Genomic DNA, 57,671 nt, shown 5'->3' with positions numbered 1-57,671 from the left:
GTAATTTCTTTAACATTTCATGCTCTCACTATAATGATAATCAACGGTTCCATTATACCGCAATACTAGAAAGTATAGTGTTATATAACGCTAATATTCAAACTAATACTGTTATTTATTATTAGCTTATAGAGTAAATACGGTAAGGGCGTTTTTCAAAAAAATGTGACCCAATAAAAATGCCCTCCAATTAAAGGAGGGCTATTTTTTTGCGCTTCAAGGTCAGTTTAAGCGAGCAATAAAGTAAAGGTAGCGAGAAGGAGCTGGCAACCTCTTAAATAGTTCCCCCTTACGCATAAGGGGGGTGCTTTAATGTCAGTCAAAGCAGTGGAGCAAACAATTTCAATTTAAACCGCACAAAGCGATTCAGAGGATTTGAAGGACTGATTACGTAATCGTCCATTAAAGTAATAATGATTGTGGAGATCATCAAGCTTATCGACTTCTTGCTCCCAAAAAATAGGGCTACTTACCTTTAATACACCCTCTAATTCGACTTCAGAGGCAATAAGGATCTCACTTGGTTTGTGGCAATACACTTTCTTGGTTACCACATTAACTAAAGCTGATTCAGTCACTCCGTCCTTATCGAGAAGTCGAGTGATTTTCCAATTATGATCTAAGGCCACAGAAGTTGATTTACTCTTTGATTTACACACACTACCACCATTTTTAATATAACCCAGTCACATTAGTATAATTCATTTCAACTCTAATCACTTCGTGGTATGGCGATTAGGTTAAACGGGTCACAAATTCATGTACTTCATTTGGTGCGCCCACTCGCAACGGAGAGAAAGCAACAATGTCATAAGAAAATAGCCACACTAAACAATCATTATTAAGACGTACCACCGCAATCGGAAATAAATCTTCATCACCATCATCTGATTTATAAATGCCATTTTCAACGCGACCAGCGAAAGCCGAACATGGATAACCATAAGCCTCCGAAACCATATCAGGCAATGATTCAAATGAGGCGTTATTTGCATTAAGGCTAGCATTCACAGCGTTAGTAATGACAGATAAACTTCCAAGCATAAAAGAAAGAGATCTTTCATAGTGCTCGATTGACGACTTATTTAATGGGTTAAATACCCATGTTAGCGCAGGAACTTTCTCTCTTAACATCGCATCAATATTCATTTTAAGTTGCCTTTCAGGTTTGTTTTGATGCATACATAATACCGCAAACTAGAATCAAAGCAACATAATAAACCCAAATTAACCGATTTAATATAAATAGGTTTCTCCATAAAAAAGATAAAAAAAACCCAACTACGAATAGTTGGGTGCAAATGCATTTATTATTGTCAGTTTTTGGTGCTAGGCTATTAATGAAAACAAAGCATACACCTAACAGCTTTATAAAACAAATTAAATAACAGGTGATTTAAATAATTATTTCGGCTGATTTTTCAAAAAAACGTTAGCCATGATAGGCACTAGCAAATCAACCAAAGAAGCAATCAATAAAAAACCCAGCCACAAGTGTCTGGGTTGCAAGTGCATATTTCAATGGTTCAACGTGTAGCTAGGGATTAAGGATTCATGGAGTTAATCATTCAAGACAGGGTTGCTCGAATGAGATTAAATATACACACAACAGAGTTATAAAACAAATGAAAATATTGTTAATTAAGTTTCTTCCGACAAGCATCACTAATCTGTTATTTCATATCAACTAGCCAACATTAGCCATAAGGCGTGTATCATAAAATAGAGCCTATCTATCATTCAGTTTTCCCACACTCACCTCACTGCTTACAACTTTAATAATACTGAATTTTTTCAAAAAAATGCCACCTCGGTTAAAGGTGGCAACGTAATTATAAGTGGTCGAGTGGGATTAAATTCTCTTCCGCTTTCTTCTCATAAGATTCAATTCTTTGATCCAATCGCTGCGGAGTAAATCGGTTTTTAGTACTTAATCCATGCTTTTCAAAGACTGCCTTTCTGATAGCTCGCTCTGATAGCTTAGAGGCTAATTCATATTCACCGACAACATGGCGAAGTAAACGAACTTCATACATTGCTTGTAGAGCAGTCTTAACATAGCGCTTTTCACCTAGAAAACGTTTAGCTAAAACAAAAGCGGTAACAGATGGAATAAGGGTTGCTAACACACTTAACAGACCTGAGATGATTGCTGCGATAACTTGTGAATCCATGATATTGCTCCTTTGATGTAATATTGCTTAACTGACAGTGTCATTATACCGCAATATACAAATATCATCAATAAATCAAAAGGATTCGTGGTGTTTTTTTAAAAAAGAAAATCTTGTTCAATCATTTAAAAATCAATAAGAAAGCATCGTTGTTATACCTTGGTACTACCTTTTAAATCTTCTTTTCTCGTGGCCAGAAAGCGACATGGATTCAGTCCCATTTTTCTAAAAAATAACACTATTTCACTGTATAACACTTGTACTACTTTTTAAATGGCAATACATTAGAACTAATTATTTTTACAACCAGTAAATAATGATTTCACAAAATTATGCAAAGAGTTCAGGCTTCAATTCCGCTACAACTTCCCACACCTTTTTATTACTAGAAGAACGAGCAATGAGGTCTTTCTTCACCAGTGCATTCAAAGCTTTTGTTGCCTCATTTTGAGCAAGTTTTGTAGTATTGAATAATTCAGTCACGAGCATACTCTTTGACTTTAATGCTTTATAAAGACAAGCAATATTATTAAGTTCTGCCGTTGTATATTCCTGATTATTTGTGTTTTGTCCCTGAATTGGTTTGGTATGTATAATTTCACAGGAAATTGAGGCGTGTTGGCACTGAAATTCAAACGCTTGACACAATGAGTTATCATTTGAATATAATATAAACGTGAGTTTCTTTTTCTCATCATATCGCACTTGAGATATCGCCTTGCTCAAATGCGCAATCAAATAAAAATCCGCTTGGTTTTTACCAATTGGATACCCATCCATCATAATAAACATTAAATCATGACAAAGTATTTTGATTTGTTCATTATTAGAGAACACAAAAACCTTATCAGTGATCCTTGTATCTATCTCTTGAATTGTATTCAATCCGACATTTTCTGCATCAACAAAAATGAGATTCATAACCTAGCCTTATTATTTTATTTAATTACTGCAACTGCACATCAATTTTTTGAAAACCCATCTCTCTCGCTTGGTTTACTAAAATATCTATTCGCCATATTCTTAATTCTGCTGTACGACCATGACGCACCGCGTAGCCAATGCCATTGACTTGATCGATACCAACCAGATGAAATTTATTTGGAATTTATTTGGAATTTCACTGGATTCTTGAGCAAGAATTTTCGTCATTGTTTTAGTTTCAGCCAAATGACGAAACCCCCCTTCTTTAACTTGATAAAAAACGACTGATATACATAACATAATGACCATTTGCAATCTACATCCTGTCATTATGTTGTTTTTAAGGGGGAATTTAAAGAACGTTAAATGGCGAGGCGCATTTTTCATAAATCATGTTAAGGGCATCAACAGATCCAGATAGAGAATAAATACTTTTAAATACTAATTTATTTTTAGAATACACTTCAATATCAGCAATATGACCTTTCTTTATCTCTTGCATCAATTTTTGTGGTGGTCTTGTTACATAGATGATCGATTCATTAGGATGAAATCCAGCTTTAAGATTGTAGCTATCAGCACCATCTACAGAGAGATTAAATTCTAAAACACCCTTTACTTTTGAAAGCTTTTTGCTCTCAACCTTTAATGTTAAAAAATTATTCTCTTTGGTTTTTCCACATCCGATAGCAAAAGTAGAGCTATCATTTTTTGTATAATGCTCATAAGTTTGTAATGTGGGTGTATATGAATTACTCCATGATAATAAATTAGCTACACTAAAATTAGAATAAAGCAATATAATAAAACCTATTATTTGTTTTTTATTCACTATTGTTTCCTTAACTATTAAATATTTCTTTCTTTATCACACTATAAATCATAGTTCGAATTCAATCATTCAAAAAAGAGTACAAAAAATCATAAGCAAGCCCCCAAAGAAACCCAATAAATAAAAATGACAAAAAATCCATATTAATCAATATGTATAAATGAAAATAATTGTCAGAGAACAATAAGTTTATAGATACAATAGCTTCATTATTAAACGAATTCTTTAATGTCCAATAATCATCCCTACGACCATTAATGGCTATTTTTGCAAAATTAGCTAAAATAGCTAAAAGTTGTTTCACCCTGTATTGGATACGTTATGAACAAAGAAATTATAGAAGAAATCAAGCTGGCACTTACTTCAGCACCTCGTAATCAGTACATGACAGAATTTTGTCTACAATCAATCAAATATGCTGATGAACTAAGCAATCTTACCGCAAGAGAGTTTTGTGAAGAGTTGGGGATAAAACCTAGCTATGGCACAGAGTTTAGTAAGATGAGAAACCTTACCTCACGGCTTAAAGCTGCTGGTTTAGATACAAGGAAGATATAGCCAGTATGCTAATTGATAATGTAACAACTAAAGTATCAGAAACGCTTTCCGCTTCGATTCAAGCTAACGATAAGCTATCTGTAATGACAGGGCTTTTCTCAATCTATGCTTTCGATCATTTAAAAGATTCATTGAGTCAGTTAGATTCAGCACGATTGTTATTCTCTCAAGCGAAAGGGTTCGATTCATTTGACTCACTAGGAAGTGAATCGCCTTTTGGTGCGTTGAATGGTACAGCATTAGAAAACAAGTTCCGTAACCAGTTAAATCAAAAAGCAATAGCACAAGAGTTTGCTCATTGGTTAGAGGAAAAGACATCCGTTCGCTTAGTACAACAAGCTGGAGCAGTTCATCAGCACATCACGCACGTAAACTCACATTCAGAATCAATTGCTATAAATGGTGCTCAATTCAATGGTCAAGGTATTGGATTAACAGAGTCGAATGGCTTTGACATGATTAGTCTTGCCAATGCTGATCAAGCTAAAGAGCTTTTAGGGTTCTTTAATAGAGTTTGGGGAAGCAAAGCACAAGTTAAAGACGCAAAGGCACTTCTACAAGCGGAGCTTGCCAAATTCACGACGGATCAAACACCACAGTTTATCTACTTCATTACGTTATATAATATTTTTAAAGATTTTGTGGGTGATCTGCAAGAAGACAAGATCTTAAAAACTAAAACAGGTTTTAAAGATACGATTGTTTGGAACAAACTGTACAAGTTTCAAAAAGATGGTGTATTAGGTGCAATCGACAAACTTGAGCATTTCAACGGTTGTATCATCGCTGATAGTGTTGGTTTAGGTAAGACTTTTGAAGCACTTGCTGTAATCAAATACTACGAACTTCGCAATGATAAGGTGCTTGTGCTTTGTCCTAAAAAGCTTCGTGATAATTGGCTAATCTACACGCAGAACGACAAAAGAAACTTACTTTCTAGTGATCGCTTTAACTACGATGTTTTGAATCATACTGATATGAGCCGAAACAGTGGATTCTCAGGTGATATCAATCTTGAAACTATCAATTGGGGCAACTATGACCTTGTAGTGATAGATGAATCTCATAATTTCCGAAACAATAATCCTAAGAAAGATGGTCGAAATCGTTACCAGAGATTACTTGAAGATATCATTCAGGCAGGGGTAAAAACGAAGGTGCTGATGCTCTCAGCTACGCCAGTTAATAACCGCCTAAATGACATGAAAAACCAAGTAGCCTTTATCACTGAGGCGAATGACCAAGCTTTACACGATCACGGTATCAACAGTATTGAAGGAACACTAAGACAAGCTCAGACTCGCTTCTCTAAGTGGGCTGAACAAGATCCTGATATTCGTACATCGAAAGACCTTTTGGATTCGATGAATTTCGATTATTTCAAATTACTGGATATTTATACAATAGCCCGTTCACGCAAGCATATTGAAAAATATTATGGTACTGCTGATATCGGAAAGTTCCCGACCAGACTATTACCTGTAAATATAAAAGCACCAATTGATCTCAAAGATCAGTTTCCACCGTTGGAAGAAGTGAATAAGACAATTCGTAGACTATCTCTTGCATTCTACTCACCGATGAAATACGTGAGAATGGATAAAAAAGCTGAGTATGCGAGACGCTATGACCAAGAGGTTAAAGGCGGTAAAAGTGTATTTAAGCAAGTAGACCGTGAAGAAAGCTTGATCCATCTTATCCGTATCAATCTGCTTAAGCGTATGGAAAGCTCAATCCATTCGTTCACGCTAACATCAGAAAAAGTGCTTACTCAGGTAGATACACTACTAAACAAAATTCATAATTTTAACGCTAATATTAAGCCCCATATCAATAAACAAATAGCTAGTGATGAATTGACAGAAGAGTTTGTTGCTCCACCAATTGAAGAAATTGATGATCTAGAATTTAACTCACCAGAACTCGCTCCATATCTAATTGGTAATAAAACCAAAGTGCGTATTCAAGATATGGATTTGGTTCGATTCGCTCAAGATCTTGAAGCGGATAGAGTATTTTTGCAAGAAATCGTTCGTATTTCAAAAAGCATTAATTCAGAACGTGATGCCAAACTTTCTATGTTGAAAGAAGCGTATCTTGAGAAATGTAAGAACCCGATAAATGGTAATAATAAAAAAGTTATTATCTTTACTGCTTTTGCCGATACCGCAGAGTACCTATACAAAAATCTATCATCTTGGGCTTCACAAGAGTTAGGGCTTCACTCTGCCATTATCACAGGTCAAAAAACAGAAACGACTTTGCGTGGAACGGATGGTAAAAAGTTCAAAACTGACTTGAATAGCCTTTTAACTCATTTCTCACCTAAATCCAAAGAGCGTGAAAAAGTCTTTCCTGAGTTTAAAGAAGAAGTCAATATTCTTATTGCTACAGATTGTATCTCTGAGGGGCAAAACCTTCAGGATTGTGATTATCTAATCAACTATGACATTCATTGGAATCCAGTCCGTATCATTCAGCGTTTTGGACGTATAGACCGTTTAGGTTCAGTGAACGATGTGATCCAGCTTGTTAACTTTTGGCCAAACATGGAGTTGGATGAGTATATCAATCTTGAAGCAAGAGTTAGCGGAAGAATGGTATTACTTGATATTTCAGCAACGGGTGAAGAAAACGTTATAGAGCAAGACCCTAAAATCAACAAAGGAATGAATGATTTAGAGTATCGTAGAAAACAGCTTGAGCAACTTCAAAATGCGGTTGTTGATCTTGAAGAAATCTCAGGTGGTGTCTCTATTACTGATTTGACCTTAAATGATTTTAGAATGGATTTGTCTGGTTTCTTGAGCAATAAAGAGCTGAATAGCAAAGATAATGACAATTCCCCATCCATAAGAGGTCAAGAGCTATTAGAACAATCACCAATAGGTTTGTTTGCGCCAGTGGTTATAGACAAAGAAGCATTTGAATCTGAGTCGAGTCAGTTTTCTGGTCTTGGTGATGAGATTGAATCAGGCGTGATCTTTTGTCTAAAAGACATTAAAGGAAAGGTTCAAGTTGAAGAAAGCTATTCACTTGCACCTTACTATCTTGTCTATATTTCTGATGAAGAAGAAATTTTACTTTCGTTTACTCAGTCAAAACAAATCCTCGACCTATGTAAAAAACTAGGCTCAGAGTTAACCAATATTGACCAATCAACAGACGCTTACAATCAGTTTGCAAAACGTTCTCAAAACGGTAAACAAATGAAGCATTACCAGAATCTTCTCGCTAAGGCGGTAGAAAATATTGCAGGTAAGAGTGAGGAGATTGGAGCAATGAGCCTCTTCAATAGAGGTGGAACGGTCTTATCTGCATCAAGCACTCAAAACGTCAATGATTTTGAAGTTGTTAGCTATATGGTGATTTTGTAATGGAGCTTATTGATTTTCGAAATAACGATAAAACAGAACATAACAGTTTGATTGAAAAGGTTTGTGAGAATTTAGCTCTTCCAGATTCAACGTTTCTTGGTACTCGTATAACTAAGAAAATGCTGGTGGATAATAACGAACTGAGTAGTCATGATAAAAAGCTAGTAACGGATGTTATTCAATCTATCGTGTGGCAGAACACCCTTAAGCCAGAAACGCTCAATGTCCCTGTTTATGTTACTGAAACGGTTGAATACATAGAAATAGCGGTAATTCGTGTTGTACTGAAAAGTGATATCAAGAATAAAATCAAACTCAAGAATGTAGCCAAGCTCTTACATACGCTGATTCCTTATCCAGTGATTTTACTTTTAGAACTAGGTGAAGAACTAGCGATAAGCCTAGCCGATAAGCGTATTAACCAAGCAGACAAGAGTAAGTTGGTTATTGAGCATATCTACAACAGTGATTGGTTAAGCTCAACGGGCTTAACTGAAAATGAGAATAATTTTCTTAATGATTTTTCACTGAAAAATATTTCAAATATAAATTATTTCGAGTTTTATCAAGACTTGATCTCAATGCTTATCGGAATTGAAGCAAGTAAAATCTCAGGTCGGTATGTATCAAAAATTGATTCACCTCAGATGATCTCCGAAAATTCAAATGATAGCGGTTCTGAATTACGAGAAGAAAAGCAGACTTATGATACATTAACAGAAACAGCTTCTTCTTTTGTTGAAAAGAGCAATGAAGATAAAACAGCTTTACTGCGTGAACTGGAAGGCTTAGAAGCAGAACTGAGTAGTATCAGAAGCAAGATAAAAAAGGAGACGCAAATGAATACGAAAATGCGTCTTAATGTGCAAGCAAGGAAAGTCAAACAAGCGATTTCAGCGATTACATCTCAGTTGGCGTAAACTATCTGAAATAGCATTGTTTATTATAATTTTAAGTGTTGTGTAGCAACGTCTTGCGACAATACTGACAGTTAATAGGTCGAAAAATGAGCGAAATAGATAAAATTACGGGCAGCAGCCCTGAAGCAAAAAGCTTAGATATCACACAGCAAAACATTGAACAGCTTAAACAGCTTTTTCCTGATGTTTTTTCTGAAAACAAGATTGATTTTGAAGCACTAAAAGCAGTTTTAGGTGAAAAAATTGACGATTCAGAAGAACGTTACAACTTTACATGGAATGGTAAAGCGAAAGCTCGACAAATCGCTCAAACACCATCAACAGGTACATTACGTCCTTGCAAAGAGGAAAGTGTTAATTGGGACACAACTGAAAACTTGTTTATCGAAGGCGATAACCTTGAAGTGCTTAAGCTGCTTCAAAAGTCTTACCACAAAAAAGTTAAGATGATCTATATCGACCCACCATATAACACAGGTAAGGATTTTGTTTATAGTGATAATTTTCATAATAACATCCAGAATTATTTAGAGATTACCAACCTAGTCGATGATAGTGGGAATAAGCTGAAAACAAATACTGATACATCTGGACGTTATCATTCTGATTGGCTCAATATGATCTACCCTCGTCTTAAACTGGCGAGAAACTTATTAAAAGACGATGGTGTTATATTTATTTCTATTGACGAAAATGAAATAAATAATTTACGTAACATATGCAATGAGATATTTGGTGAAGATAATTTCATAGCATGTATTGCAAACATAAATAACCCTAAAGGGAGATCTGATGATAAATATATTGCTCGTTCACACGAATATATTTTATGTTATAAAAAACAAGATATTCTTTTTTATGGATGGGAGCCAGAGGAAAATATCACAAAAAGATATAACAAATCAGATAGTAAAGGGAAGTATAGAGATATTGATTTAAGAAAGACTGGCGATAATGACAGAAGAGAGGATCGCCCAAATCTTTTTTATTACTTTATGTACAATGAAGTAACAAGCGAGCTGTACCCTACTTACGATGATGCTTCCATTGAAGGCTTCATTCAAATAAAACCAACTAGAGAAGATGGTTCCGATGGTAATTGGCGTTGGTCATTAGATTCAGCAAAAGAAAAAATTGATTTATTGCAAGCCAGATATATGAATGTAAGGGGCAAATGGACTGTTTCTGTTAAAGACTATTTAACTTCTGATAAAAGAGTTAAGCCAACCTCTTCTTGGACTCACAAGTTTGCAAATAGTGAAAGAGGTACTGAACAACTTGTCAGCTTGGGATTTGACAAAAAATTATTTCCTAACCCGAAACCTATAGGTTTACTACAAGCTATTATGGTCATGGCAACAGGTGAAGAAGACATTATTTTGGATTTTTTTGCAGGTTCAGGCTCAACAGGTCATGCGATGTATGCACAAAATAGTAAGGATAATCTTCAACGAAAGTTCATCCTTGTACAGTTACCAGAACCAGTAGTTAAAGACACAATAGCAGCTAACCTAGGTTATAAAGTGATTCCAGAAATTACGAAAGAACGCTTAGTTAAAGCTGGTGAAAAGTATGAAAAAAATGGTTTTAAGGTATTTAAGTTAGACGAAACAAATATCCGCCCTTGGGATGCAGACTTTGACAACCTTGAACTGGTTCTTCAGCAAGCAACAGAATCAATCAAGGCTGATCGTTCAAGCGAAGATGTTCTGTATGAAATATTCCTAAAGTATGGCTACGACCTAACAACACCTGTAGATACAGAAGTTGTTAACGGAAAGACTGTATTTATTGTTGGTGCAGGTGCTTTGATTGTTTGCCTAGATGACGAAATTACAGGTGAAACAGTAGAAGGTATCGCCAAGCTGAAAGAAGAGCTAGATCCAGAAACTACCCAAGTTGTATTCAAAGATGCAGGATTTGCTGATAGCAATGTAAAAACTAATGCTATTCAGATCTTGAAGCAAGCTGGCATTGACGATGTTAAAAGCATTTAGGGGATAAATTATGTCTGAAATGAAGATAAAGTTTAACCCTGATCTTGATCATCAAAAAGAAGCGATTAACGCGATTGTTGGTGTATTTGAAGGACAAGAAACATTTCAATCTAACTTCACTGTATCAAACGCTGTTCAATCAGATATGTTTGAGAAAAATGATGGTATCGGTGTTGCCAACGCAATTAAGCTACTCGATGAAGAGCTGTATGAAAATACACGGAATGTTCAGTTGGTTAACGGTTTACCTCAAACAGAAAATGCAAAAAAATCACTTACAAGCCTCGATTTTACTGTTGAAATGGAAACTGGTACAGGTAAAACATACGTTTACTTGCGAAGTGCATTTGAGCTTAATCAACGTTATGGATTAACAAAATTCATCATCGTTGTTCCATCAGTGGCAATCAAAGAAGGTGTTTATAAATCTCTGCAAATGACGGAAGACCATTTCAGAAAAGAGTATAAGAACGTTCAATATGATTACTTTGTCTATGATTCTTCAAAACGTGAGCAAGTAAGAAACTTTGCTACGAATGATTATATTCAAATTATGGTAATCAACATTGACGCTTTTAGTAAGTCTTTCACTGATCCAGAGAAAGAGACGAAAGCTAACCTGATTCACCGTACTGATGATCGTCTAAACGGTATGAAACCTATCGAGTTCATCCAAGCAACAAATCCTGTTCTTCTAATTGATGAACCTCAATCTGTTGCATCTACGAACAACCGTAAAAAAGCGATTGCAAGTTTAAATCCACTTTGTACGTTCCGATATTCAGCGACATTGACAGAAAAATTTAATTTGCTTTATAAGCTTGATTCGATTGATGCTTATACTCGTAAACTGGTTAAACAGATTGAAGTTGCTTCACTGGAGGTTCAAGACAATCATAACCAAGCGTATATCAAGCTGATTAGTGTTGATAATAAGAAATCACCAATCACCGCTAAAATTGAGATTGATAAGCAGAATCCTAAAACTGGTAAATTACTTCCCCGTAAACCAATTACAGTGAAAAGTGGCCAAGATTTATTTGAAGCTTCTGGTGGAAGAACTGTTTATGAAGGTTATGTAATCAACGACATTTACTGTGAAGAAGGTAATGAGTATATCGACTTTACGAGTCGTGATGACATCATAGAACTAAGTCAATCCATAGGTGAAGTTGATCAAGATACCTATAAGCGATTACAGGTATCTAAGACCGTTGAAGAACACCTTGAAAAAGAGCTTAAATTCTATAGAAAAATTACGACTGGCGTAGACATAATGGATCATTCCAAGATTCTAAGCCAGAAAGGTATTAAGGTTTTGAGCCTGTTCTTCATAGATAAAGTAGCTAATTACCGAGGCTATTCAAGTGATGGTGTGCCAGTTCAGGGTAAATTTGCCAAGTGGTTTGAAGAAGAATTTACACAACAGCTCAGAAAGCCAAAGTATCGTGTTTTATATCCTTCAATTTGGGATAAGAATGAAGCAGATAAGCCAACCTTAAATGAACATGCGCTCAAGGAACTAGCGAGTTCAGTTCACAATGGTTACTTTGCTCAAGACAAGAAAAAAGATGCGTCAGGTAATCCTCAATTTGCAGAATCTAAACTTTCAGCAAAAGGTGAAGGTGGTAAAACTGCTGCTGATGAATCTGCTTATAACTTGATTATGAAAGACAAAGAAAAGCTTTTATCAATGGATGAAAAGCTTCGATTTATCTTCTCTCACTCAGCCTTGAAAGAAGGTTGGGATAACCCTAATGTATTCCAGATTTGTACGTTGAACGAAACTAACTCTGTGATGAAGAAGCGTCAGGAGATTGGTCGAGGTTTACGTTTAGCCGTAGATCAGTCGGGTGAACGTGTACCGTATGGCTTTGAGGTTAATACGCTTACTGTAATGGCAAATGAGTCTTATGATCAATTTGTTGCAGCTCTTCAAAAAGAGATTGAGGAAGAGGAAGGGATCAAGTTTGGTGCCGTTGAAAAACACCAATTTGCAAATATTGTTATCTCTGATGAACATGACACTAAAGAGTTTCTTGGTGCTAAAAAATCTGAAGAAATTTATCTGCATCTAGCGGATAAAGGCTACATCGATAAAAAAGGCAAAATTCTAGATTCTCTTAAAACTGCTCTGGTTGATAATACGGTTAGTTTACCTGAAAGTGTTCAAGAACATTCAGATGCGATTCTTGCAACTTTAACTAAGGTTGCTAAAGGCTTAAGCATTAAAAAACATGAAGAGAAGAAAACAGCAACACTTCGTGAAGATAATGGTAAGCAAATCGTGCTTGGGGATGATTTTAAAGCTCTTTGGGACAGAATTAAGTACAAGACTACTTACCGAGTGAATTTCAGCGTTGATGAGCTTGTACAGAAATGTATCAAGGAAATCAGAGCGTCAGTTGCGGTTGCAAGTGCGAAGTTTGAATATAAAAAAGTGAAAGTAGCTATAACAGAAGCGGAACTTGAGACTTTTAATGAAGAATCAAAGATCCAATACTACCGTAATCGAAACTTCCAACTTCCAGACGTAGTAACGTATCTTGAATCAAACACGAACCTAACCCGTAAGACAGTGGTAGATATTCTGCTTGGACTAGGTGATAAGTTAGAAGCATTCAAGAACAACCCACAGCGATTCATCGAACTTGCTAGTGAAGTGATCCGTAAGCAAATGCGTTTAGCAATTGTTGATGGTATCTCATATCACAGAATTGGAGATGAAGATTACTACGCTCAGGAGTTGTTCCAAGAAGAAGAGCTTACTGGTTATCTTAAGAATATGGTTGAGGCGAACAAGTCTGTTTACGATTACATTATTTGTGATTCTGATACAGAGTTCGAATTTGCAGAGAAGCTTGAAGAATCAACGGACGTTAAGCTTTACGCTAAATTACCAGCGTGGTTTAAGATTGATACTCCGTTAGGTAGTTATAACCCTGATTGGGCGGTCTTAATTGATAAAGAAGACGGTATGGGAGATCAGCTCTATTTTGTAGTTGAGACTAAATCTAGTATATTCTCTGATGATTTACGATCTTCCGAGCAAGCTAAAATTGATTGTGGTATTGAACACTTTAAAGCGTTGTCGCAAGACAAGAACGGAAAAGCCTTAGATAACCCAGCTAAGTTCGTGAAGGCTGATAGCTATAACACTTTTACTTCACACTTAGAAGAATAATGCACCTCCCACCCTACGAGATAGCTCAACAACTAGTTATCTCTTAGGGTGGACTTTTTCGAATAAGTATTCGTATTTATTCTGATTTATCCATCTCTTCTTACATAATATACCTAAAAGTAATCAAACTTTAACATTCACATTTGTAGAAATAGAATTAAAATTATCATTTTATATCAAGTATTTAATGTATTTCGACAGTTATAATGGGTAGTGAATAACACATTTACCCCATAAACGAACAAACAACCGCCACAAAAAAGCCATATCTATATATTAGTATGGTTTTTTTATACATTTTTCAGAAAAATGACTCATCGTAAGACCATATTTATCAAGCCCTAAAGCCGTTTAAGCAATAACCTATCTATAAGAACTTATCCGTTTTCAAAATAGCCTCAAATGCAACATGTAGACACAGGTCCCGCCCTTGAGCTTCTAATCACATCAAGAAAGTAACCAGTATGTCGTTAATAACATATGCTAAGATTTTAGTTTCTGGTATAAAGAGCACTCATATTACATATTCAAGGTTCTTAAAGCACCGTTCTCAAGGAGCTACATCCGTGAAATTTATTATTATTACTGTTTTAGTACTAATCATCGTTAAGCTCTACTTTTCATTGAAAACTATTAAAAAGCGATGTGCAGATCTGGAAACTCTAGAGGCTGAACCAGAGATCGCAGTGTCGCAACATAACAATGAAATTGATTACTTCAAGTCAGACCGTGATCGTATTTTATTTTTGTTGTTAGAAGTCGATGGAAAGCGTCGTAACCAACAACTTGGTATTACTTCAGAAATGTATGAAAATCCAGAGGTTGCTAAAAAGTGGTACAAGACACTTGCAACCAAGGTTCATCCAGATAAGAACCCCAATGAACCCAAAGCCGCAGAGGCATTTGACAAACTTAAAAATCTTTATAGCAAAATCACGTTTTAACTGGAGCAAACTATGACTAGCTCCAATTTACCCAAAGTGAGGGAGCCATTATCTCATTTTATTAAGGTTGAAGAGTTCAATATTTCACGAGATTTAAACAAAACTCTGACTGAAAATAATAAAACGTTAGCAGAGAATTCATTTACTGAAATAGACCATATAAATAAAACGCATACTCCATATATCGATGCAGAGTCTTTAGTAACATCATTGGGAACCGATCGAAAGCCAATTCGAAAATTACTTGCTGATTCAGCTGAAGAAGACGTACAAAAGGTCAATGGTAAGAGCTCAATTCGTATATCCATAGTGAAAGAGTTCTTGCAAACATACAGCGAACAACCTAGGCCACGCTCTACTCAAATTAAGACACAAACAACCCAGCAATTGATTAATGAAGCAGGTAGGTTGACTTACGAGCAGATTGTGGAACAACAAAATAGCGAAGATAATGATGACAAAAGTTAAACCTCTGCCTGAAACCCAAAAGGCTATATCGACCTCTCGTGATGGAGCCGTTTTCATTCAGATTTATACTGATACAAAAATCACAAACAGCAACATTTATATTGAAGCTAATAATATTAGCGAACATTCCCCACTAACTCCATCAGAAGTTAATGAGTTAATAGTAGATAGCCCTGAGGGTATTGTAATTACTCATAATGATCAAAGATTAGTCAAGCTCTCCGCTGTGGTTAAATGGAACGACCCGAAATTAAGGGATATCGACCCTAATGTTAGTCAAAAGGCAAGGTTATTTGAATCCAATGTTGAAGAAATAAATCACAATAAAGAGCTTATAGACGAAAGAGTAGTAGCCTCTGAAACTGTCAAATATAAATCAAAGAAGGCCAAACGAGATTATCGGAAAGCGAGGGCGTTAATAGGTTTAGAATCAACCTGCGAAGAGACTGGAAAACTTGGCACTAAAGATGATCCAACGGAAATTCATCATGCTCCTAGGGAACAAGATTCCCCCGAATTAGCAGCTGAAGAGTCAACTCTTAAAGAAATTCTCAGAAGCCTACATAAAAAGGTAAAGCATGGTAAAGATAACGAGCCTTTTAATTCATAATGAATTTATTCTTCAATCACCATTGTAGAAAGGCAACAAGGTTCTTATTCTTTTTCTTGATTTATCAATATAAAAGTCCTGAAATGTGTTGACACATTTCAGGACAAGACACCTCTCTTGATTCATCGTCATATCTTTTTGGCATATAGTTTCATCCTTACAATCTAAGCTGCCTTTATGATTACAAAATGTATCCATTTTATTTTTAGTTTCAAAAAGCAATAATGGAAAATCACCTTGAACGGGTTTCCATCCCAACTCTGCAACGTCAACTCGCTTTGTTGTATTAACCACTAAGTAACTACAAAGAAATTATCGGGAATTAACTCCCCTTTATTTTCTATAAGATCAAGCTCTTAAGCTTCGATAACTTCCCCGTACGTACTTAACTCAACATTGCAAGCTTATATACCCAACCAAACCCACAAACCGCCACCAAGTATCATATAAGCCCCAAACCACACCCAATATTTTTTCCGAAAAGTGTAAACTAAACCAATAAATATACTCAACGGTATTCCAAAGAATAAAAAAATAGGCCCAATTACATCCTCAACCCAAGCAGGATAATTATCTCCGATATTTAATGTTGGTATGCCTATATGAAAAACGAGGCTATCCCAAAGCAATACGTACCAATACAGAGGAATAAACAACAGTATGAATTTAACAATCCGCATCATAATTCAAATTCCATTTTAGTAATGAATGGTTTGTATCCATACCCATCAAAATGTTGAAGTAAATACCACGATCTAAAACCATCTAACCATTCATAAGGTTTTCCATCATTATCTGGATTATCATCAAAACTATTATGATCAATATCTTTAATATCCAGTCCAAAATGATCTTGAACTTCATATTTAAAATTACCGCGAACTTGTTTCCCCTTATATTCCAACTCTTCGACATAAACACGCATCGACCATATTCCGTGAACAGACAAAACCGTGCCATCAAAAAGATTAGGGTGTGCATCTAATTTAAATATCTTACCCACAAGAAACTGAGGTAAAGGAGCACCTTCACCTTTAATATCTGAAGACATATACTGACTTGTCACACTCTCAATATCAATTGGCAACGTTCCATTATTAATATTTTCACCTAAACAACTCATCAATGCAGTATGAAACTTAGCGGTAGTTTCGTGGTATTTAAGTGCATCGGTTAACAATGGATGACTGTAGTGCTCCCCCTCATTGCGCTCAAACCTATTAACCATCTCAGAAAATATATGCCTTGTTTTTCCCTTAGTAGAGAACCCTCGACCAAAAAGAATATCGTTAGCTAAACTACGCATACGCTTAAAATGCTCACTAGCAGGTAAAGCAAACTGATCTTCACTATATCGTGTATATCCTTCTCTGTGAGAATAATACTCTGATTGCTTAAATGGCTTCATAAATCCATAAGATTCAATTTGTTCTTTGGTTTCATCGCCATATGTCATATCTGGCGCATCAAAATCATCCATTTTATTTTTAGTTTCAAAAACCAATAATGGAAAATCACCTTGAACGGGTTTCCATCCCAACTCGACGACATCAACTCGATCTGTAGTATTAACCACTAATTCAACACCACCACCTTCCGAAGCGTGTCGAGCATTTGGTGATTTAACAACATGAACATCATTATCTTCAATTAACGTAGATACTGTGGTTTTCATCTCATCAACCAATGAACTCACATAGTCAGGGCTTTTCTTGAGATACACGTTGATTTTATCCAAATATACAGTAAATACCTCAGACGCTAAGTAGGCATAATTACAACGCTCAGCTTGCTCTTGAAGCCAACTAATTCGATTTTTTATCTTTTGTAATAATGCGTCTATATCTGTATTGAGCCTCTTTTTAAGCTCAGTCCAATTGTATTCTTTAAGGTAGTTCTGCGGATTTCCTTTACCCCTATGTCGCATAAAAGCAAACACATTATTAGCTGTTTCTGACTCTTTAAGACAAAGCAAAGCAGCAAGAATGTCTCCCTCTTCAATAATCGAAGGTAAAATTCTAGCAATACATTGTTTAGTGTCGAGGATAGAACAAACGTCAATTGCAGTAATGAGATCATTCGCTAACTCTTTCATTGCTGATTGAGACTGGTAGTGAGAGTAATGCCATTGAACTTCTTGAAGAACTAAATCATTAAAATCCATAGATGACGTTAGCATGAGAGGCATATCCCCCCATGTTGATGCAGATATATTGATGCCTTTTTTTTGCCAAAAACCACATTTACCCTTGGTCACTAATTCAAAAAAATACCCATTGTCACTGTCAGTTTTATAATATGGATTGTTTTGTCTTAATGGTTCATCTATTTCAAACGGATTAGCGCTTTCTGTTATCTTAATACGGATTAACCCTGACGATAAATCCATCGCCTTACCTTGACCACTTTCATCAATTTGGCCTGACTGTATCTCAGCACCTGATTCATCAAAAATAATAAACGTCGCATTTTTTAATAAAATCCCATCAGGGTGACGGCATTTTATCGTTAAATCATGCAAAAGCTTTTCTACTTCATCATTAGGTATTGAAGGGTTTTGTGCACCACCTAAACACATAGTATTACCAGAGTTCATCGTCATTTGATCTGATAATCGACAGACACCCTTTCCTTCAAATAATACCGTAGGTGATCCAGAAATAAACTCAGCCTCACCTTGAATTGTGCCAGAGGAAACTCCTTTTTTATCGCCACCTTCATCCCCCGTACTTTTAGAGAACTTAGATCCCTTAATCGCAATAGGATGCCCACCATCAGCGGTAATAGTTGTTGTTCCATTAACTAAATCAGATGATTTCGCATTATTTCCATAAGCAATATTCACTGTAGACTTTCCAATTGTTGTTGCGCATACATCAGGTAAAGTAGCATTCGCTTCTCCTCCTGATCCTTTGTGAATAATACTCAATCCATTTGCATTAATTGTAACGGTCATTGTTATTCCATTCTGATATAGATTAATGTAAGGAAAAAGATCAATTCAAACTGATCGTCTTTCCTTTTATCTTATGTGTTCGCTCTGCTTCTGAGCTGATATGGGATGCAGATGTAGTTACGTGACCATTTTTCGAGTGATACACCGTCGATGTTGTTCCGCTTTTTAAAGTGAGATTTTCCTCACCTTCCAACACAATAGAGCCTGCTTTAATTCTTAATTCTTTTTCTTCAAAAATAGAAAAATAGATATCCGTTAATATCGGCAAAGTTAAATCATTAGATATAAATTCAATACGGCAAGCCAATTGATTATCTATCGCCAAATTAATTTCTTCAGTATGAAATAATCGTCCAATTTTCCCCCAAACAGGTTGATTTAATGGATTCCCTTCAAAATCTATTTTTAATGTGTCGTTTTTCTTATTGAACGCTAATATTTTTCCGAAACGAGCTACACTAGATTGATCCATCATTACAATACCCAATGAAAATTAGTTAAAATAGTATCATATATATAAAAATCAAACTGCCTGAATAGGCCAGTCAAAAATACTATTTAACTAGGCATAAAAAAGTCTCCTAAAATTAGCCCTCCTTTCAATGAATAACACATTTACCCCGTAAACGAACAAATAACAGCCATAAAAAAAGCCATACAATATTGAGTATGGCTTTTTATACATTTTTCAGAAAAATCACTTCTCATTAAGACCATATTTATCAAGCCCTAATGCCGTTCGAGCAATAGCAACACTCTCAGAACTGAGCTCCCCCGTTTTCAAAATAGCGTCAAGTGCTGCATGCGCTTTATCTAGCTCGCTTTCTGCATTAAGTAGGGAGGGCGTTAGTTCATAGTAATCTTGATTTTTATCACACACATTATCAATAAGAGTTTCACATCCCATAACAATTCGAGTAAAACCACCCGTTCCAAGTTGCAATAAACGCCCGATAGTCACCTTATTCAGTCGCTCCTCTCGCAGCTCTGAAATGTGGCCACTGTTTTCGATTTCTTGAAAAGCCTCAAAAACTTTCCACATGATTTTAAAATCATCTTCCGTTGCTTTCGCTAACTTAACTTGATGTGTGGACATACATTCTCACTTATTATTTTGAACTTAACTGAAACCTGAAGTGCTAATTTTTTAATTAATGCCAACAAATATTTATTATTCTTCAGCCAATATTGCGTCTTCAAATTTCACACTTCGACGATTTGGGCTGCTCTCAGGAAAGCCATAAATGAGCACTTCATAAGTTGCCGCCTCTTTTTGGGATATGCCTGTAATCGTTCCTTTATCCAATTTTGAACCTACTGGATATGGTGGGGTAATGGCATTACTTTGAGACCATTCAGCTAAGATAACTAAATAAGTGTAATTCAAGTGCTCACAGGCCGTAATAAGCGCTGAAACTAAAGCGTCCTGTTTTACACTAACGCTCAACTCACCGACGTATTCAGCAAGCTCCTCTTCATCACAAGAGTATTCCCAATGCTCATTAAATATCTTAATCAGTGCGTCTTTTTGATTCGGTTCGAACACAGGCTGTTTTTTAGAAAAAAAGGAGGATAAACCACGTTCAATGATCGCTTTTTTTACCTCCACATCAGAAGCCTTTGGTCGCTTAGGTACTTCACTTCCTTGCTGATTAAATAGTGGTTTCATATTCCTTTTACCCCTTATTCATCTATCACTAAACCATGTTTGATTCGACCTCGTTGCCACGTTCTGTATGGCAAGCCACGGTATTCACTTTTCTTTCGCGCTTCATCAAATGGCATTTGCCAATAATAAAGCCCAAGAATTTTTTTTGCTTGGTTGTTCTTACTGCATAAAATAGGTTGTTCAAGTGGCCAAGGCTTACGATGCTTTTCAAAAACGCCTTCAGCATGAAGCATATTTTCGTGACGATAAGGCAAATAATGTTCACGAAATAACAACGCCTCTTCTTTTGTCATTTCTTTTCCCGTTAACACCACAAAACCATCATCTAAAACGACAACGCGAGCCGAGTCATCACTTTTGAATGCCGCATGACGCATGGCTGAGCGTGATGATTTATACGCATCTCCGTTAGCTGCACGGTGTTGAGTGATACCTAAATTCATCCATTCATTGTTTTGTACTACCACGGTACTACCTCGCTTCTTCTGTATAACGGTGCTCTAACTCATCAAAAGGGACATTTTGAATATCAACTTTAATCAGTAATAATTGACCTGATCTTAATTCCGCCTCTATTTCATTATCAGAGACAAGCTTGATATTTTTTACCCGAGCAAAGCGATAGCCTTTTACATCTCGTAAGGCACACGTAATATCCAGTGCATCTAAATTAGAAATATTTAACTCACTTTCTTCTTGGCAAGATAATGTTCCTTTCGCCAAAAATACTCCCAACAGATAGAACTCAAAAAAAACATTGTAATTACATTCCATAAATCCACCCTAAACCATTACCTTTGATGAGTTCATTATACCGCAATGTAAGTAGGTGTTTAATGTTGAGTATTGCTTAATTAACTATCAACTTTGGTTATTTTCATTGTATTATTAATAATCAATTATGTTTAAAAGGACGTTCCATGAATAACCTAACTAGCGCTTCTTTCTGTATTCTTTTATCGCTAACTAGCCTTAATGTGGTGGCCTCACAACAACCAAAAGAATTAACCAACTATCTCAATTCTGTAAAAAGCACTAGCCTTCAATATGGAACATTACTTCAAAATTATGCCGATCATTTTTCTAAAAAATGTCGCAGAAATATCACAGTAAAAGAGCTTCAAAGCCCTGTGGTAAATAAACTCATAACAGCGACGTTTTCAAGTCAGCGTTACGGCCATGAAACCGTCACAATGGTTAATCGAATTACAACCAATCATTTCAACTGCATGCAATTAGATAAACCATTTAAAGCCCTTCAGAATGACCAACAGCTACGCAAGCAATCACCAAGTTACGTAAAACTAATTAACATGATGGGGGATGTAGAGTTAAATGGAGATTCAGAGATTAACTAACGTACCTTTAGCTCAGATACAGCATTCAGCCCTTTTCGTGTTAGTGAATAAAAAGAGCTATAAACAATAAACTTATGGCTAATCATTCCATCACCGAGCAAACAATCACACTCAGAAATTACAGAGGAAGATTCTAGCTTGGTTGATACTCTATTCTTTACCAAAATAATCAGGTCCGACAAAGCTAGCTTCATCACCCCTCGATTATGAGCAGAGGCCAAACGGTGTAAGACCTCTTGCTGTAATTCACTATAATTATCCATACCACCTATCGCTTAAATCAAAACAGAAACCATCATCATAAACATTTTATTTTTACCTTTACCTTAACCTCATCTTTTTGAAGATCTTCACTTGCCTTAAGGTGAGTGGGCTGAACCCATCGGCTTACTCTTTTGTCTTTACTTATTCGAATTAAATAAATTACGACTAATAATGCAAAAATAAATAGCAATATGTTCTCTTGTTGTGGCGTAACAAGTAACCTTGCTTCTAATAACACTGAATTCCAATATTCACGTAACATTGATAGTTCCTTTATATATTTGATTGGTAAAAGATTAATTAGTCAGGACACGTTGAACAGCGATACCTTTAGATCTTATCGTTTCGATACTCACTGGATTTAAAAAACTATACTCTTTAGATAAATCAGTGCTCGAATCAAAATGACTCACACTGGTATCAATTACATACTCAGCACAATATGTTTTTATATCAGCATTGGTGGAGGTTGAATTATAACTTACCAATACACCTGCATTTGATACATATTGAACACAAAGCTCATCGTTTTTTGATAGATACCTAATCAGTGAAACACTATTATCTTGATAGTATGAAAAGGATTCAAAATTGATGATAATACCAACATCGGGCATATCATGGAGTGTAAAAGAATCTTGACTTACAAGTTCTGGTGTACTTGCTACACATCCACTTAACATTAATGCCATAGCTGCTATACACGATGAATTAAATGGTATTTTTTCCATATTTATACTGTCCTTATTTGATTATGTATAAAAACTTAAAGATCTCTTATCGCATCGATCAGCTTTTTGGATAACACTGGATCTTGTAAGATGTCATCTTGGCAATCGATCAGTGCAGAAAGAAGCTTACCTTCTGTTACTTTACGTTTAGTCATTGCCCCAGCTTTATTCACAAAAGCGGCCATTTTGGGCGCTCGCTGATTGGGGTTCGTTAATCGACAGGTAAACGGGCGAAGCTTAACCCCTTTCATTTGCTCTGATTGAATTGAATCGCTTTCGTGGGTCGCGGTATTTAGATGAGGCAGCGAAGATATACCCGAATCTAGATCACCAAAAAAGCGACCTTCCTCATTCATTCTATCTTTTGACATTAGTTCACCTAATTATGTTGAGAGAGTTTTAATGAAGATGAATTAACATGAGAGCTGCCACTATGAGCCCTTTTATGCACACTTTTGGCTAGCGCTTTATAATCAGAAAAAGCTAGGCAGCCACTCTTGTAGTTATAAAGTAAATGCACTCCCATCGTCGCATTTTCAATATCTTGTGAACGACGGATCCTGACAGGTAAAACATGACTTTCAATTTTGGACATATTTGAAGAAAAGCACCCGTTTACTATCGACGTTGTTTTCCGATATTCATTACATAAAACCCAATAATCTAACTCTTTCGGTGACTTGTTTAAAATTTGCCCCATAGCCCCAATAAGAAGACGCAAACCAGAAAGACTAAATCCCCCTCTATCCAATACAACTAAATGATGATCAGCCGCAAGTATTGCGTTAGTCGTTGTTAAACTGAGATTTGGTGGGCAATCCAGAAACACATAATCAAAATCATGACCGACCAACTCTTTTAGTTTATTTCTAAGAATCGACTCACGACGAATAAGAGTCAAACCTTGTTCAATAACGCTACTGAGACCGATATTTGAGGGGATATAAAACAAATTTGGTATTGTTTTATAAACAAGACCACTGCCGCTAACAGATTTATCTTTACCACGTACCTTTGCTGGGCGAATAAGATGATTAAGAGGTATTGCTCTGTCTTCAGCAGACAGAGAAAAAACATTTGATATAGTTAGTTTTTCAAATTCTGGATGTTCTCCACCAGACAACAAAAATGATGAATTAGCTTGTGGGTCAAGATCGATAATAAGGCTCTTCTTTCCATATAAAGCCATCGTATGAGCCAAGTTACAACAGGTTGTCGATTTTCCCACTCCACCCTTTTGATTCGCGATTGCGATAACTTTAGTCATTGCGTTTATACCTATATTCAATACTGATTGTTGTAATACACTTGTAGTACATTACAAAACATCGCCCTCAATAACTACATTTTTATTATAAGTAACTAACAATAGTTTTTACATCGGGACATATATCACATAGCATTGTATGAGGTGCTTTATACAAAACCGTTTTTTAGAAAAATGGAAAGTGAAATAATACAAAGGAAGTGGTTAGTAATGAATAGATTAAGATGTCTAATTGACTGGATAAAACTAAGTAATATATGTATTCCTGACGTAGATGATAAATATGAATACCCTGATTTTTTTATCATTGAAGAGTTTTTGGCATATTTGGCAATGATTTTATTTCTATCTACCACGATAGTTCTGCTTGTTCCTTTTTTTGAATACATTGATCTGATTGCATTAGAAAAAACACACCATTGGAATTTGTTCTATATTGCTGTAACTTGCCTTAGCATCGGTACAGGCCTGATATCAACCGTTCATACTTTAGTAAAAAGACCAATAACACAAGAGCATTTTGAATGGGTTTTAAGTGTTTACCGAAAAATAGAAATGCCATACCCAAGTAAAAAAATGACTAAACAGGACATGGCAATTTACATTGATAAATCACTTAAGCTCGATAAAGATCAACTTTCCAATTCTTGAGCTATTTCATCATAAATTGGTTTAATTGAAGATAAACGAAAACGCTCAATATATACTTTTATATCAGTTAGTAATGAACGACATTCATCTTCATTTCTAAATGAGTTAATCTTTTTGAATCGCGCACGGAATACTTTAGTTCTTTTTCTATTATCATAAGTGGTTAGAAGCGATGGTAATTGTGAATCTTTCAATTCGATAAGAGTGCGAACCACCTTATCAACCAAGTCAAACACTTTGCTTGATTCTTCCACCTTACATTTAATTAAGCCTCTAACTGCATTATCCAAACTACAAAAAGAATAAGAAGAAAATAACCAGCGAGGATGACCCTGAACCTGAATAAACAATTCGGAAAGCTTATAATGATTACATTGATTATTATATACTTGAGAAAATGACGTTGCCGAAGGAAATAACACTAAAAGCCCTTTCGCTATTTCATCACTCATAGTAATTGTCTTTGGTTCAACTGGTAAAGTCTTCGATTCAACTGGTAAAGTCTTCGATTCAACTGGTAAAGTCTTCGATTCAACTGGTAAAGTCTTCGATTCAACTGGTAAAGTCTTCGATTCAACTGGCGCTAATTCCGAAAATTCAAAACCTAACTGGCAACTCATATTTTAACTCCCTACCTTGATTAACTGACAGTGTCATTATACCGCAAAGTAAATAGTAAATATACAGGTTAGTTTAATGAATACTTGTTTATACATCTTAAATATCAATGCTTAGCCTTGTTTTTTTCTGAAAAACGACTTATAAATAAATAAAGTCAAACGACACAAAACATACGGTAAAGGCATGGGTAAAAAAAGCAATCTAAAAACAAATACAGGGCATCGGTTTATTTCAAAATCAGAAAGGAATACCGCTTTTAAAATCCACATCCACACCCCAGACGATAAGCTTTTAGAGAAAAGTGTAGGTTATAAATATCTTGGTGAAGAAAAAGCCTTAAAGAAAGCAATAAAGCTACGCAACCAACTAGGTCGCGAGATGTGGAAAAAGCATTGGCCTCGCATACTAAATGATGAAACATTGATCACTCGTCTCCCACATACGCTTGAGCCAAAAATTATTAACAAGCCATCACCAACAATGGCCGACCCAGATAGAAAAACACCGTATTACATGGCTCGCTGGACAGAATATGTGGATGGTAAAAAGAAAATAAAATCAGTGATTAGAGCGATAACAGATGGGTGTAAGCTTCAGGCATACACAGAAACCAAAAGAGCATTACTTGATGCGCATGCAGGTGAAATAGCGATCTTAAAATTTATGGGAAGAATAAATTTTATTGACTTAAAATAGGCTTAGTTAAACTTGGATTGCGGAGTAAAGGAATGGTTAAAATGAGTTGGGGTATGGAACCATGATCAAGCTATTACTTCGTGAAATGTCAGTTAAACAAAATTACAGTCAAAAAGGAGCCCATACCCCGAAGGCAATAGTCCGTGATATGGCATTGAAAGTCAATGCTACTTTGAGCTGAACGTTTAAATGTAGTCGTGTTCGCTGAAAAAACGCGCAACATCCTTTTCATCTTCTGCGTTTATTTCATAAATAGAGTTAGCTCTCCATGCTTCTTTCATAATAGGAAGAAGTTGAGCTTTACGGGAAACATAATCTGAATCATTCAACATGCCCATGACCTCTATGACCTCTGTATAAGTGATTTTCCCTGTATCAATAGATTTTCGTCTTAAAATGAAATCAGGTAAGACAGCTACAGAATTTGAGCGATCATTTTTTGAAAAAATAGGTTTTTGTAAGGACCAGCGAGCTAATTGATTTTCGCTGTTTGAAATAAGGCTCATAAGACCTGAAGCAATAATTCTTTCATGGTGACTATCAACAGGCATTAATGACGTTGGGGATACAATTGGCTTAATAAAAATATTATACACAAGGATGGCGTTCTCTACAGGATCATCAGCCAGTGACAAAATAACCAAATATGGTCCTTTTGTTTTTCGACCAGCTCTAATCACTCTTCTAGCAGTGTATTTAGCCCCATCCAAATCAATACAGCCATTTGAAGTGCTTATCTGCTGTACAACCATGAAAACCAACGCATGAGGACGTCCAGCGCCTTTATACGAATTATTTGCCTTCTCTCGCCTCAACGTATTAAATGCAAATGAATACCCTTTATCCCCATAGAAACAATACTTGTGCAGCATTGAATCACCAAATGAGATTAAATTTGCAGGCTCTATGAGATTACGAAGTGCAACTAAAGGGCTTTGGTTCTTGTTTTTGTGGTGGAAGTTTGAATAACTTTTCTCGCATAAATGACGAAATAGCTTATCAAGTGAGTGTTCGCGATTTGAATGATGACTTGCAGAGCTTTCTTGTTTAGCGCTTGGTTCTGTAGCTTCAGATATTGAACGATGAATAACAAAACTGTCCAGCTCTACCGATTCTTGCTCTTTGGTAGTTACATTATCTTGACGATCATTATATCCGTGGATAACACTGAATAATTGACAGCTATCCGAATGCTGCCCCTCCGTTGGGTGATTTACAATGGTAAAATTATCATGGCAAAAACGAACGAACATGCGAGCCTTCGCTTGTGTACAACTGCATCGTAGTTCTTGGTTACTTTCACGAACACGAGCGAGAAGCCGCTGGGTTTCAAGTGAGCGTCGGTTAATTTCCAACAAACAGGTAGGATTAGAAACAGGCTGAGATACATCATCACTAATTGCTCTTGGTACAATATAGACTGCGGATAACATACAAAGCCCCTTGGGTAATTACATACTAGGTCCAGATAAATCAGATTCACGCTTTAATAATGCGGCTAAATCTTGAGATGGTTTATCCGAAATAGCAGAACGCTTTAAACTTACGTTAGGTAAACTATCAATTGTAAATTCTGATATTTCAATTTGCTGACGATACACTTCTTGATGTAATTCAGGTGAAGAAAGATCCACTCGTTCACGTTGATATAGCGCCCCAAACTCTACAGCCGAATTAGGTAATTCAACTTGAGATAGATCGCCAAACACATCATTACTTGGTAACGACGAAATCGAAGCCATATGAAGATTAGAAATTGACGTTGGAACCTCGATTCCTTGATCATGAACCTTAGTGATAAAGCGCTGCAAATCGTTTGGATTAAGCGAAGTTTGAGAGAATTCTTTACCACGGTTATACCAAAATTCCTGATTCTCACCAGAATAGTCAGTTAATATCTCGTGCTTCACACGATTCATCGCTAACAATGAAACGGCTAAATCATTTTGTTGCTTGATGCTTCTTTCTAAAGGTTCTGTAACTGCTTCATTGTAATATTTTAAAACGGTTTTAAAACTAATATTAGTTTCATTGTTTCTTCGAGCTTCGGTACAAGAAGACATCGCTATTTCACTGCACTTAGCAAGCATTTCAGCGTTAACTTGATTCACGAGCATATTCTGAGCTATCTCATGTGCTTTGTTGTTTTGAGAAGCAACATCAAGCTCCATTGAATGTAATGGGTTCGTTTTGTCTGCACGAGCAATAGCGACAACGCGAGACATATCATAGTTGGATGATTGATCTACAGGATCGTAATAATCAACATGGCGACCAAATTGAAATGAACTATCTTTCGTTAATTCTTTCAACGGATTCATGCCTTGTTGCAATGAATTATGTATAGAAACGGCTAATGCTGGTACATCATCCTTACGGCTAAGCTCAGCCTCTTCACGCATTGAATCAGATACATTTCGAGTGGTTTTTGATAAAAAATTTAATGCTTCGTGTCGTACAAATGCATCAAAATTCCCAGTCACAAACAAGTGACGATTAAGTTTTTTTTCAGGTAGTGTCATGCGCCCCCCTTGTACTACAATCCATACGAAACAGAATTATAGTAAAAATACATAACTAAGTATTTCTCAAGATTGAGAAACAAAAGCATTGTTTTAAACAAGCTAAATATGGAAATATAATTATATTAATGCGTATAATTTATACTAAAACATACAATAAACAAATAGCCGAATAAAAAAACACATGAAAAACGAACCGATATCTCAAAAATAAAACACGAAACATTATTTTACAGTTACTTTCGGACGCCCATGAACCACCTCAACTGAATTTAAAAAAAATAATGAACTATCATCGAGTAAAAAATTCTTTTTAAACGTCGCAGTTTTAACATATTTAGCTTTCCCCTCATCGAACCTTAGATTATTTCCATTCAACTCATGCTCTTTGTATTGGGTAAACACTTTGCTTGCTTTGGTGCGGTGCATATGAAATTGGTTGGTTAAGATTACGGTATTAATCTCTCCATACAGATCGACATAAGCATCAATAAATTTATACAATACCAAATCAAATGCTTCTTTTTGTGTCATTAGAATGCCTCAAAATAATTAAAGCACTCATAGTAATATAGTGCTTTGTGGTAATATAGAGCAATGAGAAAAGTAGTACAGTGTATAAATATACTACACGCTTGGTAACATTCGAGAGCTGGCTAATCTATCGTTAAGAATAGAAATCATACTCTCTGGTAATAATATATGAAGTGTCCGTTTTTTAAAAAAACGAAACTCAATGCCCAGCAATGTAATGGAATTTAATTCCTCAAGATCGCCCTTTGAATTCTGAACTCTCTCTTCTAAGCTACGCCATAACCCCGATTGTTTTACACCATCAGTGTCAATGACCGTTCGATTAACCAATACCCATCGCCAAATTAATGTTAATAAACTTTGTAGCCCTTCATGAGCACTTAATTTATAAGAGTCACCATAAGGGTTAAACGCATTTTCTATAATGATTTTCTTAGTAAACTGCTGACGGTTATTATTAACATAGGCGGTGGAGAATTCCTGTATTGTGTCCAACAAACTTTCTAATAACATTGACTCTTGATTATCAAATAGATTACGCAAGGTTCCTTCGATATGATCGCGGTCAAAGGGAAGCGTGTTGTCCTTACATTGCTTTTTAAATTGAGTAATTTGTAACTGAGACATACTGCCAAAAATGCCGAGACGATTAAAGACCAAAACCCAAAGACTACTGTCCACGGTCTTTATCACTAACGCTTTTAATTCTTTTTCCGATAAACGAACAAGGTTTCCATTGCGAGGTAAACTGCGCCCCCGAGAGCTCTCCCCTAATGCAGACGCTAGCTGAATAAAAATACTCGAAAAGTCATCAATATACCCAGAATTAACCGTTGGAATATCTTGATTGATCTCATCGGCAATCTTCATCGCCTTAACTTGTAATTCAACTGCTTGGCAAAAAGTATCAATAAGTAATTTACGCTTGATAATAAGTTGATCGATAAGTTTTAATTCAATTAGTGCTTGGTTGGCCTGACTGTCCATATTAACAACCTATATTTTTCTAAAAAATGCCGTGAGTATTAAAACAAAAAATGGGTTGTAGATTTTTATGCACTGGCTTCAATGGTTGTCGCTCTTAGCGCCCCACACTCATCTTCCAATAATGATTCAAGCTTTACACGAAATTCGGTAAGCCCGCTTGCATAAGATCCAAAATGTTCAGCTCGCGATGGGGTTAAACTCGCTTGTACAGCGCAGTATTTTTCTTCTTCTTTTGCTTCAACAATGAGGCATTTAATCTTATTGATTAACTTCACATCATTCATATCGATATTCCTTATCAATAAGTGAGTAGTCCTAATTAAATTAAAACTACTCTAAATAATACTTAAGCGATTAAGATTTTTGGAAGCACTCTTGTAATAACGCCTTAGTTTTATCGTCATCTTTCAAAAAGTATTGTTGAGCATCACCAGCCCAGCCACCGATCATGATGTCATCAACGTAATAGTGACATGATTCATCACAATCACTCTCCTCAAATTCTTCTACGTTTTCTTTGCACCAATCGAAGAAAATCAGCATTTCAGCTTGCGTATATAACTCTGATAACATGTTAAAACTCCCTTAAAACAAAAGATGATTAATTATACCTTAGCTTACTAAATCGATTGATTTAGTAAGCTTACAAAAAAGACCTATGACACAAACATTTCAACCAAGCTATCCTCGGTAGGCACAACGCTTAGTACACTGCCATCATCAAGTTTATATGTAGACTTGTTTGAATGCTCACTAACACTCACGATGTGCTTATCAAGCATCGTCAATGCAGCGTCTAAATTGTTTATTGCTTTCATGCTGATCTTGCTTGCGATAGTCATAGTCCAATCCATTGATATATAAAATAAAACATACCCTTATTATCTATTGTTACGGCAAAAAGTAAACACAATAAACCGTTATTAAGCTTATGATTTCGTTATTTATTTCCCTGTTTTGTTTTTCTGAAAAATAAAAAATTTGACAAGTATTTTAAAAAATATGTATGTTTTAGATAAATAAAAAACACTATGCATATTACTGACTTCATTCTGTTAATTGATTCAATAACCAAGCTCGTCATAGCGATATATCAATGCCCCCTTCTATTACAATTAGTCCTTGTCTTTGGAGCAACAAGCAAGCTATGCACCAAAATAGACATCATTCATAAACTGCTATCTAAACTAAAAATATAAACAACGACATTGCCGCTACAACTTCCCTCAAAAAAGAGATAAATTGTGGTGGCAATAGTCATAATAAGAGTAAATATCATGTTTGAAATAAAAGACTTAAATGCAGTAAACCATGCCATTGCTATGTATGATGAATTAATGCGAAATGGCGCAGAAGACCCTAAAATTGAAGATACTCACCGAGACTTACAATTATTAGCTCAAAAAATAAAACAGAGTATGAAAACGGAACAACCTTAATTTAGTGCAGCAATACAGCGGCTTCACTCATAAGCTTGAGCGGTAATAATGAAGAGAATAGATAATGAATAATATTAAAAAAGCCGATGTCGAAAAGATAAAAACAAGTCATGCGGCATTAGAGCAACAAAAGCTCAATTACAATGATTTAATCACTCAATTACAAAATCAAATTAAAGATGTGATCACTTCTTTTTCAGAAAAACACGCCACTGAAATTGAAACGATAAGTAATAAATATGATGCTCATCAGCAGCAATTAAACAGTCTTATTGACACTCAAATTAATAAAATGGAGGACTACATAAATGATCGTTCTCCTCAGTGGCAAAGCAGCGAGCCAGCAAGCAAAATGAATGATTGGCTAGACGATTGGAAAGACTATCAATTAGAAGTAAGCAGTGAGTTAGAGTTTCATTATTTCGAAGACATTGAGCTCTTACAAGCGGAATCCATTACGCTCCCCTCAATCAAACGATAATTTTTCTAAAAAACACAATGACGGCAAAGGACGACATTCAATGATTAAACGGATTTTAAATTATTGCCATCAACAAACAGAGCAATGGCAACTAGACCAATTACATCAAATTCATCTCAATGACATTGAGCTCTACACCCCGACCGCTGACGGCAATACAATCATAAAATGGAATGAATTATTTGCCCTGTATAATGTAGAGGACCACCAAAAAGAAGTAACATACGCCTTAATCAATTCAGTATCAAAAGATACTCGCTTAACCGATAACTTTGATTTTTCTAAAATACAAAGTCTCACTAATTCTAAAGGATTCGGAAGAAGATACAGCATCAATGGTAGCTGGTTTAAAGATATAGCTGAATGGGGTAAGGCTATGTATTCAGGAAGGCACTTATCAAGCCTAAATGAACATGATTGGGTTAATAATATCGCCCATATTGAACAAGAAGGCTTCACGAAATCACACCCGTTGCATATCTCGTATTATGCGTGGTATGAGCGCTTTGAATGCGGAAATAGTGGTGGTTCTCATCATGCCGCAGCCGTTTCAAGCCAAATTAGATACCAACAATTTCAATATCATAGACAAGCCGAAGTAACTGCACATACAACCAACCCTGAATATATTCTGGAATTAGAGCAACAAGGGTTCTATCTATTCTTAATCGCAGGGTTTGGCTACGCGCATAAAATCAGCCATGAAAAGATAACAAGTGATCACATCATAGGAGATCACATCACTGAGCGGTTTTATACCATCCCTCTTAATGGCTCAACCCCCAATAACACACAAATAATGATTATCCGTAAAGAGGATTTGAAAATTAAAGCAAGAACGTTTGAGAAGTGGTATCACACACAATTAAAAATGGGGAAATTAGTTAGACTGCAAGAGGTTATGGAAGATACAAGTAAGTACTGTACGACACCTTACCTACATGAATTTAATTATTTAAAGTTAGGTGACCCATCTAATACAAACGATCTTAAAGTCAAAGAAATGGAAAAAAACACCAGTGATTAATTACTGGTGTTTAGACCATGTAAATCTTAACCTCTGGCATGACTTGCAATCGCTCTTAGTTCTGCCAGCGTCGCTTTTCTTTCACTGTTCATCACCGCTACTCGATCTATTTTAGAATGCTTACTTAATAATGAGCGCTCCAATGCCCCAACGGATAGACACGATAAATCATCAATATAATTAAATAGCTCTTGGGCTAATTGTTTACGTTGTTGCAATCTGCTTAACGATCCCTTTTGAACTTCCTCTGTACAATGCAAACCATTTGCAAATGCAGAATACTTAATGATCCCATGCGCCATTAGATATGAATTACCCACCGCCCCTTGAGCTTTAAGCCATTCACCAATAGACATAGCATTAGACTCATCGCTCATTTCCATGTTCTTCAACTCATCCACAAATAACTCCTCTACGACCTGTGAGGAAACAAAATCAAAATTACGACTGGTATTAGCAATAACACTTGATACATAACTCTTTGTGTCACTCAAGAGCTCAGAGAAAGCAATTGCAAACTGTTTGATTGCTTCCAAGTCGTTACACAGTGCTATGCGTTCCTTTTCCGTTGCCAGTACTGACAGTGCTTTTTCTGGTGAACAACATAATGGGGTAAATTCAGCTAACCAGTAGTCCATCACATGAAGGATCTCTTTTGGCTTTTGAGTTAATGCATAAACCGTTTGAGCCGCCAACTTAGACTCACACACCTTTCTATAATGTTCATGAAACTCAGACAATCGAGCCATGATTGATGTCAGTGCTTGGTTCTTTCTCTGTTGTGTATTCTGGTTCAATAATGCGCTGACTTCTTTGCGTTTCTCATTACGTAAATAGCGAACGGCTAATAGTTGCTCCGCCTTTTGTCGTCTTTGCTCAGCCATTGAGATAACCCCTGTAGCTGAATCAATGAATGACAGTGACTTGGTTGATAACCCAAACAATCGACACTCATGAAATAATTGAGTACGAGCAAGGGAGAATTGAACATAGCGTTCAAACTTAGACGAAATAACTAACCCTGTACCGAGCAATAATTTATGACACGGCTCTACGCCTGAGTAACAGCGAGCTTGCAGTTTGTTATCACGCGCAGTGCGAACAAAACGATCATGCTCGATAACTAGCGAATCAAATCCCTTTTCAAGCCACGTTGAAAAACACGCCTCATCAAAATAATACGGGGTATATTCCGTTAAGTTGACGTCGTTGTGGTGGTAGTTGGCCAAATCAAATTGAAAAGCCAGTTTTTGAGAGAGATCAGGTAACCAGTACTTAATAGCCGATTGGTGCTGCTCATGAAGAGCTGGTGATACCGTTGGATTGTAATCTTTCAGTGAAGCCCTACCAATCTTCACCCCCTGTTTAGAGAAATCACGTTTACGTCGTGAAAAGCGTAAACCCGTTGATGGACGTTTTCGAGCACTATCCGATACCCCTACAATCGAGCTTTCAAACGATTTACAAAAATTCATTTCCATTGTCGTCGTCAATGACAATGGTTCCATACCCAAACTATGAGATTGAAGTACATCAAGATCATAGATTGCTTCATCCAAACGTAAAGATGCACTTAGTAGCTCACGCCCAGCACGAACGATTTGAGCATAAATCTCAGGGTAGGCCGATAACTCGATAGTACGATTTAACTGCATGCATTGAGTTTTAATGACTTCTTCTTTTGTTAATGGGTTAAAGGTGTACTTAAGCTTAATTCGTCGTGTATGCAGTGGCAGATTCGTTAAACGGGTGATGTGAAACCCATTACTATCAACCATGAACGATTTATTATTTTGAAGCCAATACGACTCCATGTTAATCGGTAGTAGATTAATTAAATCAGTCTCGGTGACCTTTCTGTTTAAAGACGATTGCAATACTTTGAGAGTGTCTTGTGGTGGGGTAAATAATTGATAAGCACGAGCATCAGGAATATCTCGATTAAGAACGTCTTTATGGTCCCACGCTTTTAACCCTTGCTGTGCTCTAAGCTCATTAAGTTCATCGTTTGTCTTTGGAAAAGGAATGCGTTTCCCTTTTCGCACATTGGATAATATTTTCACTGGACGATAAGGGGAGGTATTAACGCCATGCAGAGTCCACAAGAACGATAAAAGGACAGCGTGTTTTTCAGAAAAAAGATCATATAGCGGTGATTTTAGCATTCGAGCAATATAAGCATCTCGATACTGTTTTCTAACTTTAAAGCTCATCGAGGTATCATTCATGATGTCTTTCACCCCAATGTCGTTATCAATGTCACCTCTTTCGTAACAGGCTTTAAAATCCAAATGAGCGTGTTTATAGTCCTCCGTCATTTGAGCACCAAAATACACCAGTTTTTCTAGCACATTGGCTTTTAATACGTTTGGCTGAAGATACACATTATTGGTAACACTGCACATAGCGCGAGGATGAAAAGCACGATACTGAACATCAACCGAAGTTCTAATGAAATAATCACGTAATCGTGTAAATGAATCACCAAAACGGCCCCATCGTGGCAGCTCTCGCATTGAGAGTCCTGAATGGTCTTTTGATACCATACCGCATACGGTACACCCGTAACGCGCAGTCCCATTGCATGAACTTCCACCTTTATCCATTGCATCATCCATCACAATCTCACAGGTATCACTCCCCCCTTCTCCATAGATGGCCAGTAACAGTCCAAAATTATTAATGTAAGCTGGAATGCGTTGATTCGGTAATGTCGGGGAGCACGATTCAACTCCAGCATGATTTAAATAGTTAATGACATCAGGCGTAGACCAATCGGCAATTGGTGCAAAGTTGTAAACCTTACCAAATGCTTTCGTCCCTTCACTATCAATGATTGATAGTAATTTTTCCGATTTAAGGTCGCTTACCCCTTGATTCTGCATATTTAGCTTGCGTCTCACCGATTCAGAATTTCGAGACCCAACAACAGAAGCCCATGTAGATTGTTGATATTTAAGGGGTAAAGATTCTTTAATTGCTTTTAGGCTGCGACGCATCGTGTCGATTTTCCATATCACACTACAATCACCGCTCCTTCCCGACATTGATGATGAAAACAGTTTTTGCACTCCAGCAAACAGGACCATTAGTTGTTGATGGATTGGTGGTGAAACGATTTTGATTATTAAATTAATGCCAAAAGATTCACAGGTTGATTTGATGTGGTCATATGACACTGGCACATAGCATTGAATGTTTTCAGGCTCTAGTAATGTATCAACCGTGAGGATGACTAAAGGGCGCTCTGGTTCAATCTCACCACGCTCAATGCAGCGACGCATCGCCTCTATTCCAGCATTGGTTACCGTTGATGAATCCTTTGCATGACTAGATGAAAACTGAAGACATAACCCTGCACGTAATAATGCACTAATCTCTTCTATTAACGCCTCTGATAAGTGGTAAGCATCTAATGCTAAAGAAGACGTCAGAGAGTTAAGATTGAAGATGTTTACTGAACCAATAGCGTTATCCATGTCCATTTCCCTATTTTTCTAAAAAACACATTTCAACAGTGTAATAACAATAAATTTGATTGATTGAACTCTTGTTTGCGGTATTATGATTGCTCAAATGTCAGTTGAACGCAAGAAGGAATTCCACTATGGACATAGCACAACAGTTATCTTTTTCACAACACAAAATTGTCGCCAATGACGACTTAGCTTTTTTTGCTATACAAGGAATGGAAGGCATTGGGACTACTTATTTAACTAAGCTTTCATATCAACAATGTTGTGACTTTCTACAGATTGAAAGCGAAGAGATTGAAGAGCTAGAACGCTTACAACGCAGTGCTGACTCAAGTCGAGTGAATGGCATTCGTGATTATTTAGTAAATAGAGATAACACGGTATTTCCATCGCTGTGCCTTATTGTTGGAGCTCCAGCAGAAGTAAAACAAATAGATGGTATGTCGAGCGCTAATGGAACAAGTCTAGTTAGTATAAACATACCAAAAGATAGTGATCGTCTGCTTATTGATGGCCAAGGAAGACGTAAAGGTATTGAACTTGCTCTGGCAATCAAATCTCATCTTAGTGGTCATCATATTGATGTGAAAATTGTGTTTATGCCAACGACACTTATTAAAGAAAGTGAGAAGTTAGTAAAACAGATCTTTACTGACTATCATTACGCCCTAAAAAAACCAACCCCATCCCAAAGTATCTATTTTGATTCAGAGCAAACTATTAATAACTTTGCTAAAGAGCTCATTAAAATTACTGACGCCCGAGGGGTTCCATTTTCTAAAGCCGTCGCTACCCAGCGCCTTAAGTGTGGACAGATTTACACATTAGCAAATGTGGTGGATTTCATTTGTATCTTTATGGGTGTAACCAAAACCGAAGTAAATAAAATTTTAAGTAACAACGAAAAATACGATTTCTACTTACTCCAGCTCTCTCGTTATATTGAGCTATTGTATCAACACTTACCTTTCGAGCAATTTCAGAACATGCAGCAAAAAGAGTGGAAACGCCACACTTCCGAGCATGTGGCATGCTGCGCCATCGGTTTGAAAGCCCTTGGTTATATTGGGAACTCATTACTTGAAGATGCAGCCTTTACAGCAGGCTCAGAACTGGCCGAGTTTAATGAAGACGCATTAAAGGGATTGTCGAAATTACCTCTCGATGAGCGTATCAATCCGCTTTGGGTTCGTAGTGAAATTTATCAATCTATCGAAGGGAAAATTAAGATCATAAAAAGCTCAGAGCGACGTCTTGCACGAGTGATCTGTTCAGAGCTTCGTATTCAACCAAGTAAAACAACCATCAGATAATTAAGGGGAAGGATCCATGAGTATTATCTTAAAAACGTTAGGGATAACCGCAACAGACATTGAACGTGTGGAGCAACAGCAACAAGAGCATGAAAAGGATGTCACAGCCCTAAAGAAGAAGTGGTCAAGCTGGCTCAAGGAATATGAGCAACAGGCTAAAAACCAACGCATCACGGTTATGCTAAGAAATAACTTGCTAACCACTAATACAGAAACAATATCCGCAACCCAAAAAGCGTTAAATAAAACGGTTGCATGGTCAAGCAGTCGGTACAACGAAAATAAAAAAGCTGACGTTGTGAAATCTATTTTAAAAGATATTGCAACAATAGACCCAGATACAATAAATATTGGCCCACAATTCACGACAGGTTGTTTTAGTGAGGGGGCTCACTCGTATGGAGAAAACTCATTTAATGCCACGTTTTCTAGTGAAGGCAGCTATCGATTATATTGCGTGTATGGCTCACCATACTTGCTAATTGAAGGAATGGGCATTGTGCTATTTGAAGGCTTTAACTACCCTCCTCATCCCTTTCTGTTCCCATATGATGCAGAAATAGAAACAAAGTACCAAGAATACGAAAATGAAATGAGCCACCTGACATCATCCATTTTTTAAAGGTATCCCTATGACGCAAACATTATCGCTAAAAGAACACCGTTGCCCATATGCGATGTCAATAACAAGGCGAGCGATTGAAGTGGCTATGAGTTCTGGATTTACAGGCCTTATTGAAATCGAAACCATTGAACACGCAATGGAAAACCATATACAACAGTTTATTAATTCATATGAGCTACCGATAAAAATCAATGAATGTTATAACGTACCGCTAACTAAGGATAAAATAGACCAATGGTGTGAAGAAGATGATGCCATTACCGAGGATTTCATTGGTTTTGATAAGATTTATGTCATTCAATTACATATTGGAGAAAAGGAAGCATCATGAAACAACTACAAAAAACAAAACCTAATATTGTAACTACTATCGTTGGATTTCTAGCTATCGCCATATCCTGTTATTCCATCTTTTTATCATCTTCAGAAAAAGAAATAACAACGCAGACAGATCATGTTCAAATCGAAAAAAAACGAAAACTATCGAAAGAAGCTTGTGAGAACTACATCAAAGAACAAAACAAGCCATTTAGTTTGTTAGTAGTTTATTCTGATAGTTGCATAATTAGTGATGATATTACAGGCGCTAAAGTAACTATTAATACAAAATTGATTATTAGTAATCAAGTAAACTAAGCGCATTCAAATAACACTAGCGATCATTTTTCAAAAAAATAAAGCCGAGACCCAAAATGAATATTCCGACTGATTATCAATTTTCATTTAATACCAATAATGCAGAAAAGAAAATTAAGAAAATGTTTGGTCCCTTCCCTTCGACCGCTCAGTATGCGATCAAACACAAAGAAGAAAAGCACACTTCTGAATCATGGGGAGAATGGACCCTAAAAAGCTTTCCAGATAATAACCATACTGGCTATTTTTCAACAAGCAGTGGGCTTGGTGTTGGTGTTGCATTGCTCAAAAATGGGATCCCTGTAATGTCTCAAACACCATTAGAATTAGAATCACATCTTGTAGCCCAGCACTCAGCAAAAGGCAGAGTTGTCGTTGCAGGTCTGGGGCTTGCCATGATCACGTTGAGTCTTTTAAAGAAAAAAGAGATCACAAGTCTAACGGTTCTAGAAATTGATAATGAAATAATCTCCATGTTTCCTTCCATTTTAACGGGGGAAAGCAACAAATTATGGACCGATAATATAAAGACAGGTCGATTAAAAATCATCCAAACCGATTGTAAATTACCTTTTAATGACGACGTACTAAAACAGATTGGTAAAGTGGATTATTTATGGGCGGATATTTGGAATGAATTGTGCTCAACGGAAGCACTTAGTATTACCCAAAACCTTTCTAATCAATTAAAACCTACTCAGTGCGATTTCTGGGGGGCGGAAATAGAGATAGCACTAAAGACACTCAAGCAAGGTAAGTATATGTGCTTAAAGACCTTTAAAGAGGTGGCTCATGGTTTTAAGTTACCATTAAGCATATTAAGTATGGACGGTAAAAAATTGAAGATGTATGCCGAGCTATCACTTGTCGCAGCAAAAAACACCTACCAACAAGAAAAATTAGCAAATACGAAAAAACCGTCGGTGACAATATAGTTCGAAGCTGTAAGTCACTTCCTGTCTTTTGTTTCGACGGATTTTTGGACAGAGTCGGTCAGGTATCGAAAATTTCATCAAGTAAAACATGATCTGACTCCACTGACATACCCCTTAGTGTGTTTCCTTAATTAAACAACAAGACTAATCCAAGTAGCCTTGTTGTTGCTAATTAATTGAGTTTATTGTTTTACTTGAGTCGCATTGGGATGATTGCCTTGAGCTGGGGCAGGTTTAGGAATAAAAGTAACATCAATACCAACAGACAAAGGCCAAGCTTTCCGTCTCTTCTGCATTTGTTTGTTGGTGTAGAATACCTGATGCGACTTTTTACAGCGTATAATCGCATAGTTGGCCGTCACACTAACTACTTCACCTTGGCGTCTGGTGTTGATTTCATGTCTTTCTTTCCATTCAGTAATGTCTGGAACAGAAGGAAGTCCCGATGCTAACATTTTACTTCGCCATAGCGTATGTTGAGAGCAGGCTATTCCCATAAGTTTGTCGTTATCTATGACAGACAACAACTTTAAGTTATTGGGATTGATCCAACGAATGACTTTTAAGCACTGTTCATAATGGGCAACAACAGTATTTATGCTGTCATCGGAATCAAATAAATCTGTTGCTTTCCAGATTGGTTCATGATGAGCGATACGATTTCTAAGTTTATTGATTTCGAATATGTTTGAGCTAATATGGTTAATACTCAAAGGTGTACCGTTTAAGTCCTTAGCATATGGAAAAACTAGGCTGTTAAGACTCGGCCAAAGTTCAATAATGGGAGGATTAGCAGGCGGCTGGCTTGAACGATGGTTTTTGTCTGTTAAGTGTACCCAAAAACCAAACGTTAGTTTTGCGATTAGATTATCAGGGGTAATAGCTTTCCCCTCTCTAGCCAAATCACCCCTAGCTTTATTTATCTGTTGAAATGCTGGGCGATTATTTTGATTTGTATAAGAATTGCAAAACCACAATCGGTCGATACTGGCTTTCTCTTTGGTCCAATCTTGTTGTGGAAAATTTGTTTCGACTAACTGCTCATGGTATTCGATGTAAGCATTATTGATAGCATTGCGCAAAGAAACTTCTAATACTTGAAGTACAGGATAAAAGAGACCTGATAACTGTTTGTTCCACGCATATAGTCCTAAGCTTTGTTCATCGCTTGCATCGCATAAGTTTGGCTTTTTGTAAGTAGAAAGCCGAGGGCTTGATAGTGTTTTAATTATTGATTCTACAGGCATATTAGTGTTCCGCTGTGATGATGATAAAGTATACCTATACTTCCAATAGTAAACAAACTACTTGACATAGAACTGAGATTGGCGATAGAATTCAGCTATCGACGGAAACGTCACTAGATTGAAAGCGCGGTACAGTGTGAAGCTGGTTGGTCTTAGACCCCGTTAGCGAGATATTATTCGAAGGGCTCCTTTTAGGAGCCTTTTTCGATCTTGTTCCTCTACCTCTACTCTTCTAACCCACCTTATACCTAGTACATCTAGGAAAAGAGTAGGTTTCCCTTTTTTGATTATGATTTCATCTAATGAAAATTTCACTCGTTTGCCCCCCATTTTTAATGACTCGTAACTTAATGTATAAGCAAAAATGAGTTTTAAACTGTTCACCGACAAAAACAGCCATTCAATATTATTTTTTTATCTATCACAACAAATATCAATTTACCTTTCGACTATCCGATCTCTTGTTCGTGGGCGTCGAAGGAAATGGCGCTTGAGGTAATTTTTTTAAAAAACGAGCAAGCGGAGAATTCACATCACTCGTCACTGGTCTTCGTTGCTTTTCTGAACTCATAAATTAAGCTCTTCACCCATTAATTCATAACTAATTGTTGATAATGCCGTTAACTGATTAAAATTGCGCTCTAACCAATGGTGCTCTAAATACAATTCAATGCCACGGCATAACCCGTACTCTTCATCACAGCCACTATCATTCACAAAGGTTCGCTCAGAAAAGTCAGTGACTAACTCTTGCTCAATAGAGCTTAACGCACTAATTGAACGAGTATAAACCTCTCCCCAATGTTCTTGTTTTAATAATAGGTCGTAGTTCACAATAATTAATAAATTGGTTCTAAGGTAACGGTACATTTTCTGCCAGATATCACCATGAGCCTCAACCACTTCAAATGCTTTAGTGGTGGATTCAATGTAATACACGACGGCATGGGCAACTTCATGAGCAACCAAGCATGCTAGCAATTCAATATATGGGCGCTTAACTAAACATGGAACTTTATCTTCCATTAACTCAGATTCAGAGTAATCAAATCCTTCATTTGTATTCCCATTAGAGAAAAGACCACCAAGAGATAATTGAACATAAGGCTGGCCATTTTTAATCCCACCAGAACTGCACTCTAAGCCATCCTTCCAAGTAACGTCTTTTTCGTAGTTCTCTGCAATATCATCAGGAACAAAAAATGGAGAGGCACTATCTATCGATAATCGAAATGCCAAAGCACACAGTGCTGAGCAATCCATTTCTGTTTGCTTACGAAAATGATCTGTTGGTTGATAATTATCCATTAAGATAAATACTCCTTCTCTAAAAGTTTGATTAACTCCTCAATATCCTTTTTGCTTGGTCGGGTTATCTTAGCGCTCAACGCTCCAGACTTTGACACAGTCAAAGAACCAGTTCGCTCCCCACTACCAAACGGAGTGTTAACTTTGAATTTATCTTCTTTTGGTTTTGCATCTTTAATGTCGTTAACTACCGACGCAAACGCATCTAAAAACACACTGTTACGCTGTAACGAATCATCAGAGCTAAACGTTAATGAATCAACCATCACTTTCAATGCATCAAGCAATACTTTTTCATCGTTGATCTGAGAAAGTAATTTATCTAACTTGGTTAATGTCGTTCTACCAATATCAGGCGGTGATGGGAATAAATCAATAATTTCTCGATTAACCTGACAAGCTTTCAGACCAGTACTAACTAAAGCAGCATTCACCTTAATTCGTTTTGAAAACTGAGCCTGACTTTCACCTTCTCTAATTTGGTCACGCCACATCAGTCCACGTTCGTACAAAGAAGGCTCACGATATTCATTGGCTTCAGAACTTAGTTCAGAAATAAAACTTGAATCAAATCGTTGCTCAGAAACTAAAATTCGGAATGGCTTCTCAGCAAAGATACAACCCTTTCTACGACTAGAACCATCAATAACATAAATGATATCACCATCAAGATAACCAAGAGCTGGAGTGATCATCCCTCGGTTTCGAATAGAATCCGCTAACTTATGTAAAGAATAAGGTGTTAACCATTCTTGAATTCGACCATTCTCTGCCGCTACCTGAGTTCGAGCCTCAATATCTTGAGGCTCAATTTCCATGTATCTAAAATGAATCTCTTCACCTTTATAGATAATGGATAAACTGGTCGTGCTATCTGACACGACTTTGGCTAACTCGGTATCAAGCGTTAACGGCTCAAGCTCTTCCAAATTATCATGTTTAGACATTTCATCTAAATTTAGTGTCCGAGAATGCGCGACTCCGATTGAAGATGGAACTTGGGCTTTTTGAGAAAAGTTTGATACATTATCTTTATCACCAGTACGTTTAACCATTTTATATACCTTACAATTCGTCTAATATTTCTTGAACTTCTACACCAGCTTCATTACGTTGGTTACGCCAAGCCGCTTTCATGTCACGTTCAATACTTGCTGCAATTTCAATGACATTGCTTTGCGCATTTGATAGCGCTGATTTTGAACCAAACTGACTGCGGTTGCTGTCTTTAATTTGCTTACTGTATTCTGACGGTGATAAATCAAATAGCGTTTTAAAATGGTCAGAACATCGCTTCACGGCTTCTGAATGTTTAAATTGAGGATATAGGTCATCAGATAAGAAGAACTTAATTTCATCAATAAATTGTTTTTCTGCTTTTGATGAGCTCTCTTTAGTATTCGATAAAACCAACCGAACAAAATCATAACCATGATGGCCATTATTAAACATAGTTCTATAGTAGCTAGGAAGTTGCTTGGTGTACTTAAAAGTACTGTCACGGTCATTCTGAGAGGCCATCAACGGGATAATACTGCTGGTCGCAACATACTGAGCTGCAAAAGCCGCTTCATTAAGTTGTGGTGGCGTATCAATCAAAATAACATCGAAGTCATCTTGAATCGCATTAATGATAGGAAGCAGTGCCTCATGTGATTTATAGCCACTGTCTTGCATCGAGCGAGATTTTGATAGGTAATCAAATTTCGTATCTGTTTCACGAGCTGGACACATCCATAAGTTAGGGATGTTCGTTTCTAAAAATGAATCACGACAAACCGAATCAAAAGTTTCCCCTTCATCCAATTCAAAATCGTTCTCTAGTAAATCACCAATACTTAGTGCCTCTTCATTTTGAGACTTAAAATAAGGCAACAATAAATCAGTTAATGACCCTTGAGGATCCAAGTCTATTACAGCTATGCGATAACTCGTGCGTAAACTGGTCGCTAATGCCGCTGCAATATTAACAACAAACGTTGTCTTACCTGCCCCACCCTTCAAGTTGTTAATCACAAAAATCTGAAGTTTTTCACACTCAAGGCGCACTTTAGGGTGAAACGTATTCGCGATAGCTTGTGCGATTTGATTGCGCTCTAATTGAGATACACGCCAAACCGTTCTATTACCATCTTTGTATACGCCACCAATTTCATGCTGCGCCATTTGCTCAGCTAAATCACGAACGTCACGGCCATTAAAAAGATCGTCCAATATTTCCGATTTAGAAAATACACGCATGCGCTTGCCATTTGGACACATCAAAGGATCCTGAGCATCAACCTCAGAACTTGTCACAATCTGCTCTATACGTTTTTTCTCAAAAATAATCTTTTGAAACGCCAGATTAACACTTTGTAATTTTTTATATGTATCGTTTGGAGACATCATTTTTACTGAAGTCATAAAAGTTCTTAACGGGTTATTCATGCTCGGACATCCTTTTAATACACCATTCGTATGAAACAAGTGTAACACCACAAAATAACCGTAACAACAAAAATAGACGTAAGAAACAAAAATAGAATTAATAAATATAAAACAATTACTTATACTTAAATATGCGATTAACATCAAAATTAGTGTTTAAATTTAAATCAAATTAACCTTGCTTATAATTCAGTTTGCGGTATATTGGATGTGTCAGTTAAACAAATCGAGGTTATTATGATTAATCAAACTATTGCTAGCTCCTTACTTGATACCGATATTCCCATGAATGTTCTTATGGCTAATCCATCAGGCTTTATGGCAAAACTTAATGATGTTGATTATTTTGCAATTAATGCACATAGCAAGCATGGCATTGAACCAGCACTCAAAAGCGGTATTGATTACCATTTCTACACAGCAGATAAAGAGAAGAATGAAAAAGAAGCCAGTGACGCTATGAATGATGGTCGTCTTCTTCATCTGCTTACTCTAGAACGCGCTCAGTTTGAAAAGATGTATACCCTTCAAACTGATTTCGATAAGACCAATGAAGGTAATGCGCTGTACTTTGAAAACACTGAAGCACTTAAAGCCTTTGTGGTCGCTCATAACAAAAAACATTCCGAATGGGCAGAGGCCGTTGAAAGTGCGGTTGTCATCTTTAATAAGGCGAGTAACAGCTCAACGAAAGAAGTCACCAATTACGCAAATTTACCACTTGAGTACCAAACAGCCGAAGTATCAAAGAATCGCATTAAAACATTAATCGCGTCATATGAAGAATCGGTATTCACGCTAATTGAAATGGGTCTATCCGATGACGAATTAGAAGGGGTAGTTAAAAATGCGTATAGCAATATCACAGATATGACCAATTGGGATACGCCTGATTTTTCAAAAAAATGGGAGAAAGCTACAACCTCGCGATTAAAAGCACGAGAAATAAACCAGCTCATCAATATTAAGTTAGTGGCTTTTGAAGCTTTAAGTGATGACGATAAAATTAATACCATTCCTTTATTCGTTAAAGAAGCATCATTAAATAAAGGCTCTGTTACAAAGGCGCTTAAACACTATCAATCGCACCAAAAGAATCAAATCACGTTAATTGAAAAAAACTTAACGCCTAATGAAAAAGTAAACGCATTATTAGCTCAAGGTTGTAATGAAGAATTAAACGCCATTGAATATTACTATCGTGAAAAGTTAGTAAATGTGGGTAACAAGCACCCAGAAAAAGGCACTTGGGACGCCAGAGATGTGCTTGAGTTAATTAACTCATGTTACGACTCCCCTGCTCTATTTAAACCGACTCTTGTTGAATCTGAGCGAGCACAAGCAGAGCGTGATAACAAACAATTAATCACACCTGAAATTCTGGACCATGCAAACAAGATCGTAAATGCCATTTATGAATGCCCTGAAGCAAAAAAATGGCTACAGCTTGAAGGCAACGAATTTGAAGTTGGCATGTTTTGGAATGATGAGAAAACAGGAGACTTATGCAAAGGTAAGGTTGATGTATTAAATCGTCTTTATAACATTATGATGGATTTGAAATTTGTACGTACCGTTGATTACGACCGTTTGGACCGTGATAGTGGTGCATTGAATTATCACTTCCAAGATGCCATGTACCGCACAGGCTTCGACCTCATTGAAGCAAAAGAGCATGAGAACGATAAAGACGAAGAGCATAAGCTTAATAAATTCATTTTTATTGTTGTAGAAAAAGATGCACCAAAATTAGGCGCAGCAACAACAAAACCTATTCGTGTTCGTGTGGTGGAATACACCGACCCTTGCGATATAGAGCGAGCTAAAGAACTAATCGATTGTGCAATTTGGCGCATTAATAAATGGGCAACGCTTGGTTATTACGAAGGCTTTAACGGTCTTGATTCAATCCAAATTCCTGTATATCAACGTAAACAAGAAAACAATTTATTAGATTTAATTAATGCTGAAAAACAAGGTTGGGACGAAATTCAACAACAAAAAGCAAACGAACAAACAGCCGAAGCAACTAAAGAACAAAGCACGGGTACTGAACAAGAAGAACCATGTGTATCAGCACCAATTTATGACTTACCTGAAATTGGCGGCCTATGGGGTCTGCAAGGAGCACGATAATGAACAATACATCTTGGAAAGACAAAGATTATTTAGACCAAATTGAACGCTTTGCAAAATTGCTTTCTAAATCTAAAGCTATTCACATTACATTTAGAAATGATGTAGAAACATGCTTCATGCTTTGCTTGATGGCCGATGGTTGGAGTATTCATCCTCACATTGTTGCTGCTAATAGTTTTTACGATAACTTTGGGCGCTTGAGTCATACAGGTAAATTATTGAAGTTGATCTTAAATGAAAGCCCTCTTGTTGAGAAAGTAGATGTTTCATATGAAGGGGATTGGGCCGCAATTAGCAATAAGTTTAAAATGGTTGATAACGTCGCAGTACCCTCGTGGGAGCCATCTATTGAGAGAACTTTATCATGCACCATTACAGTAAAACTAACGAATGGTGAAACACACATTGAGCGTACCACTCTTGGTGATCTTGATTTGAACTTTAGAAGTTTAAATCAAGCATGGGCAATGAGAACGTACAATCAAATTTATAATCATACCCTTCGTCAAATTACAAATGGCAAGCTAAGTCATATTATTTTAGACATGGATTCAACTGAAGCTTTCGAAGAGCAAACAGCCGCAGAAAAACTTGCTAGTGACAATTCAATTGTAATTAGAGCGAGCAAAGAAGAAAGCAGCATGGATGATAACGTTAGCCCTGAAGTTGAGCAAAATGTAGAAGTAGAAACGGGTACTGTTATTTCAACGCCTATTAACTCTGACGCATTTATCCTCTTACAAAAAGAGCAAGTAGTACTATTAAGCGCTATCGACAGTAATGATGTTCAACAAAGTGACGTTCAAGCACAAATTGCTCAATGGGTTGGTAGTGTTCAAAAAGAGCAAGACGCATTAAGTAGTTCAGAGCAAATGGAATTATCAAATCTTTACGATTCATTGGTTAAGAAGTTTAAAGCACAAGCAATAGCAGCATAGCGTTTACGGGGTAAACGTGTAAAAAGCTCACCACCGTTTACGGGGTAAACGTGTAAAAACACGATGACCGTTTACGGGGTAAACGTGTAAAAAAATAGGCAGGGATATATCATGTACAGTAATTATAATTTTAAAGGTTTACCGCTAAGTGAGGAGCAATCTAATTGCTTAGAGCTCTTTAGTAACATGGATTATAATGAAACACTTGGCATTCAAGCAGGGGCAGGGGCAAGTAAAACATTTACCTCAACTGCAATTGCTTCGTTAGTTATGCCAAATTGTCGTGGTTTATATCTAGCTTACAACTCAGCCATTGTTGAAGAAGTAAGAAAACAATTCCCTCGCTATGTGGATGTAACAACCACTCATGGGATTGCATATAAGTATGTAGGCAAGCACTATAAAGATAGATTAGTTGGTCGCTTAACAATTAAGGTTTATTTAAAAGTAGCTAAGCCTGTAAATGCTCAAGGCCTTATCACCCCACAAGCTTTTGCAGCTTCGGTAATGAAAACGATTAATACTTATTGTTTGTCTCAGGATATGAGTATTTCAGAAAAACACGTAATCTTACCAAAATCAAATGACCGCAAAGAAGATGCTACCGCCTTTCTTTCTGAAAAGGTGTCCATTGCAGCTAACGAGCTTTGGAAAGAACTGATTAACCCAAATGGAACGCTACCTATTACTCATGACGTCTATTTAAAATTATTCGTTTTGAAGATGGCACAGAACAAACTAAGTCTACCTTATGAATATGTCATGCTAGATGAAGCTCAAGATACCGCCCCTATTGCACAGCAGCTTATGCACCTATTATTGAATAGTAAGAAAGTAGCCGTCGGTGACAAGTTTCAATCTATCTATGAATGGCGTGGGGCTGATAATGCAATGGCTCATCTGAACTTTTCCAAAGAAGGCCAATTAACAACGTGTTATCGCTTTGGTCAATCCATTGCTGATTTAGCAAATAATGTACTTAATCATCACTTAAATGCAGGCGTAGCATTTAAAGGTAACCCAAAAAAAGAAAGCCAAATTATTACAGAAACAATACATAGCAAAGCTACGCCTAATAGACTTGTGCTATGCCGAACCAATGCAATGCTTTTCTCTGAAATGATGAAATCATTAAAACGAGGCGAGAAGCCATACTTACTAAAAGATCCAAATGCCCTATTCACCACCTTGAAAGGTATTGAACAATTAAAAGCTGGACGCACTCCAACAGAAAGCGCGGAGCTAACTAACTTTAGTTCTTGGGCAGAATTAAAAGAACACGCAAACAGTCAAATTGGAAGTGATTACTTACCACTAATTAAAGCAATTGATGAATATGGTATTTCATCATTAACAAAATCTGTAGAATCAGTAACTAATCAAGTAAAAGGGCAAGCAGATATAGTATTATCAACCGCTCATGCCAGTAAGGGGGCGGAAGCCAATCATGTAGTGCTAGCATCCGATTTTGACTATTACATGAATGGCAGTGACGTAGAAGACAGTGAGGTTAACTTACTCTATGTTGCTCTGACGCGAGCAAAAGAAACACTTGATATAGCACAATGTAGCGCTTTAAAACGTCTAATGGCAAATAAGGCACAACCAAAAATAGTTAATAACATTAACGCTGAACAAGTCATGCCACAGACGACAAAACGTAATCCAGCATTAGAACGATTAAATTTATTATTAAGTTAGGGAACACATTTTATGAGCCAAGACAAAAATCAAAAATTATGGCCATTAACGTACACTTTAGATAGCCAACAAAAAATCGAACATAACGGTGAACACCTAACGTTAGCGCAACTGTACTTAAAAGTAATCACAGAGCTCAGTAACACGAAAGAACACAATAAATATACGCTTGGTATTGATGATGAAATGATCCACGAATTATGGCGATTACCAGCTCTTCCAAGATTAACGTCCGATAATAAGATCACTTATTTAATGGCTAACTGCATTGATTACTCTTTCCCTGTTTTATTGGAAATACTAAAAAATATAATTTTATTAGAAAGTGAAAGTGAACAACGCAAAGCAATCGTCGAAGCCATTGACGCAAATCTGTCATGGCCATTAAAGAAGAAATCTAAAATAAAAAAAGATGATGCCGAGCAAAGTACTATTGGTGACATCTTATTTAAAGTCTTTAACCAAGGTCTCGAACAGCTTGAACGTAAAAATCTAAAAGAGTGGCCATCATTCTCAAAATATAATCTCATTGATAGTTTGAGAAAAAAGAAACTTTTTTATATTGATGAAAACAAAGGGAACTTAGAACTCACAATTAACGTGGGGGCAGATAGGCAACAACTAACAAGAATGATGTTGCAAGAAAACCCAACCGTTGAAATAAAAGAGAAGAAATCAAAACATATTGCTCTTGGTTCGTTAAAAGACAAGATCCTATTTATTGATGTTGCATGGACCTTAATAGAGCTTATTGAATCAAACGAAGCGTTATGTATGCATTATTATGAAATGCCACTAGCAGAATTAGTGCAAGTGAACAAAAATGATAACAATGACGAACACTCAATGCTTATTGAAAAAAGAAATCAAATGCGAGTAAAGTTACAGGCCGCATTTAATTACGACATGTTAGAGAGTTAATTATGTCTACCTTTGGAGAGATAACAGAGCTATACACAAAAACGGCTGTTTTACAGCTACAACGAGTACCTATTACTAAAGGGGATGTGGTTACTCATAATCTCCAAGTCACAATAGCGCCATTACTCTCATACGAGAATAATAACTCCAAAAAAGCAGACTTTAGCCAAAAGGTGGTAATGCAACTTTCTGAAGCTGGAATATCTAATCTTGCGATTGGCTTACTTGGATTTAAAAAAGCTGTCAGCATCGAAGGGTCAAGACATGGTGATAGTGCTAAAGTTCTTTATTTAAATGTGAATGAGAATGCAACTACAAATATTAATATAAGTAGCTCATCAAAAGGGCAGGGTAGCAATTCAAGACAAACGCAAAGTATCACCTTTCAAAATACTGAGCGTTATCCTCTGGTAAGAATTGCCGTTTCGCAACTAGCAAAAAATAACTTAGACCATGAACAATCATATGCAGATACATTGAACCTTTTAAAAGCTTGTATTATGCGCCCATAGAGATAAAAGTGATGACTAAATTAATTAAAGCGACATCCCTTACAATTGTGTTTTCATTGCTTTTATCTTATTTCTTTTATGATGAAATAAATTCACTACTAACCTATACATATACTGAAGAAATAACATTAGCCCATTCTGAAACCGTCTCGATTGGTATTCTGGATATCTTAAGTACGTATCTATCTAATGGTGTTTTTTATTCAACATTTGCATTCCTAACATCGCTTAATTCTTGGTTGCCTATGTTGCTTGGTGGGGTGGCAGTTACGACGTTCGCCCTATCTCGAAAACATAAAGAGTCTCTAACAAACACAACAAAATTATGGATTGTAGTTATTGCAACTTACGCGATGACTCAAATTATCACTCATAATTTTGATTTGAATTACTTAGCATACCAATGGGGCTTTACTGTATCGAACGGGGCAAGTGTTCCAACGAGCCCTTACTCTCTAACAACAACAGGGAGCATGATTGAATATCATTATTGGTTATCGATTAAAACCTTCTTTCAGGATTTTAAGTGGGAAGCTCTAGAAATAATTATTGGTGGGTTAGTGATCCTTTGGGCTACCATCAAAGCTTCTAGCCTTGCCTATGACGCAACAAAAAACCAAACCACATTGATAGATTTGTTACTTGTACCACTGGCCGCATTGTTGTCTCTATTTGCGGTTCTATTTTTACCATACCGTTTAAGTGGCTCTAGCGACGATGAAAATAACATTCAAGAGAAGCAGCTCAATGATTTATTTCTACGTATTGGTTTTTCAGAAAAACGTGCGCATAAATTAACTCATAAAATGACGGGTAGTGACTCCATGATATCGACCCTTAAGGATAATCAAGCGTCACTCATTCATACTATTATGAAAATCGTTAAATCAAAGTAAGCTGATTGAAAGTGGTTAGCATTGCGGTATAATGAAAGTATCATTTAACATGGACCTATATCATGAATATACTTGTCTCAGATGCATCACGCTTTGGTATAAAAGGTGGAAAAAAAGAATCTGAATTATCTCTATTAAATTTGTATCTTATTACAAATGGAGAAAAGCCAAATAGCACATCACAAGCGGTTCTTGTCTCCGAGCTTAATTTAACAAAAGCACAAAACATTGCAGAATCATCCGTTGTTATCAAACATGTGAACTTAAACAAAAAGGCTGGAGCTGCCAAAACGTCAATATGGCGCATTGATCCAGCCTTATCTCGAACAACAAAAACAGTTCAATGGGTTGAGTGTCACGATATTTATGATGACTACTACGTTGCGGATACCTTGCAATTAAAAGATGAAATAACAAATACTTTTTGGGGGAACACGCTTCAGAAGGGGCTTACTACCTGTTTAATTCTAGGTGTAAATCCATATAACTATCGCTCTATTATGCTTCCTATTCAAACGAATGAGAAAAAGCCAGCAGTAGAAACAACGGCTTGTAAACTCGCGTTTTGGAAACAAATAATTAAAGATGGTGGCCCTCAAAATATCACAATATCGACGGCTGAAAATCCTAATGCAAATCTAGATAATAAATTTACTGAAGTGGGAAGTGGTCATATTGATGAATATGGTTATGTATTGGAAGAGCAACCAATCACCTCAACGACAGCAACTCTAATCACAAAGCAAAAAGACAGCTTTATTGTTCGATATAAAGGTGAGCGAAGACATTGCATTCAAGAAAAAGCAAGAGGGAAGATCCCATTCGCTTTCAATCTAAAACACCCTTTATTACGAGTAAAAGTGCCATCTGGTTATAAATATATTTTATATCGTAATCTAAGTGATAATCGTGGGTTGTTTGAATGCTTGGTTGATAATAATCCTTCACTTTTCCAAGATGAAATAAAGACCATTGATAGTGCTATTGTGGAAGGGGGATTAACACTACAAAACATCATCGGTAAAAATGGAATTATCTACTCTCATCCAGAATTAGTGAACGAAATTAAGTCTCTTGAAATTGAAGTTCTAACATTAAATTCTACATGGGAAGCAATCGATCTAAGTATATTTCCAAAAGAAATTGAAAAACTGGTTCCCGAGGATATTTTAGAAAAACCCCTGCATAACTTTAAGTACAATTTTTCCATTCGTACTTTTGGTTTGCATCATTTTTCACGCTACCTACAGCACCCGTTAGATAAAAAGCATCTTCCAGTAAGGGAAGCACCTGAGCATTATTATTGGATGAAATGGTGTTTAAGTAATGACATCACATTTGAAAAATACGAATAGGTTTATAAAGGGCTGATATGTCTAATCACACAGAGTTTAAGTTTCTAGGTTCTACATTAAGTGGAGAGGGACTATATGACTATTTATTAAGTCTGCTGGATACAATTGAAGCTGAAGTATTGGATGTGTCAGCTCTTATTAGACAAGGGGAGATTGTTCACGCTGAAGTGGCCTGTTTGCCTGTTGCAGAAGTAACAGAGGATGGTATAGATACCATTCATCATGAAATAGAAACCATATACCCAACTCGTTTATATGGTAACGATGCGATTGAGGCTTATTTACGTAATATTCAATATCAATATAAGCATTCAGACTTATCTCCTAAAGGGGCTCGACGTTGTGTGGGTATTATCCATGTAAGAGGAAGTGCTGATTATGAAGAGCAATTAAAAGATAAGATCCATTTCATTAATCAGTTAAAGCTTGAAATTAAAACATACTTAAGTGCTTGCTGCCCAACATCAAGACATCGACAAAAGTTTTATCAACACACAAGAGTAGGGGTTCTACCTAAGACAGTAACACGCAAACTGCATTTAGCTAAGCCAGATGTGGCCTACGTTAGCTTTAGCTGGTTAAACAAAGGGTATTTACAAGAGAAGATAAACTATAAACGAGCCTTGGATATTTTACACAAAGCAAATGCAAGTATTGCCGAAAACAGAACAGATCTTGATGTCACTGATTTAAACTCAAGAGATGAAGTGAAGTTATCACCATTTGAGCATAAAGAAATCACTTGGATCCGACCAAGTAAATTAAATCCAAGATTTAAATGTTCGTATTATATTGATGAGGGGACGTATCAAGATGAACCAATCAGAGCAACAAGCCCACTCTTAATTGTTCAACGAACCCCACTTAAAAGATACAAAAAACTTGATGACTTTAGAGGGGTCCATACTTTAGCTAAAGTAGAAGGGCTTAAACGAGTTAAACGAACGCCAATTATAGAATATTTGGGTATGTATTCTCAGGTAATTCTTCCTGAATAAATAGCCCTTGAGAAAGCTTACTAATAAAAACATCCGATAGCTGAAATGTTTTACCTTCAATGAGAGTTATCAATTCAGGCTTAAGTGAGCTTCTTCGCGATAACTCTTTAAGGATCATATGAGAAGAAAGGTCTATTTGAGTATTTCCTGTAGCAGCTAATGATTTATAGATAATACTATAATGGTTACGCTGTAACGTTTGACCTTGTACTTTAAATGTATACAAGTTCTCTAATTCACCCGTAATAAAATCTTCAACCGATGGAACTGGAAGACCTATAGCATGAGCAATATATTTACATAACTTAGTCTTCTGCTCTGTGGTGGTATAATGGCTAATAAAAATATCTTCGCTATCAACGTTTAACTTAAAGTGATATTTAAAACGTTCCACATTTAGTTTTGCACCTACAGCCTTACTCAATGTGCGGTTAACTTTTAGTAAAGGCGATACGGCTTGTGCAAGAGGGTTTGCTATCGTTGGTGTTTTTTGATTTACACTTTTAATACCACAACAAGCCAAAGCCTCATCTAAATTAATGCTGATTTGAATTTCATTACATTCAAAATCAATCACACCATGATAGCCCCATAAATTGAATTTAAAAAAGCCATCGTCCTCAAGAGATGCTGATAAATGAGGATCATTTAAAGCATTCACTTTTATTATTTGAGTCTTTAGTGTTTCTTTAAATTGGCTCATTTCGCTGGTTCGCATAAGAGCTGATTTTAAATTAGCTAAAGTTTCAATGTAACTATTCTGATCGCGTAACTTTATTCTAAAGCGCAGAAATAGCATAAATATTAATGGCTGAACTGTTAATAAATTTGGAGGGAATGCAAAACTTGATTCATCCGATATCAATGAATTAAATAATTCATCTGGCCATTCGATAAGATATAACATTGCACTATCACCAAAGCTAACCTGATTATTTTCTGAAATTTCAGGAGCAATAGGAGTGAAAGGGGAGCATTGTTTAAATATTTTCAATTCGCGAGATAAATAACCTGACAACTGAACGCCTGTTAATTCTAATTCTTGTAATCCAATAACATCAAATGTTGTATCACGGATACTATTGAGTTGATCACGAACAGCTTGTCTTAATTGACCAGAGAAATCTCGAAGATGTCTTTTTCGAATAGCTAATACATCATCCACATAAATAGGGGTCAAGTTTTCTGGTATTCTACCTGTTCTTGAGTAATATTCTTGTTGTTTTGTATGATAGGCAAGCGTTAATGATAGCAATGAATACACTGTCATTAATTCATCATCTGTACATACATGGGAGTGAGATCTGGCTTGTGCAACTAACTTATGAGAATTGCCTTTTTCATCATTAACATAAAATTCAGTGGCCCATTGCGAAGTATGTATTCCTACTGGTGCAACAAGTTGATCAAAAGGGAATGAAGAACGTTGACGCACAATTGGAATGTGAGCCGCTTCTGGTCGTTCTCGAAATCCTTGGTTATCATATTCACGTTGAACTAACATTGCATTATGACGACGATGAGCATAGTTGGTTGTTCGTTCTGTTGAACGCTGAGTCAATTCTAATTGTAATTTAGGATTGAGCATTAATTGAATGCATTTAACTCTACCAATTAATTTATTTGAGTCATCAAATTTGAATGGTACATGCTGAAGTATTCCAAAGCTTTCAAGAGATCGAATGCGTTTGTTTAACGTTGGTTTATTGATTTCTAAAATGCTACAAAGTGAGTCTACGTCATAAGTAGATTCAGAATCTTTAACTTCCGAAACTGAAATGATAGCACTTAAGGTTTCTTGCTGGGCTTTTGACAAACAAGAAAAACAATCGAAGTCAGAAACTTTTAAAGAGAAATCTTCTGGAAAAAAGATAAACGATCCCTTTTTTGCTGTTCGATTATAAAAAGTTAATGATTCCTGATTCATTTCTAGTTTCTCAACGTGTTTTTCGGAAAAATAAGGTTACGTGCTTAAATTACCAAGAAAAGAGAAAACATGCAATTTAATCATGATCTTTTTTGGCCCCAAAGGATCTTGTTTTTTAAGATCAAAAAAAATCCTACTGTTCTCTTTTTTTATCAATTTATCTAATTCTATTTTTATATCATTCTAAGAGTTATCTAGTTATATATTCTAATTAGATCTCTTATATGCAGAGATATAGCTTATTAAGTTACTGAATAATATTGCTTTTTCTTCTCGGTTACTTTCTTTAAAAACAAAAGTAACATCTTGTTATAAAGACATTCCCATCCTTAATTATTCAATTGTGATATCCTGATTTAGCATAAGTAACATCTTGTAACTTGTGAAAATAACAGGCCTCGATCATATAAAACCATCTGTTAAGCTCGAAAATGACCTCCAATGATCTCATTAGTTACTTCCAATACTTTAGAAAGTAACATCCATTAATGACACAGGTTACTAACAGTTTGTTAAGGTGTTAGTGAAGTTAGCTGTGGATAACCTAATGCCGTGTTTTACGTTTTTCTTTTTAAGAAATATTAAAGAGGTTTGAGTTCTATGAATGACACTAAATAGCCAATCTTCCTTCATTTTTAATGAGGGAATTTAAGTAAATGCACATTATTTGAGTGAAATTTTGAGATATCACGTATAAAACGCTAACAAGGTGAGTTAAGGAAAAAGATTTAAAATTCTAACCTGTCATTTCAATGTTCGGATAATTTAAAGTGACGATAGTTACTTTCGATACTACAGCCTATAAGGGCTCAAAAGATTTTTCGGAAAAATTCGAGATGGAAAAGTTACTTTCAATGAAGGCGATATTTAAACATAAAACATCGCTATTGGTGTTTTTTTAAAGCTTGAACGGGCTTGAAATATATATTTATTTGTAGTAATGAAATTTGTTGTTTTTTGGCTATAAGTTAACCAATTAACCACTTATTAGAGAGCCGAATTAGTGAAAGTAACATCCAGTAGGATCTAAAGGATCTTGAAAGTAACATCCAGTAGAGCTGATTTGGCCTTAGAAAGTAACATCCAGTAGAAAGCGGTTTGGTTTTAGAAAGTAACATCCAGT

Annotated in this window: 59 protein-coding genes (1 of these 59 running past the window's edge); 27 read left to right on the top strand and 32 right to left on the bottom strand. The window is 36.3% G+C overall.

Annotation, left to right across the window (positions count from 1 at the left end):
• From PVK63_RS13955 to PVK63_RS13930, 6 genes are all read right to left on the bottom strand, one after another.
• Positions 1-16 carry the start of a hypothetical protein gene (locus tag PVK63_RS13955; RefSeq protein WP_192957938.1) on the bottom strand. The gene continues 455 nt to the left of window position 1, outside the view, so only the first 16 of its 471 coding nucleotides appear in the window; it begins with the start codon at positions 14-16; the stop codon falls past the left edge of the window.
• Positions 17-347: 331 nt separating this feature from the next.
• Entirely contained in the window at positions 348-659 is a 312-nt protein-coding gene (locus tag PVK63_RS13950) for a hypothetical protein (RefSeq protein WP_192957939.1), read from the bottom strand.
• 76 nt (positions 660-735) lie between these two features.
• Entirely contained in the window at positions 736-1,182 is a 447-nt protein-coding gene (locus PVK63_RS13945) for a hypothetical protein (protein ID WP_192957940.1), read from the bottom strand.
• A gap of 650 nt (positions 1,183-1,832) precedes the next feature.
• The gene (locus tag PVK63_RS13940; protein ID WP_192957941.1) at positions 1,833-2,174 is read right to left on the bottom strand and encodes a hypothetical protein; all 342 of its coding nucleotides are present in this window, start codon (positions 2,172-2,174) and stop codon (positions 1,833-1,835) included.
• Between the two features lie 330 nt (positions 2,175-2,504).
• Positions 2,505-3,095: a hypothetical protein gene (locus PVK63_RS13935; protein WP_255257968.1), complete on the bottom strand. Its 591-nt coding sequence runs from the start codon at positions 3,093-3,095 to the stop codon at positions 2,505-2,507.
• Positions 3,096-3,450: 355 nt separating this feature from the next.
• Entirely contained in the window at positions 3,451-3,930 is a 480-nt protein-coding gene (locus PVK63_RS13930) for a hypothetical protein (protein WP_274440670.1), read from the bottom strand.
• Positions 3,931-4,251: 321 nt separating this feature from the next.
• Here PVK63_RS13930 and PVK63_RS13925 point away from each other — a divergent pair, with 321 nt between their 5' ends.
• From PVK63_RS13925 to PVK63_RS13890, 8 genes are all read left to right on the top strand, one after another.
• On the top strand, positions 4,252-4,488 hold the full coding sequence (locus tag PVK63_RS13925; RefSeq protein ID WP_274440671.1) for an HTH-like domain-containing protein: 237 nt from the start codon (positions 4,252-4,254) through the stop codon (positions 4,486-4,488).
• Positions 4,489-4,493: 5 nt separating this feature from the next.
• The gene (locus PVK63_RS13920) at positions 4,494-7,865 is read left to right on the top strand and encodes a helicase-related protein (protein ID WP_274440672.1); all 3,372 of its coding nucleotides are present in this window, start codon (positions 4,494-4,496) and stop codon (positions 7,863-7,865) included.
• On the top strand, positions 7,865-8,785 hold the full coding sequence (locus tag PVK63_RS13915) for a DUF4391 domain-containing protein (RefSeq protein WP_274440673.1): 921 nt from the start codon (positions 7,865-7,867) through the stop codon (positions 8,783-8,785). Before PVK63_RS13920 ends, PVK63_RS13915 begins: the two co-directional genes overlap by 1 nt.
• An 86-nt stretch (positions 8,786-8,871) precedes the next feature.
• Entirely contained in the window at positions 8,872-10,782 is a 1,911-nt protein-coding gene (locus tag PVK63_RS13910) for a site-specific DNA-methyltransferase (RefSeq protein WP_274440674.1), read from the top strand.
• Positions 10,783-10,792: 10 nt separating this feature from the next.
• A complete protein-coding gene (locus tag PVK63_RS13905) occupies positions 10,793-13,966 on the top strand; it encodes a type III restriction-modification system endonuclease (RefSeq protein ID WP_274440675.1) in 3,174 nt (1,057 codons plus the stop codon).
• 566 nt (positions 13,967-14,532) lie between these two features.
• Positions 14,533-14,910 (top strand): DnaJ domain-containing protein, encoded by a 378-nt coding sequence (locus tag PVK63_RS13900; RefSeq protein ID WP_274440676.1) that lies wholly within the window; start codon positions 14,533-14,535, stop codon positions 14,908-14,910.
• Between the two features lie 12 nt (positions 14,911-14,922).
• Entirely contained in the window at positions 14,923-15,378 is a 456-nt protein-coding gene (locus PVK63_RS13895) for a hypothetical protein (RefSeq protein WP_274440677.1), read from the top strand.
• Positions 15,362-15,988, top strand: coding sequence for a hypothetical protein (locus PVK63_RS13890; RefSeq protein ID WP_274440678.1), 627 nt, complete (start codon positions 15,362-15,364; stop codon positions 15,986-15,988). The genes PVK63_RS13895 and PVK63_RS13890 overlap by 17 nt, the downstream gene beginning before the upstream one ends.
• Before the next feature lie 404 nt (positions 15,989-16,392).
• On the opposite strand, the gene PVK63_RS13885 is transcribed toward PVK63_RS13890, so the two are convergent.
• From PVK63_RS13885 to PVK63_RS13855, 7 genes are all read right to left on the bottom strand, one after another.
• Positions 16,393-16,671 carry a hypothetical protein gene (locus PVK63_RS13885; RefSeq protein WP_274440679.1) on the bottom strand — a complete coding sequence of 93 codons (279 nt, stop codon included), beginning with the start codon at positions 16,669-16,671 and terminating at the stop codon, positions 16,393-16,395.
• On the bottom strand, positions 16,668-18,944 hold the full coding sequence (locus PVK63_RS13880; protein ID WP_274440680.1) for a DUF3289 family protein: 2,277 nt from the start codon (positions 18,942-18,944) through the stop codon (positions 16,668-16,670). Before PVK63_RS13880 ends, PVK63_RS13885 begins: the two co-directional genes overlap by 4 nt.
• 40 nt (positions 18,945-18,984) lie before the next feature.
• Complete coding sequence (locus tag PVK63_RS13875; RefSeq protein WP_274440681.1) at positions 18,985-19,419, bottom strand: hypothetical protein; 435 nt, start codon at positions 19,417-19,419, stop codon at positions 18,985-18,987.
• Between the two features lie 222 nt (positions 19,420-19,641).
• Positions 19,642-20,040 (bottom strand): hypothetical protein, encoded by a 399-nt coding sequence (locus tag PVK63_RS13870; RefSeq protein ID WP_274440683.1) that lies wholly within the window; start codon positions 20,038-20,040, stop codon positions 19,642-19,644.
• Positions 20,041-20,115: 75 nt separating this feature from the next.
• Positions 20,116-20,613: a hypothetical protein gene (locus tag PVK63_RS13865; protein WP_274440684.1), complete on the bottom strand. Its 498-nt coding sequence runs from the start codon at positions 20,611-20,613 to the stop codon at positions 20,116-20,118.
• A 14-nt stretch (positions 20,614-20,627) separates the two neighbouring features.
• Positions 20,628-21,080, bottom strand: coding sequence for a hypothetical protein (locus PVK63_RS13860; RefSeq protein WP_274440685.1), 453 nt, complete (start codon positions 21,078-21,080; stop codon positions 20,628-20,630).
• A 4-nt stretch (positions 21,081-21,084) separates the two neighbouring features.
• Positions 21,085-21,336, bottom strand: coding sequence for a hypothetical protein (locus PVK63_RS13855; RefSeq protein WP_242509772.1), 252 nt, complete (start codon positions 21,334-21,336; stop codon positions 21,085-21,087).
• A gap of 197 nt (positions 21,337-21,533) precedes the next feature.
• On the opposite strand from PVK63_RS13855, the gene PVK63_RS13850 reads away from it, so the two are divergent.
• Positions 21,534-21,971, top strand: coding sequence for a hypothetical protein (locus PVK63_RS13850; RefSeq protein WP_274440686.1), 438 nt, complete (start codon positions 21,534-21,536; stop codon positions 21,969-21,971).
• Here PVK63_RS13850 and PVK63_RS13845 read toward each other — a convergent pair.
• From PVK63_RS13845 to PVK63_RS13825, 5 genes are read right to left on the bottom strand one after another with little or no spacing between them, the layout of a single operon-like run.
• A complete protein-coding gene (locus tag PVK63_RS13845; RefSeq protein WP_274440687.1) occupies positions 21,968-22,234 on the bottom strand; it encodes a hypothetical protein in 267 nt (88 codons plus the stop codon). The genes PVK63_RS13850 and PVK63_RS13845 overlap by 4 nt on opposite strands.
• A 35-nt stretch (positions 22,235-22,269) precedes the next feature.
• Positions 22,270-22,497 carry a hypothetical protein gene (locus tag PVK63_RS13840; protein ID WP_274440688.1) on the bottom strand — a complete coding sequence of 76 codons (228 nt, stop codon included), beginning with the start codon at positions 22,495-22,497 and terminating at the stop codon, positions 22,270-22,272.
• 34 nt (positions 22,498-22,531) lie between these two features.
• Complete coding sequence (locus PVK63_RS13835) at positions 22,532-22,966, bottom strand: hypothetical protein (RefSeq protein WP_274440689.1); 435 nt, start codon at positions 22,964-22,966, stop codon at positions 22,532-22,534.
• Positions 22,967-23,001: 35 nt separating this feature from the next.
• Positions 23,002-23,337, bottom strand: coding sequence for a hypothetical protein (locus tag PVK63_RS13830; protein ID WP_274440690.1), 336 nt, complete (start codon positions 23,335-23,337; stop codon positions 23,002-23,004).
• A gap of 8 nt (positions 23,338-23,345) precedes the next feature.
• Positions 23,346-24,233 (bottom strand): ParA family protein, encoded by an 888-nt coding sequence (locus tag PVK63_RS13825; protein ID WP_274440691.1) that lies wholly within the window; start codon positions 24,231-24,233, stop codon positions 23,346-23,348.
• Positions 24,234-24,443: 210 nt separating this feature from the next.
• Between PVK63_RS13825 and PVK63_RS13820 the strand changes: the two genes are divergently transcribed.
• The gene (locus PVK63_RS13820) at positions 24,444-24,884 is read left to right on the top strand and encodes a hypothetical protein (RefSeq protein WP_274440692.1); all 441 of its coding nucleotides are present in this window, start codon (positions 24,444-24,446) and stop codon (positions 24,882-24,884) included.
• Here PVK63_RS13820 and PVK63_RS13815 read toward each other — a convergent pair.
• The gene (locus tag PVK63_RS13815; protein WP_274449264.1) at positions 24,866-25,504 is read right to left on the bottom strand and encodes a hypothetical protein; all 639 of its coding nucleotides are present in this window, start codon (positions 25,502-25,504) and stop codon (positions 24,866-24,868) included. The genes PVK63_RS13820 and PVK63_RS13815 overlap by 19 nt on opposite strands.
• A 184-nt stretch (positions 25,505-25,688) precedes the next feature.
• Here PVK63_RS13815 and PVK63_RS13810 point away from each other — a divergent pair, with 184 nt between their 5' ends.
• Complete coding sequence (locus tag PVK63_RS13810) at positions 25,689-26,201, top strand: Fe3+-citrate ABC transporter substrate-binding protein (protein WP_274440694.1); 513 nt, start codon at positions 25,689-25,691, stop codon at positions 26,199-26,201.
• Between the two features lie 185 nt (positions 26,202-26,386).
• Here the strand turns inward: PVK63_RS13810 and PVK63_RS13805 are convergent, their stop codons facing one another.
• The 7 genes from PVK63_RS13805 to PVK63_RS13775 all read right to left on the bottom strand — a co-directional run bounded on the left by PVK63_RS13805 (position 26,387) and on the right by PVK63_RS13775 (position 31,086).
• On the bottom strand, positions 26,387-27,634 hold the full coding sequence (locus PVK63_RS13805; RefSeq protein ID WP_274440695.1) for a DUF1173 family protein: 1,248 nt from the start codon (positions 27,632-27,634) through the stop codon (positions 26,387-26,389).
• A gap of 18 nt (positions 27,635-27,652) precedes the next feature.
• The gene (locus PVK63_RS13800; RefSeq protein WP_274440696.1) at positions 27,653-28,723 is read right to left on the bottom strand and encodes a hypothetical protein; all 1,071 of its coding nucleotides are present in this window, start codon (positions 28,721-28,723) and stop codon (positions 27,653-27,655) included.
• Positions 28,724-28,948: 225 nt separating this feature from the next.
• Positions 28,949-29,257 (bottom strand): hypothetical protein, encoded by a 309-nt coding sequence (locus tag PVK63_RS13795; protein WP_130066449.1) that lies wholly within the window; start codon positions 29,255-29,257, stop codon positions 28,949-28,951.
• 93 nt (positions 29,258-29,350) lie between these two features.
• On the bottom strand, positions 29,351-30,244 hold the full coding sequence (locus PVK63_RS13790) for a DUF4942 domain-containing protein (RefSeq protein WP_274440697.1): 894 nt from the start codon (positions 30,242-30,244) through the stop codon (positions 29,351-29,353).
• Between the two features lie 65 nt (positions 30,245-30,309).
• On the bottom strand, positions 30,310-30,528 hold the full coding sequence (locus tag PVK63_RS13785; protein ID WP_130066441.1) for a hypothetical protein: 219 nt from the start codon (positions 30,526-30,528) through the stop codon (positions 30,310-30,312).
• A 70-nt stretch (positions 30,529-30,598) separates the two neighbouring features.
• Positions 30,599-30,817, bottom strand: coding sequence for a hypothetical protein (locus tag PVK63_RS13780; RefSeq protein ID WP_274440698.1), 219 nt, complete (start codon positions 30,815-30,817; stop codon positions 30,599-30,601).
• 83 nt (positions 30,818-30,900) lie between these two features.
• The gene (locus PVK63_RS13775) at positions 30,901-31,086 is read right to left on the bottom strand and encodes a hypothetical protein (protein WP_274440699.1); all 186 of its coding nucleotides are present in this window, start codon (positions 31,084-31,086) and stop codon (positions 30,901-30,903) included.
• A gap of 435 nt (positions 31,087-31,521) precedes the next feature.
• Here PVK63_RS13775 and PVK63_RS13770 point away from each other — a divergent pair, with 435 nt between their 5' ends.
• From PVK63_RS13770 to PVK63_RS13760, 3 genes are all read left to right on the top strand, one after another.
• On the top strand, positions 31,522-31,683 hold the full coding sequence (locus PVK63_RS13770) for a hypothetical protein (protein ID WP_274440700.1): 162 nt from the start codon (positions 31,522-31,524) through the stop codon (positions 31,681-31,683).
• Between the two features lie 64 nt (positions 31,684-31,747).
• A complete protein-coding gene (locus tag PVK63_RS13765) occupies positions 31,748-32,164 on the top strand; it encodes a DNA-directed RNA polymerase subunit omega (RefSeq protein ID WP_274440701.1) in 417 nt (138 codons plus the stop codon).
• A 40-nt stretch (positions 32,165-32,204) separates the two neighbouring features.
• Positions 32,205-33,191, top strand: coding sequence for a hypothetical protein (locus tag PVK63_RS13760; protein ID WP_274440702.1), 987 nt, complete (start codon positions 32,205-32,207; stop codon positions 33,189-33,191).
• A gap of 26 nt (positions 33,192-33,217) precedes the next feature.
• Here PVK63_RS13760 and PVK63_RS13755 read toward each other — a convergent pair whose 3' ends face one another.
• Positions 33,218-36,670 carry a phosphoadenosine phosphosulfate reductase domain-containing protein gene (locus PVK63_RS13755; RefSeq protein WP_274440703.1) on the bottom strand — a complete coding sequence of 1,151 codons (3,453 nt, stop codon included), beginning with the start codon at positions 36,668-36,670 and terminating at the stop codon, positions 33,218-33,220.
• Positions 36,671-36,798: 128 nt separating this feature from the next.
• Here PVK63_RS13755 and PVK63_RS13750 point away from each other — a divergent pair, with 128 nt between their 5' ends.
• The 5 genes from PVK63_RS13750 to PVK63_RS13730 are packed head-to-tail and all read left to right on the top strand — an operon-like array spanning position 36,799 to position 40,176.
• A complete protein-coding gene (locus PVK63_RS13750) occupies positions 36,799-37,980 on the top strand; it encodes a DNA sulfur modification protein DndB (RefSeq protein ID WP_274440704.1) in 1,182 nt (393 codons plus the stop codon).
• A 16-nt stretch (positions 37,981-37,996) separates the two neighbouring features.
• A complete protein-coding gene (locus PVK63_RS13745) occupies positions 37,997-38,602 on the top strand; it encodes a hypothetical protein (protein WP_274440705.1) in 606 nt (201 codons plus the stop codon).
• Between the two features lie 10 nt (positions 38,603-38,612).
• Entirely contained in the window at positions 38,613-38,936 is a 324-nt protein-coding gene (locus PVK63_RS13740) for a hypothetical protein (protein ID WP_274440706.1), read from the top strand.
• Complete coding sequence (locus PVK63_RS13735) at positions 38,933-39,241, top strand: hypothetical protein (protein WP_274440707.1); 309 nt, start codon at positions 38,933-38,935, stop codon at positions 39,239-39,241. Before PVK63_RS13740 ends, PVK63_RS13735 begins: the two co-directional genes overlap by 4 nt.
• A gap of 56 nt (positions 39,242-39,297) precedes the next feature.
• Positions 39,298-40,176: a hypothetical protein gene (locus tag PVK63_RS13730; RefSeq protein ID WP_274440708.1), complete on the top strand. Its 879-nt coding sequence runs from the start codon at positions 39,298-39,300 to the stop codon at positions 40,174-40,176.
• 182 nt (positions 40,177-40,358) lie between these two features.
• Here PVK63_RS13730 and PVK63_RS13725 read toward each other — a convergent pair whose 3' ends face one another.
• The 4 genes from PVK63_RS13725 to PVK63_RS13710 all read right to left on the bottom strand — a co-directional run bounded on the left by PVK63_RS13725 (position 40,359) and on the right by PVK63_RS13710 (position 45,161).
• On the bottom strand, positions 40,359-41,423 hold the full coding sequence (locus PVK63_RS13725; protein ID WP_274440709.1) for an Abi family protein: 1,065 nt from the start codon (positions 41,421-41,423) through the stop codon (positions 40,359-40,361).
• 567 nt (positions 41,424-41,990) lie between these two features.
• Positions 41,991-42,731 carry a hypothetical protein gene (locus PVK63_RS13720; protein WP_274440710.1) on the bottom strand — a complete coding sequence of 247 codons (741 nt, stop codon included), beginning with the start codon at positions 42,729-42,731 and terminating at the stop codon, positions 41,991-41,993.
• Positions 42,731-43,786 carry a ParB N-terminal domain-containing protein gene (locus PVK63_RS13715; protein WP_274440711.1) on the bottom strand — a complete coding sequence of 352 codons (1,056 nt, stop codon included), beginning with the start codon at positions 43,784-43,786 and terminating at the stop codon, positions 42,731-42,733. Before PVK63_RS13715 ends, PVK63_RS13720 begins: the two co-directional genes overlap by 1 nt.
• 10 nt (positions 43,787-43,796) lie before the next feature.
• A complete protein-coding gene (locus tag PVK63_RS13710) occupies positions 43,797-45,161 on the bottom strand; it encodes a ParA family protein (protein WP_274449262.1) in 1,365 nt (454 codons plus the stop codon).
• Positions 45,162-45,398: 237 nt separating this feature from the next.
• Here PVK63_RS13710 and PVK63_RS13705 point away from each other — a divergent pair, with 237 nt between their 5' ends.
• The 8 genes from PVK63_RS13705 (at position 45,399) to PVK63_RS13670 (ending at position 54,621) form a co-directional block, all read left to right on the top strand.
• Entirely contained in the window at positions 45,399-47,297 is a 1,899-nt protein-coding gene (locus PVK63_RS13705; protein ID WP_274440713.1) for a PD-(D/E)XK nuclease-like domain-containing protein, read from the top strand.
• Entirely contained in the window at positions 47,297-48,238 is a 942-nt protein-coding gene (locus tag PVK63_RS13700) for a hypothetical protein (protein ID WP_274440714.1), read from the top strand. The genes PVK63_RS13705 and PVK63_RS13700 overlap by 1 nt, the downstream gene beginning before the upstream one ends.
• A gap of 111 nt (positions 48,239-48,349) precedes the next feature.
• Positions 48,350-49,939 (top strand): UvrD-helicase domain-containing protein, encoded by a 1,590-nt coding sequence (locus PVK63_RS13695; RefSeq protein ID WP_274440715.1) that lies wholly within the window; start codon positions 48,350-48,352, stop codon positions 49,937-49,939.
• A gap of 12 nt (positions 49,940-49,951) precedes the next feature.
• On the top strand, positions 49,952-50,860 hold the full coding sequence (locus PVK63_RS13690; RefSeq protein WP_274440716.1) for a hypothetical protein: 909 nt from the start codon (positions 49,952-49,954) through the stop codon (positions 50,858-50,860).
• Between the two features lie 2 nt (positions 50,861-50,862).
• Positions 50,863-51,372, top strand: a complete 510-nt coding sequence (locus tag PVK63_RS13685; protein ID WP_274440717.1) for a hypothetical protein — start codon at positions 50,863-50,865, stop codon at positions 51,370-51,372.
• Between the two features lie 11 nt (positions 51,373-51,383).
• Positions 51,384-52,268 carry a hypothetical protein gene (locus PVK63_RS13680; RefSeq protein WP_274440719.1) on the top strand — a complete coding sequence of 295 codons (885 nt, stop codon included), beginning with the start codon at positions 51,384-51,386 and terminating at the stop codon, positions 52,266-52,268.
• Between the two features lie 62 nt (positions 52,269-52,330).
• Positions 52,331-53,623: a hypothetical protein gene (locus tag PVK63_RS13675; RefSeq protein ID WP_274440718.1), complete on the top strand. Its 1,293-nt coding sequence runs from the start codon at positions 52,331-52,333 to the stop codon at positions 53,621-53,623.
• Positions 53,624-53,640: 17 nt separating this feature from the next.
• Positions 53,641-54,621, top strand: coding sequence for a DNA replication terminus site-binding protein (locus PVK63_RS13670; RefSeq protein ID WP_192957829.1), 981 nt, complete (start codon positions 53,641-53,643; stop codon positions 54,619-54,621).
• On the opposite strand, the gene PVK63_RS13665 is transcribed toward PVK63_RS13670, so the two are convergent.
• Positions 54,575-56,548, bottom strand: a complete 1,974-nt coding sequence (locus PVK63_RS13665; protein ID WP_192957830.1) for a replication initiator protein RctB domain-containing protein — start codon at positions 56,546-56,548, stop codon at positions 54,575-54,577. The two genes, PVK63_RS13670 and PVK63_RS13665, sit on opposite strands and share 47 nt — an antisense overlap.
• Between the last annotated feature and the right edge of the window lie 1,123 nt (positions 56,549-57,671).

The organism is Aliivibrio sp. S2TY2 (assembly GCF_028765525.1).
GTDB lineage: Bacteria > Pseudomonadota > Gammaproteobacteria > Enterobacterales > Vibrionaceae > Aliivibrio > Aliivibrio finisterrensis_A.
This window is presented reverse-complemented; position numbering and strand designations above follow the sequence as displayed.

What these genes read in the sequence shown, in the direction of transcription:
- PVK63_RS13780 (WP_274440698.1), bottom strand. Translation starts at nt 30,817, where the DNA reads ATGTTATCAGAGTTATATACGCAAGCTGAAATGCTGATTTTCTTCGAT.
- PVK63_RS13690 (WP_274440716.1), top strand. Translation starts at nt 49,952, where the DNA reads ATGAGCCAAGACAAAAATCAAAAATTATGGCCATTAACGTACACTTTA.
- PVK63_RS13670 (WP_192957829.1), top strand. Translation starts at nt 53,641, where the DNA reads ATGTCTAATCACACAGAGTTTAAGTTTCTAGGTTCTACATTAAGTGGA.
- PVK63_RS13820 (WP_274440692.1), top strand. Translation starts at nt 24,444, where the DNA reads ATGAATAGATTAAGATGTCTAATTGACTGGATAAAACTAAGTAATATA.
- PVK63_RS13935 (WP_255257968.1), bottom strand. Translation starts at nt 3,095, where the DNA reads ATGAATCTCATTTTTGTTGATGCAGAAAATGTCGGATTGAATACAATT.
- PVK63_RS13910 (WP_274440674.1), top strand. Translation starts at nt 8,872, where the DNA reads ATGAGCGAAATAGATAAAATTACGGGCAGCAGCCCTGAAGCAAAAAGC.
- PVK63_RS13845 (WP_274440687.1), bottom strand. Translation starts at nt 22,234, where the DNA reads ATGGATAATTATAGTGAATTACAGCAAGAGGTCTTACACCGTTTGGCC.
- PVK63_RS13785 (WP_130066441.1), bottom strand. Translation starts at nt 30,528, where the DNA reads ATGAATGATGTGAAGTTAATCAATAAGATTAAATGCCTCATTGTTGAA.
- PVK63_RS13850 (WP_274440686.1), top strand. Translation starts at nt 21,534, where the DNA reads ATGAATAACCTAACTAGCGCTTCTTTCTGTATTCTTTTATCGCTAACT.
- PVK63_RS13740 (WP_274440706.1), top strand. Translation starts at nt 38,613, where the DNA reads ATGACGCAAACATTATCGCTAAAAGAACACCGTTGCCCATATGCGATG.
- PVK63_RS13750 (WP_274440704.1), top strand. Translation starts at nt 36,799, where the DNA reads ATGGACATAGCACAACAGTTATCTTTTTCACAACACAAAATTGTCGCC.
- PVK63_RS13735 (WP_274440707.1), top strand. Translation starts at nt 38,933, where the DNA reads ATGAAACAACTACAAAAAACAAAACCTAATATTGTAACTACTATCGTT.
- PVK63_RS13770 (WP_274440700.1), top strand. Translation starts at nt 31,522, where the DNA reads ATGTTTGAAATAAAAGACTTAAATGCAGTAAACCATGCCATTGCTATG.
- PVK63_RS13880 (WP_274440680.1), bottom strand. Translation starts at nt 18,944, where the DNA reads ATGACCGTTACAATTAATGCAAATGGATTGAGTATTATTCACAAAGGA.
- PVK63_RS13760 (WP_274440702.1), top strand. Translation starts at nt 32,205, where the DNA reads ATGATTAAACGGATTTTAAATTATTGCCATCAACAAACAGAGCAATGG.
- PVK63_RS13700 (WP_274440714.1), top strand. Translation starts at nt 47,297, where the DNA reads ATGAACAATACATCTTGGAAAGACAAAGATTATTTAGACCAAATTGAA.
- PVK63_RS13805 (WP_274440695.1), bottom strand. Translation starts at nt 27,634, where the DNA reads ATGTTATCCGCAGTCTATATTGTACCAAGAGCAATTAGTGATGATGTA.
- PVK63_RS13675 (WP_274440718.1), top strand. Translation starts at nt 52,331, where the DNA reads ATGAATATACTTGTCTCAGATGCATCACGCTTTGGTATAAAAGGTGGA.
- PVK63_RS13835 (WP_274440689.1), bottom strand. Translation starts at nt 22,966, where the DNA reads ATGGAAAAAATACCATTTAATTCATCGTGTATAGCAGCTATGGCATTA.
- PVK63_RS13945 (WP_192957940.1), bottom strand. Translation starts at nt 1,182, where the DNA reads ATGCATCAAAACAAACCTGAAAGGCAACTTAAAATGAATATTGATGCG.
- PVK63_RS13715 (WP_274440711.1), bottom strand. Translation starts at nt 43,786, where the DNA reads ATGGTTAAACGTACTGGTGATAAAGATAATGTATCAAACTTTTCTCAA.
- PVK63_RS13865 (WP_274440684.1), bottom strand. Translation starts at nt 20,613, where the DNA reads ATGAAACCACTATTTAATCAGCAAGGAAGTGAAGTACCTAAGCGACCA.
- PVK63_RS13800 (WP_274440696.1), bottom strand. Translation starts at nt 28,723, where the DNA reads ATGACACTACCTGAAAAAAAACTTAATCGTCACTTGTTTGTGACTGGG.
- PVK63_RS13705 (WP_274440713.1), top strand. Translation starts at nt 45,399, where the DNA reads ATGATTAATCAAACTATTGCTAGCTCCTTACTTGATACCGATATTCCC.
- PVK63_RS13890 (WP_274440678.1), top strand. Translation starts at nt 15,362, where the DNA reads ATGATGACAAAAGTTAAACCTCTGCCTGAAACCCAAAAGGCTATATCG.
- PVK63_RS13915 (WP_274440673.1), top strand. Translation starts at nt 7,865, where the DNA reads ATGGAGCTTATTGATTTTCGAAATAACGATAAAACAGAACATAACAGT.
- PVK63_RS13790 (WP_274440697.1), bottom strand. Translation starts at nt 30,244, where the DNA reads ATGGACAGTCAGGCCAACCAAGCACTAATTGAATTAAAACTTATCGAT.
- PVK63_RS13720 (WP_274440710.1), bottom strand. Translation starts at nt 42,731, where the DNA reads ATGGATAATTATCAACCAACAGATCATTTTCGTAAGCAAACAGAAATG.
- PVK63_RS13755 (WP_274440703.1), bottom strand. Translation starts at nt 36,670, where the DNA reads ATGGATAACGCTATTGGTTCAGTAAACATCTTCAATCTTAACTCTCTG.
- PVK63_RS13745 (WP_274440705.1), top strand. Translation starts at nt 37,997, where the DNA reads ATGAGTATTATCTTAAAAACGTTAGGGATAACCGCAACAGACATTGAA.
- PVK63_RS13765 (WP_274440701.1), top strand. Translation starts at nt 31,748, where the DNA reads ATGAATAATATTAAAAAAGCCGATGTCGAAAAGATAAAAACAAGTCAT.
- PVK63_RS13825 (WP_274440691.1), bottom strand. Translation starts at nt 24,233, where the DNA reads ATGACTAAAGTTATCGCAATCGCGAATCAAAAGGGTGGAGTGGGAAAA.
- PVK63_RS13665 (WP_192957830.1), bottom strand. Translation starts at nt 56,548, where the DNA reads ATGAATCAGGAATCATTAACTTTTTATAATCGAACAGCAAAAAAGGGA.
- PVK63_RS13730 (WP_274440708.1), top strand. Translation starts at nt 39,298, where the DNA reads ATGAATATTCCGACTGATTATCAATTTTCATTTAATACCAATAATGCA.
- PVK63_RS13870 (WP_274440683.1), bottom strand. Translation starts at nt 20,040, where the DNA reads ATGTCCACACATCAAGTTAAGTTAGCGAAAGCAACGGAAGATGATTTT.
- PVK63_RS13875 (WP_274440681.1), bottom strand. Translation starts at nt 19,419, where the DNA reads ATGATGGATCAATCTAGTGTAGCTCGTTTCGGAAAAATATTAGCGTTC.
- PVK63_RS13695 (WP_274440715.1), top strand. Translation starts at nt 48,350, where the DNA reads ATGTACAGTAATTATAATTTTAAAGGTTTACCGCTAAGTGAGGAGCAA.
- PVK63_RS13895 (WP_274440677.1), top strand. Translation starts at nt 14,923, where the DNA reads ATGACTAGCTCCAATTTACCCAAAGTGAGGGAGCCATTATCTCATTTT.
- PVK63_RS13830 (WP_274440690.1), bottom strand. Translation starts at nt 23,337, where the DNA reads ATGTCAAAAGATAGAATGAATGAGGAAGGTCGCTTTTTTGGTGATCTA.
- PVK63_RS13810 (WP_274440694.1), top strand. Translation starts at nt 25,689, where the DNA reads ATGGGTAAAAAAAGCAATCTAAAAACAAATACAGGGCATCGGTTTATT.
- PVK63_RS13685 (WP_274440717.1), top strand. Translation starts at nt 50,863, where the DNA reads ATGTCTACCTTTGGAGAGATAACAGAGCTATACACAAAAACGGCTGTT.
- PVK63_RS13680 (WP_274440719.1), top strand. Translation starts at nt 51,384, where the DNA reads ATGACTAAATTAATTAAAGCGACATCCCTTACAATTGTGTTTTCATTG.
- PVK63_RS13775 (WP_274440699.1), bottom strand. Translation starts at nt 31,086, where the DNA reads ATGACTATCGCAAGCAAGATCAGCATGAAAGCAATAAACAATTTAGAC.
- PVK63_RS13725 (WP_274440709.1), bottom strand. Translation starts at nt 41,423, where the DNA reads ATGCCTGTAGAATCAATAATTAAAACACTATCAAGCCCTCGGCTTTCT.
- PVK63_RS13795 (WP_130066449.1), bottom strand. Translation starts at nt 29,257, where the DNA reads ATGACACAAAAAGAAGCATTTGATTTGGTATTGTATAAATTTATTGAT.
- PVK63_RS13815 (WP_274449264.1), bottom strand. Translation starts at nt 25,504, where the DNA reads ATGAGTTGCCAGTTAGGTTTTGAATTTTCGGAATTAGCGCCAGTTGAA.
- PVK63_RS13710 (WP_274449262.1), bottom strand. Translation starts at nt 45,161, where the DNA reads ATGAATAACCCGTTAAGAACTTTTATGACTTCAGTAAAAATGATGTCT.
- PVK63_RS13920 (WP_274440672.1), top strand. Translation starts at nt 4,494, where the DNA reads ATGCTAATTGATAATGTAACAACTAAAGTATCAGAAACGCTTTCCGCT.
- PVK63_RS13925 (WP_274440671.1), top strand. Translation starts at nt 4,252, where the DNA reads ATGAACAAAGAAATTATAGAAGAAATCAAGCTGGCACTTACTTCAGCA.
- PVK63_RS13940 (WP_192957941.1), bottom strand. Translation starts at nt 2,174, where the DNA reads ATGGATTCACAAGTTATCGCAGCAATCATCTCAGGTCTGTTAAGTGTG.
- PVK63_RS13840 (WP_274440688.1), bottom strand. Translation starts at nt 22,497, where the DNA reads ATGTTACGTGAATATTGGAATTCAGTGTTATTAGAAGCAAGGTTACTT.
- PVK63_RS13905 (WP_274440675.1), top strand. Translation starts at nt 10,793, where the DNA reads ATGTCTGAAATGAAGATAAAGTTTAACCCTGATCTTGATCATCAAAAA.
- PVK63_RS13885 (WP_274440679.1), bottom strand. Translation starts at nt 16,671, where the DNA reads ATGATGCGGATTGTTAAATTCATACTGTTGTTTATTCCTCTGTATTGG.